Origin of the sequence: Flammeovirga aprica JL-4 (assembly GCF_012844305.1) — a bacterium.
GTDB classification, from domain to species: Bacteria; Bacteroidota; Bacteroidia; order Cytophagales; family Flammeovirgaceae; genus Flammeovirga; species Flammeovirga aprica.
Genome location: NZ_JABANE010000024.1, coordinates 1 through 57671, shown reverse-complemented (window position 1 = coordinate 57671; position 57671 = coordinate 1). Strand labels below are relative to the sequence as shown.

Sequence of the window (57671 nt, the reverse complement as noted above, 5' to 3'; positions counted from 1 at the left end):
CTCAACATTATTCAGGGCATCGTCATTAATCAAACCTGAAGTAACAACTCTTTTAAAAGTAAAGTTCCCTGCCTCAGAAACATTATCATCAAAATAAAATGGTGTAGTTACAGTAGTAGGAGAGAAAGATGGCATTGCATCGTCATTATTTTGCTTCAACCACTGATAGGTATAATTTCCTTCGCCTCCATTAGGAGTAGTTCCTGCTATAAATATCTGACTACCAATACATGTTTCAGCTGCAGACTGAAGGGTAATAGAAGAATTCGAAATAATAGGGTAAAGTATAATAGTCTTTTCTTCTGAATAAGAAGAACCACACTTTCCTGAAGTTACTTTTCTTCTAAACTTGTATTCACCGGCTGTTGTTATTTTAACACTAAAATTTGAAAAATTCTGTGTACTAATACCTGTTGAATTCCAATTGCTTCCATCATATATTTCCCAGTCATAGGTGTAAGTATTATTTCCACCATCCACTTCTATGTTGTTGATTACAATAGCATTTCCAGGGATTTCACCATAATAAACACTTGTTACTGGATCATCAATTGAATTTTTTAATGCTCCTTGAATTTTGATTACTACACCTGTGGATTTTATAGTCTGACCTGCTGAAATAGCTTCTCTGAAATAAGTATATTTCCCTTCTGACTCTGAATTTGTTACAATGAGATTTTCATTCTCCTCACCTCCCATCAAATCTTCTGATCCACCGTCTCCAATCTTCTTATACCATTTAAAAGTATAATTACCATCACCTCCACTTAATGTTGAAGTTTCTATTTCAAAACTAGAATAACCTTCACAGATATTATTACCACCACTGATAGCAATTGCATTTTGGACTGATTCATAAAGATTCACAGTTAAGGAATCAGAATATAATTCCCCACATGCTCCAGAAGTCACCTTTCTTCTAAACTTATAAACTCCAGGTGTAGTGATCTCACCATATCCTGAAAAATCCTGTGTTGTAATACCTGTGGCTGTCCAATTGTTTAATCCTTCCTTCTTCTCCCAAACATAGGTATAACCATCATCAGTGTTTCCTCCTCCTACTTTCTGATTTTCTATAATAAAAGTGGTTGGAATTTTATCATAATAGATTATTTCTGTAGGCGGAATTTTTATTTCATTTTCTATTAAGGCATCTATCGTAATTTCAACTTCCGCTGAAGTCAATTCACTCGATGCTGTAATCACTTTACGAGTATATTTATATTTTCCAGACGTTAATGCTCCTGTTTCAATAAAATTTGAATTCATCTCACCTGCCAATTTAACTGCTCCTTCAGAATTCTTTTCTCTATACCATTCAAAAGTATAATCACCATCACTTCCGCTTAATGTTTTCGATTTAAGTTCAAAGCTTGAAAAAGTCTCACAATACGCTAAAACACCTCCATCTACTTCAATTTCATTTTGAAGAGAACTGTACAACACTACAGTAACCTCATCTGAATATAAATCACCACATTGGTCAGAAGTTAATTTTCTTCGGAATTTATAAGTTCCAGGCGCAGTGATTTCGGTGTAATCTTTAAAATCTTCTGTAACAATAGCTGTTGCAGTCCAATTATTTTCATCAACCTTAATTTCCCAAACAAAGGCATTATTAACATCTCCTCCTGCAACACTTTTACTACTAATAACAAAAGTTGTAGGAATCTTATCATAGAAGATATTTGGTGATATATCATTAATTTCATTTACTAGAACTGCATCAATAGTGATAACCACAGGATCAGATGTCTCTGTATTTCCACCTGAAGTTACTTGACGTGTATAAGTATATGTAGCTGCCGTTAAAGCTTCTGTCTCAATAAAATTTGGATTGGTTTCTCCTGTTAACTCATTAGCTCCTTCATTATTTTTTTCTCTGAACCACTTTATCGTGTATTCATCATCACCTCCACTCAAAGCCGTACTTTGTATTTCAAAACTTGAGAAAGTCTCACAGTATTTACTATTACCAACTACTGCCACTGTATTTTGAATTGCAGGAAGTGAAGTAATCGTAATTTCATTTGATATTGATTCACATTCCCCTAAATCATCCGTTACAATTCTTCTGAATTTTATTTCAGTACCATCTGATACAGTAGCATTATGTGTGTAATTAACTGAAGCATCTGCATCCTGCCAAGAACCTGAGAAATATTGCCATTGATACTTCAATGCTCCATCACCTCCAGATGCAGTTCCAGGATTCAATTGAATAGTACCTGTTGCTATTTCTCCATTATAAACTGTTTTTGCTGGAACTACTATTGTATTCCCAGTAATTTCGTCATAAACAGTAATTGTAATTGGATCTGAATCTACTGTTTCTCCTGCACTAGTTATTGTTCTTTTATAAGTGTAAGTACCAGTTGACAAACTTGAGTTATCCGTTAAGCTTTCTGTATCAACACCTAATGAAGCATAAGTATCTGAGCCTGTATCTTCTTTTCTCCACCAATCATAAGTATAAGATCCATCGCCACCAGAAACAGCTACTTCAGTAGAAAACTGTACTTCCGGAGCCCCAGAACAATACACTGCGTTTCCGTCATTCTGTATATTATTAACGATAGGATCATATAAATTAATAATTACTTCATCAGAGTAAGAAATACATGGACCATCCGTCACTTTTCTTCTGAAATGATGATCGCCTAAAGTATTTATTGCTTCTCCATAAGTAAGGTCTTCTCCTGTTTCAGAAGCAATTGTAGACCAATTTTCTCCATCCGTTGAGTATTCCCATTCATAGGTATAATCAGGATCTGTATTACCTGTAATTGTAATAATATCTTCAGCTATTGTACTTGTGAAATAGTTAGCAGGAGATGGTCCGCTGATCGTATTGGTAATAGCATTATCTTCAACAATTATTTTTAATGTATTCGAAGGAAAAGCAATTCCTTGAGAATAAACTACTCTGCGGTATTCATAAGTTCCTGCCGATAAAGTAGCATTTTCTGTGTACTCCTCACTAATAACTCCAATAGAGTTAAAACCTGCATCATCAATATTTACTTCCCATGCTATTGTATAGCTATCATCGCCTCCTGTAATTTCTCCATCTTTTGTAAATGCGACTGAAGAAGATGCATCACAATATTCTAACGCATCTGAAGTTTGAATTTTATTGACGATATCAGGAAAAGTATAAACCACCGAACCGTCAGTGGTGGTGGTAATTGTAGCTGTATTGCCAGCAATATCTTTTATTGTTATTTCAAAGGGTACAGCTGCATAAGATGATAAATCTAAATCTGATTTAGTGACGTTAAAATTATTACCTGAAGGATTATTTACGGTTGGAAAATCAGAACTAAATTCTACTTTTGGCAACTCTGCTAATTCTTCACTTGTTTCAAATGTTATTGTAACATCATCTGTAGTGGCATCACCATCTGGTGTAACTGCCAATTGAGTATTGGTTGCATATCCTGTTGCTATTGTTGATGATAAAATAGAAGGAGCTTCTGTATCAATGGTAAACGTAAAATCAGTTTCATCCGAAACATTACCATAAATATCTTCAAAATAATAAGTAACAGTATGTGTACCATCTGCCAAAGTAGGTAATATGATATTCTCAGTAGTTGCATCTACAGTAGTTCTTGCAATTTCTTCATCGGAACTGTTTAATATAATAAGTTCATGTTCAGGACTTGCTACAGTCAGTCCATCAAACTTTAGGTCAACATCTGCATTCTTTGTCACATCATCTTCTGAGCTTTCAGGATTATTATCAATAGTCAAATCAGTAATTGCAACTGGCAATGGATTTTCTACATCGGCATAATCAATTACAATATCATCAGAAGTTACTGTATTTCCTGCTTCATCTGTTACAACTACATAATAGGTATATACTGCAGGGGTTGAAAGAGTTTTAGCTGTTAGTGTATTATCTGTAGCTGAAGCACTACCTTCTATATCTTGTGAATCGTCTGCACCTACGAATAGTTCTATTTCATGACCTTCCTCTACATCAGTGACATCAAAAATAGGTTCTGTCTCTGTAGTATAGTAGACACTACTTTCAAATTGTCCAGTAAGTGATGTAGACTGAAGTTCGAAAGTAGGTTTATCAGGGTCTTCATCATCATAAATATAGGTATTAGGAGATATTATTGTCTCAAAACTTTCATTTTCATAATAAAGGGTAAATTCATCATTGTTTGATAAAGAATAAGAAGTCAAATCAATAGTGATTGTATACTCTTTTGTAGATACCACAGTGGCTACACTCACTAAAGAAGATCCTTCGGAAGAAATACTTCCATCGACACCTGATTTCACAATGAGATCAAAGTCCGAAGCAAAAGGATCTCCTGTAAAATCACCTGCAGACTCTTCTTCTAATGTCCATATGACAGTAGTTCCTGCATTAAAATAAGTATTATCTGAATGCGTAAGTGTTTGTGCATTTATGGTTGATGCAGTAAAAAAAAACACACTAATATATAGTGTTAGGATCAGAAATCGTAGACTAAATTTATTCATAGTATGTAGCTTAATTATGTCTGTCATTTAGGGTGATTGACCTTCTAAAAAAGTTGTGAGCGTAAAATAAAAGTATAGAAAAAAGCAATATTTATAGAAAGATCTTAACAGTTCCCTTTAAGTTAAATAATTTCAACTATTTTGTAAACGTATGTTAAGATAAAAAAGTTATAGTTTTGATAAATTACCTGACTCGTCTAGTTTTAAAAGACAAATTTTATCGTTGTTTCCAAAAAATCCAGTCCCTACAACAACAATAGAATTATCTTCTTCAATCAAAATTTTGGACCCGAAATCCACACCTTCATAACCTGCAGTGCTCTGCCATATTACTTCCCCTTGGAAGTTTAATTTAAGCACTAAAATATCTTCGCTTCCAGAGTTTTGATTGGAACTTCCTGTAATAAAAATGCCCGATGGAGTGATAATCATGTCATTACCGACATCAATCCCATTACCTCCATATTCGATTAGTGCTCCTGCATTTCCATTGGCATCCAATTGTGAAAAAATAATATCTTTATCTGTTGCAGATGACTCTCTTCGGCCTAGAATATAAAAGTCTCCATTATAATTTTTAATGGCCACTCCATATTCATTTTCAAAAGTAGAAACCTGTTTATCCCAAACAATATTACCCAAACGGTTTACACTAACAGTACGCATATCTGAGACAACAACCTCCTCTGAACTACTGTTTACTTTGAGGATATCTACAGAACCAAATAGGTAATAAAACTGAGCGCCATCTTCTGCAGATGCATTCCCTAAATCATCAGAGCCTTCATCCCCTTTATAACCTTCTACTTTTTCCCAGATAATCGTTCCATTGTCATCCAACTTCATACTCAACATATCCCATTCATTCTGAGGGTTTTTGATTTCTCCAACAATAAGAAAACCTCCTTCTGTCAAAGGCTCAATGGAATTATATCTGACTTGAATATTTTCTGTAGTAGGTTTTAAAACAATCGGTTCATTTTCATTAAGGTCACTTCCATCAGGTTTTGTGTAACTCAATATTCCAGTAGTATCATTTCTATTGGAAAGAATAACAATATTGTCGTTTTCCAGCTGAATCATCCCTACCGCTTTATCCTCATTAAGATCACCTTCATATACAGCTTGCCACTCTTCATTTCCTTTTTTATCCGCTTTCACAAGCATTACTGAAGAGCCTGATAAAGAAGACTCTGTATTTCCCAGCAATAAATAGCCGTCTGAAAGTGAAATAATATCAACTCCCTGTTCCTTACTTGATGTGCCGAAAAATTTGATATAAGTTTCTCCAGATTTATAGGAATCTACCTCCTCACATCCTAGAAAAAAGCTAAGCAATAAAAAAATTGGTATAAAACGCATTGTCATAATTTCTTGTAGTTGTTTAGTCGATATTTTTGTATTTCCTAAGTACTTTAGGTTTATAGAAATCATAAGAAAATACAATATTTAGTGCTAACACATTTAACCTTGTGTCATTATCAACAAAACCATAACTGAAAATCAGCTCTGGATTATCATATCTAGTATTAGGCTTATTGAAAGTTGATAAAGCATAAGTATAAGTGGCAAAAATATCCCAATGTGTCATCCTTGATTTAATTTGAAAACCAATTTGGGCGGTTGCCTCATAAAGCATTTCTTTTCGCTGATCTTTGATGTCAATTGGTGAAGGTTCAATATCTGCAATACCGCTTTCATCAAAAGATTGAGCACCTTCAATGTTAGCGGAAAGTAAATACCTCATTGCTCCTCCTACTCCTATAAAGGGTTTGAGTTGTGTATTGGGAGCAATCACCCATCTCAATATCACAGGAACATGGAGCCAAGATTGATTCTCCGTCATCACTGTAGAAGAAAAATCCAATGCTTTCTCATTCGTTTCAAAAGTAATATTCTCGTAAGAAGGCGATATATTAAGTTGAAATTGCTTGCTGAGTAAATAAGAAAAGGATACTCCAACTTTGAAATTTACTTTTGGATTGTACTGTACATTTTCATGCAAACTTTCTTTTCCCACTCCATAAGTTTGATCAACAAATGCCTGATTGTAAGTCAAGCCTGCCAAAATACCAAAAGTCATTATGGGTCTTGTTCTGAACTTTTCGTAAAGCTTTTTTAATTCCGCTGGATCCGCTTTAGCAGGTTTATACTCGGGGTATTCCTTCAAAAGGTTCAGCATTTCCTCTTCTGCTTCTGGCAATTTATCGGAATAGAGATAGGATAAAATTACAAGCCTTCTTGCTGCTGTTTGTTTGGCCTCCGTTTCATAACCTAAAGTGATGCATTCTTCCAACTCAAGAGGCACTTGTAAGAGTTTTCCCTCGAGATACATGGCATTGGCACGCACATATAATTCCTCACAACTTTGAGCGATACTACTTCCTATGGTTTGCGTAAATAGAAGTAGAAATAAAAAAAATCTGATTGAAGTTTTAAAAAAATACAAAGTCTAAAAATTTAGTTGATGTCCAATCCACTACAAACATTTCTATTGTCAATACCTTCCCCTACATATCTGTCCCACTCCTTTTGCGTCATTTCTTTTCTAGGCATTAAAGAACACACATTGTCAGATAATGATGGAATATCCAACTCATATCTTCTCAAATCATGTCCTGAAGTACCTACAAATAATGTTTTACCATGATCAGCAAATGAAGCTTCAGAAGCCCAAGCTCCTAAATCATTTAATATAATTGGCGATTCATTGGTTCTACCTTTTTCAATATTCCAGATTCTGGCTGATCCGTCTAAACTTGTACTTACAAGTCGCTTGCGTTCATTATCAAACTTCAGGGAAGTAACACGTGTGTCATGTCCCTGCAAGTTATCAATCTCAGTACCAGTAATTCGGTCCCAAAGGATCAATTTACCGTCTTCAAAACCTAAAGCTACAGTTTTCCCATCGTCAGAAAATGCTAGGGCTGTACCTGTAATTTTTTGATCTGCATAAACCAATGTTTCATCACAGCCACCATCAGGACACCATTTCATCACGGCTCCAGATTCTAACATCCCCCATATACTTCCATCCAGATTAGAAACCTGTAATTTCGTAATTCTTGAAGTAGTTTTCACAAAGCTTGCTACGGCAAAACTTTCCATATCCACTGCATACACTTTTTGTGTTTGCCCAGCCAAAAATACTCTATCGCCGTACTGATCAAATGAACCTGTCCAAAGCTGTCCTTTTGAGACACTGACTTTTTTCAATTCTTTAAATTCAGGATAGCTGAAAATAGTCATTTGACCTTGCTCGGTGTAAATAGCCGCTCTTCCTTTGTTTTTTGAAACGAGCAAACCACGAATAACACCTTGATTTTCCGCAATCAATTCAGATTCTAAACTACCATTTTGCCATTTATGAATAGCACCGTCTGAACCTGCTGAATATAAAAGGTTTAATTCCGGGTCAAAAAACAATGTTCTCACATAATCTTTGTGACCTTTCATCAAGTTAAAATCATCTCCTTTGAAGCCTTTTACTGCTTGATACAAACCTTGGTATACATCGGGGTTTGGATCAAGCCCTTTGTACTGCTTATTGAATCCATAAGCTTGAGAGGCTAATAATGCCTTTTGCTCCGGATCTTTTAATTGAAGTGATTTTACGGCTAATGCCTGTGCAATAGAAAGGAAACGAAGCGTATCAGCATTTGCTTTCGCAAGATTTGCCGCTTCTTTTTGCAACTCAGCTTCCTTCGATTTTCTATCTGCAATATTAGCATTCAATGTGGCTTTATCTTTTTCAGCATCAGCCAATTGTCTTTGTCTCTCCGCCTCTACTAAAGCTAGACGTGCTCTCTCAGACTGCCTTAATGCAACATTCTTCTGATAATCAGCCGAATCTTTTGCTGCTTGTGCAATTTCTGTCTGTTTACGCGCTTCGTCTGCCGCCTGCTCCGCTAGTACTGTTTGTGCCTCGGCCTTTTTCTTTTGCTCCTCAGCAATTCTAGCACTTTCCTTCGCTTTTTCACCAAACTCAGTGGCTTGAATCGCCGCTATTTCAGCATCTCTTGCTTTCATTTGAGCAAAAATTACAAGCATAATCGCACCAATAGTTGCAGCCGCTAAAACGAGTGCAATCACTTTGGTACGCTTGACAATTCTTTTCTGTAACCTTTCTTTTACTCTTTGCTCTTCTTCATATTCTTCTTGACTGGATTTCAAGAAAGTTACCGCTCTTTCATAAGACGGTTCGTATTGAATAGCCCAAGCTAGGTTTGGTCTGAATCTTTCTTTCCATTGAATGGCAATGTAAAGATCTGGCGGACGCCATAAACTTGCTTTTCCTTGCTGATACATTGATGCGGCTTCAGCAAGGCGTTTGTATATTTTTACAGCTTCATATTCTTCATCCACCCAATCACGACAACGTATCCATACACGCATCAACGATTCGTGGGAAATATCTACAACAGTATCACTGATCACAGTTACACTCTGATCAGGCATTAATAAAGTTCTTCCTGAACTTCTAAAACGGTCAACCACACTGATAACAACACCCTCTTCCGTTTCAGCAATTTGAGCTAGATTTTTAAGTTTTGTTGGACGACGGATACCTCTACCATCGTCTCCTTTTTCCGTTAATGCCTTAAATAATTTCTCACAGATTAATTTCTCTTCTTCAGATAGCTCACGGTACGCTTCATCAGCATGTTGTGATAAAGCTTCTCCCATTCCACCGATGGCCTCATAATGAAAGACATCGACTTCATCATTATCATCTGAATGCGAACTCCAATACTCCCAAGTTCTCATCAATGCGTGTTGCATGATAGGAAGCTGATCTTGAGTATCACCCAAATCATTTAAGAGTCTTTGTAATAATCTTGGAGAAATTTTAGCCCCACCAACAGACATTGGTCCTAACACCGCTTCTTTCTTTTGATCTCTCGTCATTTGAGGAATCAAATAGTGGCTTTCGTTGATGAGATAGGTAAGTTCTGGAAATCTTGCACAGTCACCTATGTAATCTGAACGCATTGTCATCACTACATAGATCGGAACTTTTTTCTGCTTTGTGGCTTCAACTAATAGTTTTACAAATGCAGAAGCCATCCCCATAGAAAGGTCTTCTGACTCTAATCTAGAGAATCTGAAAAGTTCCTCAAACTGATCTATTAATACTAGGAAATTGTGTCCTTCATCTTTTTGCAACCTCTCTACAAGGTTTACCAGTCCTTTTGAACTACTCAGTAGCATTGTTATCGCCACATTCAAAAGTAATTCTTGATCTTCTACTGATTTTTCAGCATAAGTTGTAGTAGACTGTAATACTGCAAGTGCAAGGTTTTTAATTGGGTCTGTACCGGGTCTTGAGGTAGAAACATTCCATAAAGAACCTTGTTTCTCCATAAATCCCCCTTGTAATGCAGGGATTAGACCACAATAAATCAAAGAAGACTTACCAGAACCTGAGGCTCCTAGAGCGGCTACAAACCTATTTTTCTCTAAACGCCATAATACCTCTTCTGTTTGTCCATCACGACCAAAGAACAGGAAAGTTTCATCCGTACGGAACGGTCTTAGTCCTGGGAAAGGGTTAAACTGTCCCCCCAAGACTAGCCTTTGAGCGTCTGTATTTGTGGATGAGAATGAATTCATAGAAAGTAAACGTAAAGAAAACGTTAAATTACAACAATAAAGTTAAAAAGAGGATAAAAAACTAAGCAAATCATCGGAAATCATTACATCGTCAAAAACGAAGATACCGACAGATTTATAAAGTGGATTACCGTCTAAAATTTTAGATAACCTCGATGCAATTCCATAATTAGTAGCAACAATGGCTTTGGTATTAAGAGGTTCTTTTCTCCCCAGACCAGAAGCGCGTAAATTGTCTTGTAACTTGGCTAAAATCCAATCATCAGGTGCTTTGTCAACAAATATGATAGTACTATTGCAAACTTGCAGATGTCTCTGATGTTGTCTTCTCATCATTTTCGCACCCTGTCCTGTCCCCAATTTTAAAATGCCAAACCCTAGAGTCGACAACCTACTTTCGAGAATTTCAGAGTGCTCCGTATCTTCAATGTCACACATAAGGTACACTTTCTTAGCAGCAAAATCGTCTTTCAAACTAGGATCTTCTCCTCTACTGTAAGTGCTCAATTCTCCATGAAGAATAGTCTTGAACTTTTCTAAGTCCGTTTTAAAAGTGTAGGTTGCCTCATGTTCATCTACATTTTTCAGTAATTTCTCAATGTAAAATTTTCTTTTATCTGTTGAGAAACGAACAGTGGGTGGCACCCATACAAACTTCTTTATTTTATTCTCATTTTGAAGCACGTAAGTCTCTGTGACTTTTTCTTGCCATTCTAAGAACGAATACGCATCATGATTTATTTTCTCACCTTCCCTTCCTCCTGCTAAATGTATTGCAATTTCTACATCATTGAGGTCTTCCCATTGTATTTGTGACATTGAATCTGTATGGCACGGGTAATCTTTTTTGGGTAATATATCAAAACCAAAAGCTTTAAGATCCCTTTTCAAAAGCAACCTTTCCATTCTCAAATCATCAGAAGTATCTCCTAAAAAAACTTGCTTGGAATAATGATGCTGATTGAAGGCATCGTAAATATCAAGGGCTAAATCGGAAATCACCAACCAATAAAACACTCTATAACCTTCTAATAAAGGAATTGAAAGCGTGACTTCTTTACCGATTCTGTTATCAAATCTTGAAAGGTGATAAGAGCGTAAGTTTTTTATAGCTTCAGGTTGATGCTCTTCTTCTAAATTGTTAAGGAACAGCTTATAATTTTGTTGATTATTATTTACGGTTAAAGGAATATCTGATGCTTCACAAACAAACCAAATAGCGATATCAGCTTCTTCATTTGCTTTATCACCAAAGGAAACGTTGACTTGTATATTCTGTGACTTCATTTCTTTCAATGCCACTTGTAGAGCATCTGAAATCATGTAGCCTAATTCTAAATGATCGTCAGGGTTTTCTTCACCTGTATTCACACAAATAATATGAATATGCATAGATTCCGTATAAAGTTTGTAATGTGTTGAGCGTTTGAGATAAGTGTGCACTTTCCTACAAAAGTCAGTAGAATTACGTAATTTAATTGTGCACCTATATCAATAAAATAACCAATCTGCACACTAACTTACATTAACATTCCTTTAATAAAAAATAAAAAAGCCATCGAATTCAGATTTCGATAGCTTTTTTTATACAAAAAATAAGAATAATCATATACTGACCTTCATTTTTCAATCAAAATAGAGTATTTCAGTTCAAATACTCTTGTTAAAGTTCAAAATATAAAACTTCCGTTACACCCTATCGTTTACAGATTGAAAAATATAGATTTCTAGCACATATATTACATCATCTTCTCCTCAATCTAAAAATGATAACAGGTGGAATTTTTGAAAACAGATCACCTCTGTCAAACACAGGCTCTTCAATAGCATCTATCACAAATTTGTACTTAAATGCTAATTTGGAATATTCACTGATAGGACGATGGAAATAAAACTGTTCTTCCGGCTGTTCTTCTAGGGCTACCCCTTTTGAAGTACTATTTTTAATATAATTTTTTATCAATAGACCTTCTTCTTGAAAGTCTACAAATTCAGAATTAAAGGCGGGATGTTGAATAGAAAACACAAATGATCCTTCTAGAGTCAATACATCAGATACGTACTTAAATAAAGGATTTAAGTCAGGCATATCCATCAAAACCATATTCGCCACCACCTTATCAAAACTATTTCCTAAAGTTTGTAGCTCCTCTCTCAAAGTAGCATCAATTACAAAATAATCAACTGAACCACCATGTGTTTTTGCCCTTTTGATATTTTCTTCGGAGAAATCAAACGCTGTCACTTTGAATCCCTTCTCCGTAATTCGCCTTGCAAAAATTCCATTTCCACAACCCACATCTAATAAATGATCATCAGGTTGTAAGTCTAGAAGTGTGTCCGTAGGAGGGGCAATCAAATGGAGGTGCCAGTCATTTCCTTTCTCTCCCATTTTCTCGTCCCACACTTTGGCATTTGCCTCCCAAATTGCTTTATTTTTCTGATTGATTTCTTTTTGATCCATAGTTAATTATTCGTTGTAATCCACTTCAGGTATTGGTCCTCCAATGATTTCAACATTAAAAGGTGGCTTGACTATCAATAAATTAAAAGTGCCCTTCTTTTGCAACAATTCCAAACGATAAAGGTCTCTTAATCTTGATAACAACTTCCCTCCTAAATTCAACCCTCGCATCATACCATTACTTTGAATTTTTGTCCCCCAGAAAGTATTTGAACTGTTTTGGTCCAATTCTATTTCAACAATCGGCGACTGTTTCACCGCTCCATTTTTTAATAATACCTTCCCAAATTCCTTTCGGTTGTTGGCCAATTTCATCAGCAAGGCATACCACTTACCATTGACTATTGCTGTAAGAGCCTCCCAGTGTTTTTCTTTGTATTGTTCAAAAGGAAGATCTCTCATTTCCCAATCTTTCATGATCCAAGGTGAACGCCAAAACATTCTCATATCATCTTTACGATCACCTACTTGCTGTGCTCCTATTCCAGAAGTTTGATCAATAATCAACAGTTGTTTTTCAATTATTTCATCTCCTTTTTCAGGATCTAACTTAATGGATTGAAAAAGATGTTCTGCTGTTCTGAAATGAGGAAATTGAGGTATCTTGATTGGAAATCCTTCAGCTGTACAAGAAAGCAAATCACATTCTTTGCTTACCAAATGCAATCGTGAGGCATTTTTTCTAACGAAAGCAGTTATTCCTTCATGACGCACCTTACCTTGTTTTACTTGATCAAAAAGGACATTAATATGATAAGGAAAAACTTCTTTCTGATCTAATAAAAAATCCTTGATATGATAAGTGCTGTTGTAGCACATTTCTTTCACTTCATTGGTAGATAGGTAATGCATGTTTTGGAATAGTGTAATGTGATAAATGTATTTAAGCACAAATTCAAAATTAACTATGATTTATTTTTGACTTTGTACTAAGGTATTCAAAAACTTAGATTTCAATTTTCAATAATGTCTGATAAGGATCTCCTTCCAATCCCAACAATTTTGCAAAAGCTGGCTCTGTCTTTAATCCTTCCTCTTTTAAAGCGATTATTTTCTGACGAAATGCCTCTCCGTTTTTTTCTAATAAATAATGCTCTATCAACATATGTCGATAAGCATTCTGTTCTTCTGTTGGTTTATTTTGACCAAAAACTTCCACTTCAAAAGCATCAATCATAAAACTGCAAACTACAGCTCCTGTATTTTCTTTACTTGAAATAGTAAGCTGAAAGTGTTTTTCTTTTTGAAACTCTTCGACCAAAAAAGACTCAAAATGCTCTAAATTTGCGCATTGGCAAATCACATCCAGATCACTTTCAGGTAAATCTATTTTGATAGGGATAGTTCCTGTCAAGAGGGGATTGTAAGATTTCAGACGTTCGAAAATTTTATATTTTCTCAAAGCATTATAGGCTTCTTTCTGTCTGTCACTCCCCTCTTTCAGGTATTCAATATTTTTGAAATTGGTCATTAATAAACGCTATACTAAAACTTCACTTGATTGGTGAGCTAAGATAAGATCATTGATAGCGTCCCACAATTCTATTCGTTTTTGTAAAGCATTTTTTCCTGTGGTTAATGCTTCCTCCCATTTTGTTTGATCATCTCCGCATAGTTCTGCAATCATTCTTAATGACAATGGGCCATGCTCATCTCCATCCAACTCAATATGTCTTTTCAGATAGTATACAACCTTATTGTATTGTTCCTGATTTTCTGCATTTTTTAGAATTTCTAAGAACATATCAGGAATAACATCCTCTCTTCCAAATGTAAAAGCAGAAGCAATAAGATGAGTCTGATGTGTGTCAATTACTGTAAAAGTAGATCGAACAAATGATGCAACTCTTTTATCAACAGAAGCTCTTTCTAATGCTACATCTACTGATTTTCCTTCCTTAAGGAAAGCTATCAATTGCTCCATTTTTGAAGGATCAGCATTCACTTGAGCCATTGCATCTAGGTACATTTCGAAGTGGCTTTTTGGTTCGCCTAGTTCGTTCACATCACTTTCCTCTCCACATACAATCTCATTGATAAACCTTGCTATTGTAGGGTTCGGACTTGGAGTCCATGGATATTCAACATTTGTCAACTGTTGTTGCAATGCTTTCAGTAAAGACATAAAATCCCATACGGCAAACACATGGTTTTCCATAAAAATTTTGATATCACTTACCTCTCTTAAGTTTTTGTATAGTGCGTGATTAGACAGTTGGTCTCTCAGTAATTTAATTTCTGATTCAATGTATTCAATAGTGTACATCATACTAAGTTTGTTTGTTATGAGTTTAGATAATGAATCCTTGCTGATTTTGATGGTGCAAAGTTAGTAGATGTCTATCTATAAACAACAATAGCAACTTATAAATTAAAGTTGCTATTGTTGTTGTGTGAGACAAATAGGTTAGGCAATATGCGTCATCTCATTGAGTGTAAATTCTTCCACAGCATCTTCCGTAGCTTTCATGTACTCTGCAAGGTGTTCATTTTCCATATGTTGTTGCCATAAATCACGGCTCTCCCAGTTTTCATAAAACAAGAATAAGTTCTCATTTTCATTATCTTGATGCAAATCATAATTGATACATCCTTTCTCAGCTCTTGTAACTTCAATCAATTTTAGCAACTCATTCTTCACAAATTCACCTTTTCCCTGTTTTGCTAATATTTTTGCAACTATGGTTAATTTTTGATTTGACATTTTTTCGTTGAAAATAGTTATAAAATTATTTTTTGATGGTTATATATTTCTCTCTAAAAATACGATTTTGATTTCACATTAAGAAGAATTTTCAATGCATCAACTCAATGAACAAACCTTATCGGAAGCCATTTTTCCAGTCAAAATAGACATTGGCACACCTGCAGGACTGTAAGCCCATTGGCCTGCAAGGAAAATATCTGGAATGGGTGATAAAATTGCCTTTCCTGAGTCTTGAATTTTATGAGGCACAGGAATTTTCCTTTCAAAAGACCAGCCCACAATTGCCCCATCAGAACTATTAATTCGCTCTTTATAACTGATAGGTGTAAAAGAAAATTGATTTTCTATATTTCTTGAAAGTTCTGGATAGATGGAGTTGGTCAAAGACTGAATGATTGTGTTTTCCACTTTTGAAACAAAGGCTTTATACCACCCTTTTTTCTTCAATTTGACAAAAAGCTCATGTTCAATGATAAAACTAATAATCAATCCCGTTTTGTGTGGCGGTACTAGTTCCTTATTCTTTAGACCTGGAATTGATATCTCAAAAGTATTGAAATTCAAAAAGCGATACACCCAATCCCATAAAACTGGACGTCTGATCTCCTCCCAGTTCAAAAGTATTTCTTTCAATTCTTCCCGATGTATTTTATTGAGGCCTTTCCTTTTAGGAGTATAAAAGAAATGTCCATTTGAAATGTTACGGAAATAACTCAAAGGTAAATCGACTTCAAGGTAGAGTGAAAATACAGACTCACTTCCTTTTGTCGCATCAAATTCATGTTTCTTTGCATTGAAGTTCTTTTGTGTTTTGGAATTCAATTTCTCAATTGAAATATGATCATAAAGATTTTTCAAGTCTCCAGCCCAAATCAGATGATCATAAAAGTACTTTTTATCATTATGATCAATCACATATTTTTCAAAGGCATTTATATCTGTCACCATGGTATTAGTGATCAACTCTCCTCCGTATTCTTTGATTTTTGCTACTAACTTCTCTACTAATTGGTCTACTCCTAACTTTGGGTAAAAATAATCCAAGTACAAAGAGAAATAGCTCATTGCAAAAAAAGCAGGAGTCCCTTTGAAAAAATGTTGTGAAATAATATCTCTCAAAGACTGATTGGTAATTAACCGCTCCAAATAGGCTTCAACAGGCTCGCTTAACTTATTGATCTTTCTGACAGTCAGCAAAAACTTTGGAAGCCAAGGCAACAATTCTTTGAAAATATATTTCACGTCTCTCTTCAAGTCTTTAAAGACAGGGTTTTCAATTCCATACAACACATCAAGGTGCTTCATCACCCTTTTCATCTCCAAAATAAAACCTTCTATTTCCAATTGACTTTCAGGAAAAAGATGAATCAACATTTTCTGATATTCAACTATTGAACCTTCATCTTCAATACTCACCACTTGATCTTCCACTCCTACAGAAACTTTGCTTCTCACTACATCTATTTCAATCCCCAAATCATCCAACATAGGTAATATTACACCCGCACTTTCCAATGCCCTAACCCCTGCTTCAAAATGAAACCCATTGCTTTTGAAAGAACTAACCAAGCCTCCAAACTCATTATTTTTTTCAATCAGCACAATCTTTTTTCCTGCTCGTGCTAAATACACCGCAGAAGTAAGCCCCGCTATACCTCCGCCTACAATTACAGCATCATATTTTGAAGTCTCCATTTTAATTCAGTCTACCCATCGTTTTACTTATATTCCATAAGAGTTCTGCTATTTCGTGATCCAATGCTGGAGGAGTTGGCTCTTCCAAAGTAGTCAGGTTGAAGAACTTTCCATTGATCTTCTCTACTTCTTCTGATACACCTAAATGATAAAGTGCTTCTGCTGATACAGTTGCTGGCTTTAAGTTTCGATCTAAAATATTCTTCTTATACCACTGATACACTTTTCCATTTTCCTTGCCTGAGTCTGATTTAACAGCCCCTGGATGCATAGCGTTGATAATCACTCCTGAATTTTCATAAAAGGATTTAAACTTCAGCATACATAAAAGCTGAGCAAGTTTAGCAGAGCCATAACTTGCATACCCTGAATATCTCCTTTTTTGGAAGTTCAAATCATCCAATCTTAAACCCCAAGGAGCAAAGCGATGTCCTTCAGAATTGACAAAAATAATTCTAGCTTTTTCCTGAGCCTTAAGTTTATTTTTAATTTTATAATTGATGATAAAAGGTGCAATATGATGTACCATCAATACTTTTTCTATGCCTTCATTGGTTAGTTCTTTTTGGGTTAAGAAAACACCTGCATTATGAATAATTACATCAATAGGTTCATCCATCTGATTTAGTTTCTCTGCGACTGAGTGAGCATCTTTCATATTACTCAAATCGGCTAACATAAAATCACATGACACTTGATATTGTTCTTCAACTTCGGCTTTTAACTGCTCTGATTTTTCTAAGTTTCTATTGATACAAAGTAGGTTTGCTCCCATTGAAGCATATTTTTTGGCCACTAAATAACCAATGCCTGAAGTTGCACCTGTGATCACCACCAACTTCCCTTTACACTCCGATGAACATATTTTGGGGTCTTTTCTATTGTTTTTCAACATAGAATATACATTTGACCACTCATATTCTCTGAAGTATTTCCAAAATCTTATTCCATTTTCTTTCATGATCACCCAAATTTTTTTTTCATGAATTTTCTATACGCTTTACCGAAACGTGGAATATTATCAAATATGTCACCCCATAGATCGTAGTAATCTCTTTGCTCTATAATCTTCCCGTTATTATTGATTGTTAGGCGACTTGCTCCGTACATCACTGAACTTGGATATTTTTTATAACTGATCGTCATTTCCCATTCCAAAAAGAAATCATTGTCCTTCTGAATGACTCTCACCAATTTCATTTTAAGGTCCTTTGAACGTTTGGTAAGTCTTTCGGTCATCGCCTTAAACTCCGTCATTCCTTTTATCTCTTGAATAGAATCGCGGAAATAGATTTTATCATCATAATAAGGTAAAATATGGGACCAATCAGGTTTTCCGTCAGTGTTGTAGGTCTTTGTCCATAGTTCGTTGACAATCTCAAGGGTCAGATGAAAAGCGTTGTTCGTTTCGTTTAAGTTTTCTGCTCTCATATATAAAATTTAATTGCTTTAGTAGTTCAAAAAATAATTCGTACAGCAAATATTTTTTGATAGAGTATAGTTTAGCTGAGGATAAGGCCTCCCCATTTAAACTCATTTCATGCTCCCTTCTAAGTTAGTGGTATTAGGTTTAATATTGAAATAGAAAAGGGTTATAATATATTAAAGTACCCACAGATATAGATGCTCTCTATACCTGTGGAAATAATTTTATTTTTTGATGAGCTTAAACACCTTTTTAGATTGATTTTCAATAGTATGCACAGCAGCATAATAGATGCCCGGTTGATAATTCTTTGTATCAATTATGATATTAGAAGCACTTGTCTGTTGCACTTCATCCACTTTTTGACCAGATGAATTATATACCTTAATGGTCACTTCTGCATTCACTTCTAGTGAACTCAAATTCAATTGATCTTCAAAAGGATTTGGGAATACAGCATACGCTTCAGAAGTCAAAAAGTCTGGAATAGAAGTTACATTACAATCACCACAATCTCCCCCACAGTCAATACTAATTTCATCTCCATTTAAGATACCATCATTACAAGACCAACCTGTTCTGATACGGTTCACTTCTTCCTCAAGCATCGATAGTCGTGCTTGTTGTGTAGATGTCAACGTTCCTTCTAAAAGATTCTTGGTTTCATAAGGGTCATCTATTAAATCATATAATTCCTGAGTTTTAGCATTATCAAGGTATTGGATCATTTTAAACTGTGAATCTCGAATAGTGTAAGCATCATCAGGGAAACCGTCTTTTACACCGAGTTCCATATAATTGTATTTTCTGACTGTACCTTCATCACCTGAAAGAAGATGTTTAAAACTCAAACTGTTGTACAAACCTCCTTTTTCTCCGATTGATTCATCTGAAAAATGAGCCATGGTAGCAAATAAGTCACACACATTGATCTGCTCGTCTACTTCTTTGTTTTGAAGCGTGACCCCTTTACCAGAAATGATCATTGGTACATGAACTCCTCCATTGTATAAAGATCCTTTTCCTTGATTATAACCTTCTACTAAATTCGGAGGAGTACCATTATCCCCAACAAAAATAACGACCGTATTTGCCAATACTTCATCAGGAATATTTTCTAAAAGTCTACCAATCTCATAATCCATATTTTCTATCATTGAAAGATACGTTTTCATGGCGGCCGAACCCGTATGGCCTTCAGAATAGGTTCCTTCTGGCGGCATTTGATAAGGTGTATGAGGCGTAACATGGGCTAGCCACATCAGCCAAGGCTTTTCTTGTTTATTGATCCAATTGATGGCGTAATCTGTGAAATAAGTAGTTGCATATTCATTACATGTTTCCTGCTGTTGATTCTCTACCTTTTTCCAGCTATAATAATCAGCCACTCCGGATTTCAACACACCCATAAATTCATCCACTCCATGTTCATTCGGGTGGTCGTAATCATTACTTTTTCCCAAATGCCATTTCCCCACTAAACAAGTGACATAGTCGTTATTGGTTTGTTCTTTTAGCTGTGTGAAAATAGTTTTGTGGTCGGTACTCAACTCTCCAGGTACGGTAGGAACGCCATTATTTACTCCGTATTTACCCGTCATGATTGTAGCCCTCGTCGCTGCACAAACGGGAGTAGCCCACACATTGGTAAAAGTCACACCCGAGGCTCTCAATGCATCTAAATTGGGTGTAGTAGGTAAATTCCTGCCAATACCATATCCTGGCGTCACATCAGCACCCATATCATCGGCAATAATCAATAAGATATTTGGATTGTCTTGTGCTTGGATTATTCCAAAAAGAGAGCATAGGAGTAGTATAAGTAGTAGTTGTTTCATAGTCATTTCAATAAAAAAATCGAACTTTAAAAAAGACAATTAACTAAAAACTTTTGACAATGAAAAAAGACCTCCCAAATGAATGAAAGGTCCTGTTCAAATGAAGATAAAATATTTATTTTCTTCCTAAATAATCAATCTCACTGATTCTTGAATTTTTAAAGATGCCATTTGATCTACTGCTCCATCCAAATTATATCCTTTGATATCTACAATTTTGTTGTTTTGCAGCTTCTTTAAATCCTCTTCTTGAAGCTTGTGATTAATCATACATATAAATTGATTCATATCGTATTCATATTCCACATCTTCTAGATTTGTAATACGGATCTCACTCCCATCTTCTAAATGTAAAACGAATTCCGTTCCTGCATCATATGATTCATCACCATCCTGAGATGAAATCGAGATTTTTAACTGACATTCTGTTTTATTATTATCAGATACTTTTGAAAAAGAAATATAAGCGATGTTTTCATTTTCAATAATGCTACATTCTTGGGTAATCTGAGTTTTGGTATTCCCCTCAGTTTTATCTACCTCCAATAGTTGAGCATTGACTGTTAGTGTCACTACAAGACATAACACAATTGTGTTTATAACCTTAATTATCATGATGGTTTAACTTAAATATATAAGTACAAATTCAGAATTAACTATAATTTATTTTTGACTTTGTACTGAAGTACAAAAAAGCACAGTATCCAATTCACAATAGAATATTCATTTTTTCATTTCATCGAGATACTGATCTATTCCAAAAGTAGAAATGATGGTTCACTTTTTTTTTCTGTAATATTTCAAGTTATAACACTTTTATATTTGAGGTTAAAATACAGCAACAACAATTAGTTTATTTCTTTCACTTATTTCACTATCATCATCGCATCCTCTGATTCCTCACTTTTTGAGGTATTAACATTCAGTACAATTGACGCTCCTGCAAAGTCATGAATTGCCATGTGTTTTTTGTTAAAATTGATTGTAAAAAAAGACAACCAACCCAAAGTGTATTTAGTTAGGACTCTCAATATAGCTCTGAATAAATTGATTTTTTTATTGAAATCTGTATTTCTTCTCACTGTAATACCCATCAGTTTTTGACCTATTGTAGCAGCGTATAATGTTAGGAGAACAGGTTCGTAGACAAAAACAACAATAGAGAAGAAAATAAATATTTCAAGTCCATTATTTCCATCAGAAAATAATTGCAAGACGAGTATTAATAAAATTCCCATCAACATACTGTCTATAAATGCCGCTTTCACTCTAGTTGCCAAATAAGGATAATCTACCTCTTCTTCGTCCTCTATCTCCAAACCTTTATCAAAAGGTTCATCGTATTCTATGTTATCTTCAAAGGAATATATATTACTACCGAATACATATTTCATAGAAGGTAAAGTGTGAAGAAAAACTGCAATTGTGATATTAATTGCTCCTATTATTTCAAGAAGTAATAGTCCAATATCAAATCCTCCAAAAAACAGGAAAATCCCATTTAGAACCAACAAGGTAGATACAACCCATTTTGCCCATTTTTTCCCAAGAAGTAAAAACGGTATTGGAGGCATTAGAATGATGAGAAAAAACAAAATTTCCTCAACTTCAGAACCTACTTGTATAAAGAAAATAGTTTCGCAAATGCAGAATGTTAGTACTAAGAGTTTTAGTTGAGTAAAGCCAATTCTTCTGCCTTTTATTTTAGTTTTCATTTTATCGGTCTAGCTAGATAAATATTTGCTTATAGTTTCGATAAAATTAACACTTATTTTCAAAAATAAAAAAAGGCCACCGATGTGTATCAGTGGCCTTCCTTAAGTGGAATTCTTTTAATTAAAGTACAAATTCAAAATCAACTATAATATTTTTTTGAATTTGTAATTACTTCTGCTGAAACGTTTGTTTCATTGCTTCATATTCCTTGTCCATAGAAGGTTTACAGAATTGAGTTCCTTCAAAGATTTTATTTGATTGCTCTTGACGGCTTGCCAATGTTTCATCCAAATGTTCTTTTTTCAATTCTCTTTGTTTTCCATCAACTCCAAATACCGTTAATGTCAACTCCTTCTGATCTCTTGTTACTTTCACTTTCTCACCTGCTTTCACCTCAATATTGATAGGTTGGAATAATGCATGTTCAAAACGGAACTTCACATCTTCTCCTTCCATAGTGTAAGTATAAACTTCCACTTCTTTCTGGCGCTCAAACTGTCCTACCAAAGTACCTCCCATTAATTTCTCTTTGTAAGAAATGTTGTTAAGTTTTGAAGGGATTCTAGGCGCCAATGTAATGATGTTTTCAATCGCGTTTGGTCTTAAACCTAAGAAGTACTGATACCAAACTCTTAATTGCTCACCATTTGACCATGCTTGCATGTAAGTACCTGTCAGTTTAGGGTAAGTCTCACCTGGATGTGGGAAAGCATCAGCGTTTTCGTTCATACTTCCTACAGCTCCCATATCTAATGACTGCTCATTCATATTTTCAAATAGTTGGAAGGCAATATCAGGCTGACCGCTTTCAATCATACGCTGCATAGCATAACCATTGTTCCACTGCCAGATTGTACCGTTGTGGTAAGCGGCATCTTTATGATAATGCTCCCACGCTAAGTGATAAGGGTGGAAATTCGGATCTTCTTGACTTAAAGAAGCAACACCCCAAGGGTATACTAAATGTTCCCAGATTTCTCGTGTCAATTCCATTTTCTTCACATCATCCGTCATAAAGTCCATTGCAAATAATTGGTTTGGACGGAATTGGAAGTCCGGTTGATCATCGTGATCAATACGATCAGCCATATAGGCGTGTGAATCATCGAAGAAATCCTTATTGAAGTTGGCTTGTACTTTGTCAGCCACTTTTTGCCAGCGTTTCATGTCGCTGATATGATTTGTTTCTTTTGCACAGTAGATCGCCGCGTTCAATTGCTTGAACCATAAGGCTTGAATATCATTGGCGTAACTACCTCTTGGTGAATAAGGAACGTGATCCGGTTCTCTTCTCGCATCCATCCAAGTATCAGCATCTTCGTGTGTTAAGTAACCTTTTTTGTTTACCCAGTTTTTCAATGCACCATCCACACTTCTTTTCACTGTAGGGTACATTTTTTTGATCAATGAATTATCACCTGAATATTGGATGTAATCTAATAATTCAAAAATAAAACGAGGCGTACCGTCAGTGGTGTGGTAGTTCAATGATTCCATTTTTACGATATTCGGAATTCTACCATAATATTTTGAAGTTGATTTCTTGTCCTGTACATCAGCAAATGAAAGAAGGATTTTCTTTGCCACATCCGTTTCACCTAAAACCAATGTACCACCCGGCAATGAAATAAATGTGTCTCTACCCCAGTACTCGTTGAACCAAGGAATACCGGCATAAATACCGTAACCTCTTTGGTGCGTCACCATTTCATCCATGGTCAAAGTCAACCACATTAGGGCTTTATCAAAATGAGGATCTTCTGTTTTGATTGCTGTATTTTCAGTCACCAACTTAGTCATACGGTCTGTACGCTCCTGGAACCATTGACCATGTTTTGTTCTTGCTTCTTGGATTAATGTCAGGCCTGCTTCTTTTGTTTTAGCATAAGAAATATAGAAACCACCTTTTCCTGAGGCTGTCACTTTAGCATTTCCGTCTTTGTCTATTTTCTCATTATGAGAAGGAGCAACAACCACAAAATGATCTTCAGATTCTGAAGACACAAAGTAAGACGCATTTTTGTCTCTGCTTTCTAATTTGATCTGATCACCAGTAACAGTAAGATTTGTCTCCTTGCCTTTGACTCCTTGGAAATCAACATAAATTACATCTTGATCATCAAAAAGGATTACTCGCTCAGTACCTTGAGCAGTGGCTCTTTGAATATAATGAGGGAAAACTTCCACTTTTGCATTCGCACGATCAAACGGCTGACCATCAATAGTCAAATCATAATCGCTTAAAATTCTTTTCTGACCAACATTCCAACCATTAAACCAGCTGTATAATTCGCTATTTAAGATATGTGTTTGTGTTTGGAAATAAGCACTTCTTTTATTGGTATAAGTCACAACTCTGTTCTCAGCAGCCGAAACATCCACCTTAAGTGTTTGCAACATTTCATCTTTCACTGCTTCTTTAGCTGTAAACTTATGTTCATTATTTTCTTCAGTACACCCATAGCAAAGTACTAAAGTGAGAAGTATAAATGCACTTTTTAAAATCCTCATTACTATTTAGTTAATCTTAAAATATTCTGACCAGTGTAGTATTACCTATCACGCAATACTATTATTTACGTTCCTCTAAGTTAACAATTGTTCATAGGCCACAAAATGATTTCTATTTTCTTAATAAATACAACCTGTGGATTGTTATAGGAGTTATATTATTTAAAATTGAAAATACATAAACTCTAAAACACTATAGAACAGTCTTTTATGAATATTGAAATTCAAGACTTAAAAATTCTCAATTTCATATTTAAATCGGTTGTGATAGTTTTTGTTAATAATTCTTGCTTAACATATAATAAATGTATTTTCTACACACGATTCACCATCTTTATGTCCATATGTTTAAACTTAATGATTAACTGAAATGAATCAACTTAACTACAGACATTTAATGATTGTGCTAATGTGCATAATCACAACACAACTTAGCTATGCACAAGATAAATTATTCTTAAAAGGCTACACCGATTATATTAAAGGTGATATTATGCCTTATAAATCACCTCAGGAAGATGCCAACCAAGCCATGTTGGTAAGATGTTCTGAAGGAAAAAATGAAATGGAATGGGAAGCTGAAGCCGTTCCAACTTCTTACGATGGCGAATATGTGGAATATGGCGTCATCATGGGTGTTGATATTGACAGAGCCCAATATGATTTTGATTTCTATATTAATGATAAAAAATATTTCACTTTTACAGCCCCAGAGGAAAGTATTCTTCAAGATGTAACTGCTGATGGTCCTAATGGCTCAAAATTGACGTTCAAAGGGACAATGATTGATGCTTATAGTGATATGTTTGGCTATGGCTTCTTGAAAATTAAAACGGCTGACTTACCAAAGGGAAAACCTGTTAAAATGAAAGTGGTTGCTCCTACTATTGGTAAATCAAGCTGGTTTATGATGTTCAAGTATGGTGTTGATGGCAATGTAAGCTGGAAACAAGAACCTGCTGTCATAAAATCAGACAAAGGTCCAAAACAACAATTAAGAGCAACGATATTACACTATGGCGATCCTGCACAAGCAACAATTACAGCAGGTAAATCAAAAGAAAAAGTAACGCTAAATGTGGGTGCCAATGTATTTAGAGTAAATATTCCAAAAGTAGAAGAAAATACTTCTATTCCAGTGAAAGTAACTGTAGGTAAAAAAGTATTGGATGAACAAATATTGGAGGTAGAACCTGTAAAACCTTATACTGTTTATCTATTGCACCACTCGCATGTTGATATCGGATACACCCATACGCAAGATGAAGTAGAGAAAATGCAATGGAAAAACCTGGATGATGCTGTAATGATGAGCAAAAAGACAGCTGATTTCCCTGAAGGGTCTCAATTCAAATGGAGTGTGGAAGTAATGTGGGCTGTTGAAAGCTATTTGAAAAATGTTACTCCGGAAAAAAGAGCCGCATTTTTAGCAGCTGTAAAAGATGGTTCTATTGAATTGAATGGTCTTTATGGTAATATGTTGACAGGTTTATCGAATCCGCAAGAATTGGTAGAATCTACTTTTGATGCCTTACAAGTTGCGAATGAAACAGGCGCTCCTATGGAATCTGCAATGATCACTGATGTACCGGGTTACACATGGGGATTAGTTCCTGTTTTAGCACATTCGGGTGTAAAGTATCTTTCAGCAGGTACAAACGTATTCCATAGAATTGGTGGCACTATCTCTACTTGGGGTGACCGTCCATTCTACTGGGCATCACCTTCTGGAGAGGAAAAAGTAATGGTTTGGGTACACGAAAAAGGGTATAGCCACTTCCATACAGGTTTAGGTTTTACAGATTTGAAAGTATTATTGACACCAAAGTCTGTTTTTGATTACTTAAATGAATTGAATGAGAGAACATATCCTTATGACATCACCACTTTACGTTATACAGTAGGTTCAGATAATGGTCCAGTTGATACGGGTATTTCTGAAACAGTAAAAGAGTGGAATGATACATATGAGACTCCTAAAGTGATGTTGTCTACTACAACTGAATCATTCAAAGCTTTTGAAGATAAATATGGCGATCAACTTCCTGTAGTAAAAGGTGATTTCACTCCTTATTGGGAAGATGGTGCAGGTTCAACTTCTGCAGAAACAGCATTAGTAAGAAACGCTTCTGAGAAACTTTCTCAAGCCATGACAATTATGTCATTGAACGGTGCTGATATTCCAAATGAAACATTTGAGCAAGCATGGAGATATGTTTTATTATACAACGAACATACATGGGGTGCTTATAACTCTATCTCAGAGCCTGAAGCTGATTTCGTTCATTCTCAATGGGCAGTAAAACAATCTTTCGCTATCAAAGCGGATTCAATTGCTGATGAGTTATTGGAAAGAGCATTGGCTATCGGTGAAAAAACGAAAGGAATTTTATTGACCAATACATTGAACTGGGACCGTTCGGAATTAGTAAAATTAAGTGCTGAAAAAACTTCAAATGGTGATTACATTGTAGATCAAGATGGAAAATACTACCCTACTCAGCGTTTGAGTAATGGTGAATTGGCTGTTTATGTGGATCACTTACCAGCTTATGGTCAGTTGGAATTATTCTCAACTGCTGAAATGAAATGCAGTAAAGAGTGTAAGAAATGCAAGGACTGTAAAAACTGCAAAAAGTGTAAAGGTCAAAAAGCATTGAAAATAGCTGATAATACTATTGAGAACGATTTCATCAAATTAGAAATCAATGCTGAAAACGGTAGTGTAGCTTCACTTTATGATAAAGTAAGAAAGAAAGAACTTTCTGATAACTCTGAATTAAAAGGATTGAATGACTACTATTATGTAGCTGGAAGAAGCCCTAAATCACCGCTTACAACTGCTAATGATATTCAAATTAAATGGTTAGAAAAAGGTGAATTGATCAGTGTTATCGAAGTAAGTTCTTCTGCTCCTGGTACTGAAGAATGGAAACGTACTTTTGAAGTCAATGCCTACTCTGAAGTAGTAGCTATCGACAATCAAATTAATAAAACAAACGTTTACGACCCTGAAGGTGTTCATATTGCATTCCCATTCAATGTAAAAAATGGTACAGTAAGAATTGATGCTCCATTTGGTGAGTATATTCCTGAAAAAGAGCAATTACAAGGTTCTTGTAAAAATTACTTCACTGTACAACGTTATGCTGATGTTTCTAACCTTGATCATGGTGTAACTTGGGTCACTCCTGATGCTCCAATGATTGAATTGGGTGAAATCACTACAGATGCATTATCGTATGGTTGGGTGCAAGAAGTAAAACCAACTCAAACGATCTACGCTTACTTGATGAACAACTATTGGGAAACCAATTACAAAGCTTCTCAGGAAGGATGGCATTCATTCCGTTTCATGTTAAGACCTCACGGAGCTTATGTTTCTACTGATGCGAAGAAATTCAGTATGGCAGTAGCTCAACCGATCTTAATCTCAGAAAACGAGAATGATAACTACACTGCATTTATTCAGCCAACAGCCAATGATTTAATCATTACTGCTTCAAGACCAATGGACAAAGAGCATGTATTATTGACAGTCTTGAATACTAATGCGGGTGATTCTATTTTAGAATGGACAGCTTCTGATAAAGTAGAGGGAGTTTATCTTTCAAATATCAACGGTGATAATAAAGGTGCTTTCCAACAAGGTGACAATATTCCAGGATGGGGTGTTAGATTCTTATTGGTGAAAGTTAAAGCTAGCTCTGTTTCTAAATAGTAGACAATTATATTTACAATACATTCCCTCATAATTAAGTTATTAAATATGAGGGAATGTACCTTTTCAGCTTATACAAGGTATTTCATTTATATCATTAATTTTCTTCTCAACTTTATTCGCCGATTTCTTTTTCTATTTTCTATAAACTTAGTAACCAAATACCCAGATCCAGCTGATGTCAACCCACCTAGTAAAGTATATCCTAAATCAGCATCACTCCACCCTCCATATGAAATTTCATCCATAAACTCTTTAGCTATACCTGCAAATGCAGTTGCCCCCATAGCAATATAAAATGATTTCTTTGGAGATTCTCCCATACTATAAGCCGAAGTGTAGACTGTTGCTCCTATAACTAGTCCCGCACCATAATGAAGTTGTTTATCAGTTTTAAAATCCCATGATTCCTGTGCATAAATATTAGAGCTAAATAACATGAAAAAGCAGATAATAAATTGATAAACTATTTTCCTTAATAAATTATTACTAATTAAAGAATGAAGTGAAATGGAAGAGTTATTTGATTGAAACAAATTTGTTTTTTCGATCAGAATAGAAGTCGATTTCATTGTAATTTCAGATTAGATAATTAATGAAATCATCTAAAAATTCTCTTGAATCCATGAATTGATAAAGTAGCACTTAGAGAACTTTTAAATGATTTGTTATTTATCTCAAAAGGGTAATTCAACTTTAAATACCCTATCTTCTAAAATCATTTTCTTGAATCAACTAGACCATTGACTCTCAATTCCTCACCTTCAAATCATACCACATCATCATCTCTTCTTCAAGTTCTTCCTTATTAATTTTCTTTTTTAATAGCTTCCGATAAGACATTTTTTTCACTTCCATACAGTATTGTACCATCAACCAATAATCATAATACTGCCTTGGAGCAACAGTTTTATCTTCAAAAAAAACTCCCCATTCATCAGGATCAACCATTCTTGCACTTTCTATTCTTTCCATGTTTTTGAGTAGAGAATGTTGGCCTTTTCCTTGCCTTGCAATGTATTCTGCATACCCCTCCCATTTCCATTTTGGATATTTAGCAAAAGGGTTAGAATTCCATAAACCGAATGTATGAAACTGTAAACAATGCGTCAGTTCATGAAGTAAAAGTTGTTCTAAATTCCATTGGTATCCATGGTGAGTTACTATATTTTGAGCTAGATCCATTTCCCCATTAATCACAACAATATTGGACATACCCCACCCAAAAGCATCTCCCCATAATGCTTTCATTATTTGGGGATAAACAGCACCTTCATTCAAACAGATCTTTAAATCTAGACGTTCTTCATACAGTTCACTTTTTCTCAACATTGAATCAACTTTGGCTAGTTGCCTTCCAAGTTGAGGATCTAACTCCTGCTGATGATATATAGTATAATTTTCTATTTGAGTTTCACGGTTATAAAAAAATGAGGGGTTGAATAGCAGAAAGATTACAAATGCAAGGGGTATTAATAAGATTAATGGAAGTCTCAACAGTCCTTTTTTTAGCTCAATTTTCATAGGAGATAGTTTTATTGGTCTTCATCAAATTACCCAAAAGATACCCTAATTCAAATGACTTTTCTTTTCTATTTAGATAAACACCTTCAACAATAGAAAACGGTTTTGTACCAATTCAATATTGAAACATAACAACAAAAAAAGTACATCTCCTCTTAATTTTGAGCTTCAACAACAACAATCAATATGTTTATAAATAGAAAAATCAAATCGGTATTAAGTACAGCTATCATAGCTTCTGCACTACCTTTTATGGCTTCAGCTCAGGATGTGAAAGGGCTGACAGTACATGAATCGGAAGATTCTCCTACAAAACAACTTAACTTCAGAGCTAATAATTTAACAGAAGCTCCAAACATCGTATTGGTACTTTTAGATGATGTTGGATATGCTCAAATGGGCCATATGGGTGGACAAATTGAAACGCCTGCTTTTGATGAAATTGCAGATAAAGGTTTGACTTATTCAAGATTCCATACTACTGCATTGTGTTCTCCTACAAGAGCGGCATTATTGACAGGTAGAAACCATCATACAGCTGAGACTGGAATTATCATGGAATTAGGTACTGGTAATTCAGGTTATACAACTGAGATTCCAAATGAGGTAGGTTCTTTTGCTAAAGTACTTCAAGAAAAAGGATATTCTACGTCTTGGTACGGAAAGAACCATAATGTTCCTAACTGGGAAGCTTCATTTACGGGACCTTTTGATCGTTGGCCAAATGATTTAGGTTTTGATTATTTCTATGGTTTCTTAGGTGGAGATACAGACCAATTCCACCCTGCTCTTGTAGAAGACAGAAAAAGAATTACTTCTCCTGAAACTAATGAAGATGGATCTCCTTATCACTTAACAACTGATATGGCAGACAAAGCCATCAACTATGTACAATCTGTGAATGCAGTTGCTCCAGACAAACCTTTCTTTGTTTACTTTTCACCTGGTGCAGTACATGCACCTCACCAAGCTCCTGCCGAGTACATTGAAAAATACAAAGGGAAATTCGATGCAGGTTGGGATGTTTACAGAGAAGAAGCATTTAATAATATGAAAGCAAAAGGCTTAATTCCTGCAGACGCTGAATTGACTCCTCGCCCGGAATCTTTACAAGCGTGGAATAGTTTAAATGAAGAGCAAAAAATGGTTTATGCTCGTATGATGGAAGTTTTTGCCGGATTTACAGAACATACTGATGCACAAATCAAACGTCTTTATGATGCTATTGATGAAATGGGCAAATTAGATAATACCATTTTCATCTACATTGCAGGCGACAATGGCGGTTCTGCTGAAGGTGGTCTAGAGGGAATGTTAAATGAGATGACATTCTTTAATGGAATGCCTGAAAAATGGGAAGATAAAGTTGAAGCTGTCAAATCAAATCGTTTAGGTACTGAAGATTACTTCAATCATATGCCTGCCGCTTGGGCTTGGGCTGTCAACTCTCCTTACCAATGGGCGAAACAAATTGCTTCCCACTTAGGTGGTGTTAGAAATGCAATGACAATCTCTTATCCTAATGGAATTAAAGCAAGAGGTGAAGTTAGAGAGCAGTTTACACACATCACTGATATTGCCCCTACAATTCTTGAAGTGGCTGGATTAGAGATGCCAAAGGAGATTGATGGTTACGCTCAGAAACCATTAGAAGGTACTTCTTTGGTGTACTCTTTTGACAACAAAGATGCTGAAGAAATTCATACTACTCAATACTTTGAAATTGGTGGTAACTTGGGTATCTACCACGATGGATGGTGGGCAGGTGCCATGAGAAATATTCCATGGGTATCAGGGTCTACTGCTCATGTTGAAATCACTGACATGAAATGGGAATTATACAATCTTAAAGACGACTTCTCTCAATCGAAAGATTTAGCAGAAGAAATGCCTGAGAAATTGGAATACATGAAATATATGTTCTTTGCGGAAGCTTCAAAAGCCAATGCTCTTCCTATTGATGACCGTAGAACTGAACGTTTCAGAAGTACTTTCCGTCCTTCTTTAACCGCTGGACAGACAGTTTTCCAATATCCAAATGGGTTGAGATTACCTGAAGGAGCTACTCCATTTACGAAGTTCATTTCACATACAATGGATGCTTCTCTTGACGGAGGTTATAAAAAAGGTGATCAAGGTGTATTGATTACACAAGGTGGTCGTTTTGGTGGTTTTGTTTTAAGAGTAGACAAAGCAGGATATGTTCATTATGAATACAGTAATTCTTCTGATTTTTACAGTATTAAAACTTCATCAAAAATTCCTGTAGGTACTAAAAACGTAGTAGCAAGAGTGATTATGGATGAGAAAAAACCTTACACAGCTTCTACTATTACAATCTTTGCAGATGGTAAGAAATTAGGAGAAGGACGTGTGGAGAAAACAATTCCAAACTTATTCTCTCTTGATGAGACATTAGACATCGGGCAAGATACGGGAACTCCTGTAAGCCAAAGTTATAAAACTAAAGACTCAGATTATTCTGGTCAACTCAAGATGGTGACGCTTGAATTAATTAATGAGTACAATAATACGCAAGCTTCAAAATAGAAGTTTTTGTAACAACATAGATTACTTAAAAGTCAGTGGATTATCTGCTGACTTTTTTCTTGTTACGGAAGGTCTTTCACCAAACTTTGAATAATACCTTTTACTGAAATGTGTCAAATCTGTAAAACCCAATTCAAAGCTTATTTGGCTCAAGTCTTTCTCTGTTTGAATCACTTGTCGTTGTGCCTCCTCAAGCCTATGATGATTGAAAAATTGTAGAATAGGTTTTTTATATACTTTTTTGAAAGTTTTTTGAAGCTTGGATTCACTCATTCCATATTTTTTCACCAATACTTTTAAATCAGGAACCTCATTCAAGTTTGAGAGGATATCATCTTTCAACCTGAACACTAAATTCAAGTCATTTTTATGGACACCATACACTACATTTTCAAGCCCATTTTCATAAGAACGCTTCTGTAGAATGTTTAATACCTCTATCATTTTTGAAAAAAGTATTCCTTTTTGCATAACAGGGTCTTGTATAAAAAAATCCAATTCCGAGATTATTTTATCTAAATCTGGAGTCAAGGAATCATAATAAAACCATGCTTCGTCTTTATGAATAAGCTCATTTAATGCATCATTTGGTAAATAGATAAACTTATCCATAAAATGGACTGGAATCCTCAAATAATACCATCTTATAGACTGATCTACAGGGTAATCAATATTAAATTCTTGATTACTGTTATAGACATATAAGGAATTCATCAAAGTAGATTTCTTTTTTGTTTCAGAAGTAAAATCACCTGAATTACCAATTCTAATACTTACATACTTCTCCTTCTTGTCAGTACTATTTAAAATTCTAATTGGTACGTTGAGTTTAAGGTTTGTAACCCCGCAAATCAGTTTTGGAAAATACTCATAATAAATCATGTCAAGCTTACCGTATTTATCATTTTCAAGTCTTAAATGATTGCCATCAACGCTAGCTCCAAAGTCTTTTTTGATGAGTTCGTAGGATGAAACAGGATTCGTTTCATCAGTACTTATTTCAAGTAAATTGTCTTCCATGATTAACTATAAAATTAGGTTTACAAGATAATTAAAAATGGTAGAGGAACTTGTACAATAAGCATAGTATTGAATCATTAATCTTGATTTACCACTAACTACCTTACATAATTTCGCCTCTTTTATACCAATGAATGACTCTTACATGCTATCATTCCGCCCCAATCAGACTCTACATTTGTAACATCAACAAATCGAAAAAGTATGTTTACAAGTAGAAAATTACACAAAATACTATCTGCTTTGCTAATCACGGTTGTTTTACCAATTAGTATAAAAGCACAAAATGTAAAAGGGCTTACAGTGCATGAGTCACAAGATTCTGCACCTGCTCAACTCAACTTTAGAGAAAATAATTTACAGGATGCTCCCAACATTGTATTAATCCTTTTGGATGACGTTGGGTATGCTCAAATGGGACATATGGGTGGTCAAATCGAAACACCTGCATTTGATGAAATCGCAAATAAAGGTTTGACGTATTCAAGATTCCATACTACTGCACTTTGTTCTCCTACAAGAGCGGCATTATTATCTGGAAGAAATCATCATAAAGCAGAAACAGGAGCTATTATGGAAATTGGTACAGGTAATGATGGTTATACGATGAAAATGCCTAAAGAAACAGGAACGTTTGCCAAAGTACTTCAAGAAAAAGGGTATTCCACTTCTTGGTATGGTAAAAATCACAATGTTCCTGACTGGGAGGCTTCGTTTACAGGTCCTTTTGACCGATGGCCAAATGATTTAGGTTTTGATTATTTCTACGGTTTCCTTGGTGGCGACACAGATCAATTCCACCCTGCCCTTGTTGAAGATAGAAAAAGAATTACAGCACCTGAAACAAATGCAGACGGTTCAAAATATCATATTACTACTGATATGGCAGACAAAGCCATCAACTATATTCAGTCTGTAAATGCTGTTGCTCCTGATAAGCCTTTCTTAGTATACTTCTCTCCAGGTGCCGTTCATGCTCCTCACCAAGCTCCTGCTGAGTATATTGAAAAATACAAAGGAAAATTCGATCAAGGTTGGGACGTATATCGTGAACAGGCTTTCAATAATATGAAAGACAAAGGTATTATTCCTGCCGATGCTACTTTGACGCCTCGTCCAGATGCATTACCTGCTTGGGATTCATTAAATGAAGAACAAAAAATGGTATATGCTAGAATGATGGAAGTGTTTGCTGGATTTACAGAGCATACGGATACACAAATCAAACGTCTTTATGATGCGGTAGATGAAATGGGAAAATTGGATAATACCATCTTTATCTACATTGCAGGTGACAACGGTGCTTCTGCTGAGGGTGGTCAAGAAGGTTTATTGAACGAAATGGCATTCTTTAACGGTATTCCTGAGAAATGGGAAGACAAAGTGGAAGCCGTAAAAACAAATCGTTTAGGTTCTGAAGATTACTTCAATCATATGCCGGCTGCTTGGGCTTGGGCAGTCAACTCTCCTTACCAATGGACCAAACAAGTAGCCTCTCACTTAGGTGGTGTACGTAATGCAATGGCTATTTCTTATCCTAAAGGAATTAAAGGCGAAGGTGAGGTAAGAACACAATTCTCTCACGTTACGGATATCGCTCCTACGATCTTGGAGTTAGCAGGTTTTGAAATGCCTGAAACTATTGATGGAGCACACCAAGAACCAATTGACGGTACTTCTTTGGCTTATTCATTTAATAATGAAACAGCACCAGAAGAGCACACTACACAGTATTTTGAGATTTTGGGTAACATCGGAATCTATCATGACGGATGGTGGGCTGGTGCAATGAGAAACATCCCTTGGGAATCGAACTCTACTGCACAAATTGAAATCACTGATTACAAATGGGAGTTATACAACCTTAGTAATGATTTCTCCCAAGGGGAAAACCTTGCTGAAGAAATGCCTGAAAAATTGGAGTATATGAAATATCTATTCTTTGCTGAAGCAGCAAAAGGAAATGCTTTACCAATTGATGACAGAAGAACGGAGCGATTCAGATCGTCATTCAGACCTTCATTAACTGCTGGGTTGACTACATTTACTTATCCAAATGGGTTGAGAATTCCTGAAGGTGCAACGCCATTTACTAAATTCCAATCTCACTCATTGGAAGCCAACTTAGAAGGGTATAAAAAAGGTGATCAAGGTGTATTAATTACACAAGGTGGTCGTTTTGCAGGTTTTGTATTAAGAGTAGACAAAAGTGGTAATGCTTACTACGAATACTGTAATTCAGTCGATAAATATTCTATCAAATCTTCTGCTAAGGTTCCTAGCGGTACAAAGACTATCAAAGCAACAGTGATTATGGATGAGAAAAAACCATACACTCCTGCTACCATCACACTTTATGCTGATGGAAAAGAAATCGGAAAAGGAAGAGTTGAAAAAACGGTAGCTAACCTTTATTCTCTAGACGAGACATTGGATGTTGGTAAAGATTCTGGAACTGCGGTTACAGATAAATATAAGGTAAAAAACTCAAAATATACGGGACAACTTAAAAGTGTAACACTAAATTTAATTGAAGAGTATAATACCGTATCGAAGTAATTTTATTTTAAAATAGATTGATTGTTGGATAGCTCAAGGAATGATACCTTGAGCTATTTTTTTTATCATTTAGATTCCAAATCGATATTGCATTCCCATCATTACAAAATCATTTCCATTCCCTTTTCCAAACTCTCCTCTTAACGTGAAATTTTGATTGACTTCATAATTAAACCCAAACTGAACACTCCAGTGATTGATAATATCTTTCTGAATACCATAATTCACATCAGAAGAAAGTAACCCTTCTACAGCCGTTCCAATTCCCAACAGTATCTCATTTTGCTTTTCTAGTTTAGCAATTTGAATTTTATCCACTGGGTTATTAGGATTCAAACTTTCAATTTCTTCATTATTGGCTGCAACACGACGATCGATCTCAGGCAAAAGTTCTGCCCCCAAATTCGGCAAGGCCTTTTTTATAGCTATATTACCGTTATTGCCTTTTTGGTTGACAAAACCTCTATACATCCCACCCACATACAAAGCAAGCGTACTTCCATTCTTAAAAAGAATTCTATCACCAACGCGGGCAGAAATAACTGTAAATACAGCAGGTTGTTCAAGTAGTTCAGAGTGAGACCAAGTTATATTCCCATCTACAGAAAAGAAATAATCCTTATAAATTTTACCGACGATCGTAGAACCAAATCCATAAGAATTGGCAGAGAAATCCACAATACTGGTTATTTCTGGTAGAGAAATTACAAGATTCCCCTCATCATCAAACCATCTTGGCTGCAATGAGACTTCAGTTGTACCGGTGCTGTTTGTGTAAATTCCGTAGACATTAAGAAAAGGAAATATCCATACATCACCTCTCAAGTTCATACCATTTGTTCTTGCTATGGTGTTGTTGAAATTTAGATTCTCTAAGGTGACATATTCTGAGATCAATTGATTGAGCGTTGAATTGGGATCATCACCAATAGACATATCAAAGGAACTAATTTCAAGGTCCATTCTATTATATACATAATTGACATTCAAGCCATAAGGCAATTGAATTTTATAACCTTTATCGGCTGCTTTTTTACCCCAAATGGGCATACTGTAAGGCCACTCGTAAGGTTCATTGTTATTTTCTGTCTGAGCATAAGTTGATAATGTGAAGATTGCGAGAAAGACAGTTAATATACTTTTCATAATTAATGGTTTTGAATTGAAGATTTAGATGCTTTAAAATTCAGTGTTAAGGATCAAATTATAATTGGTAAATCACCTATTTCGATAGTAATAGTATTCTACCTAAACATGTAATACATAGTTATTTTTGACTTTTTAAAGATATTGTTTTAATACCTAAAATCATATTTTAAGCTTTGAATCCAATTAAAAATCAACTTCTAACGTTAACATTGTTATTTGAACTTATTTCGAAATCAAAACCATTTCCATTAAGTACTAAATCAAAAAATAAATCATAGTTAATTTTGAATTTGTACTTATCACTCCAGTTTAAGCACCACTATCGTCTTTTCCGGATTTCTTCTGAAGGTCTTCTCCCTAAAAATTGCTTATACACTCTACTGAAATGAGACAAGTCAGTATAGCCTAATTCAATAGCAATCTGTGTGAAATCATGATGTGTTGTTTGTATTCTTCTTTGCCCTTCTAGTACCCTCTGATAATTGAAAAACTGCAGTATCGGCATTTTAAAAACACTCTTAAACCCTCTTTGTAATTTGGATTTACTCATTCCCTTTTCCTCACTTAATTGAGCTACATTTGGCATTTTAGTAAAATCCGCCAAAATCTCATCTTTCAATTGCAACATCACGTCCAAATCATCAGGGTGAATATCATATGCAATATTACTTAACTTATGCACCGTTCCATGTTCCCGTAGCCTTGTAATTATTTCTATAGCCTTGGATAAAAACAGCCCCCTTCTTACTACTTTATCATGCAATGCATTATACATTTCATTAATCAAAACCTCTATATTCAGAAGCATTGGGCTGTAATAAAACCAAGGTTTGGGATTAGAAATTAATTGATAAAAATCTGAAGTTTTATCCGTTCCGAGCAAGTCATATATATCCTTTGGAAAACGAATAAAAAACCAGCTCATCTTGGTATTAGCAGGGTATACAATTTTAAATTTTTGGAGGTTGTTATAAATATAAATACTGTCTTTCTGTTGCTCTTGAGAGTGTTCTTGATTAAAACCACCAATTTTACCGATACGAACACTCACAAACTGACGGTCTGAGACAGGATTATTTTCAAACACCATCTCCTCCTTCATCTCTAATTCTGTAATCCCAACATAAAGACTGTTCATATAACCAAAGGTTACTGATTTTAATTTCCCCAAAGCATTATCAGCCAAAAACTCTTCGCCATCCCAATGACCATTTAGTTTTTGGGCTAAATAACTAAAGAATAAAAGTGGATCAGATTCATCTCCTTTGACTATCATATTTCAAGAGGTCTTTGGTTTAAATTCAAAGACTAATTTAATCGATTATCAATTATGTATCAAAGTAACTGCATTAGAGCATGTTTGGAATATAAATTTTAAGTACAAAAGCCCCTTCTCCAACTCGATTTTAGTTATGAAAAAAGCATCAAAATGAGTACATTTTGATGCTTTTTATTTCATATAAGTACTAAGCCAAAAATAAATGATAATTAATTCTTAGTTATTTTTTGTGAGTACAACGCTCAAAAACGTATAAATAGTGGTTCTATTTAAAGATTTTGAAAGGCAGTAATCGGAAAAAATAATATGAATTAGTGTTATATAATTTTGTCTTAGTACTTATAGTCAATTATTTGCCTACTACTTCAATTTCTCATTCAAAGCATAAGATACTCCTCCGTCTTCATGAATATGAAACTTTGAAGCAAAACTTTCAGAAACGACTCTAATTTGATGAAAGTTTGCATATTCTTCTTCGGAAAGATATTCTTTCTTTTCAATGGTCGCCACCAAACCATTTGCATTCTTCAACTCCCAGTAATATTCTTGATTAGTGTCTATAAAAAACTGAGGAACCCGTAATAACGACCCTACTTTCTTAGGACGGTCATCCGTAATTGATCTTCCAACATAATTCTGCACACAAATTATTTCATTAATATTATGCATTATATCTGTTGCGTTTGGTAGGATTATATATCCATCAATATCCAAAACATCTAAATCATAATCATCTATGACTCCCACTTGGTTTTTATGAAAATATCCCGAATTATCAGTTGTACTTTGAATTTGAAATTCATAGTAATTGATTTTTATTCGAGGGATGTGTCCATCATAATAAAGGAAGGTGATTTCACTATCCCCTACAGGTCTAAAACCATCTTCATCAAAACTGACTGAATGATTGTTGAAGTAGACCTTGTCTTCAATATCTGTAGTTGTTACTGTTTCAATTGAGAAGACTGTGGATATATATCTGAAATAACATATTTTATATGTTCGTCCCAGTGAATGAAATTTCTCTGGGCATATAGTTGCCCCATTATTTTCCGGGTAGTTCTTCTGTCCAACTGTAAAATGCACTTTTCCATACAACATGTTAGCGTCTATGGTAATAGGCTGTGAGGTTGCATTATAAATGGGCAGAATAAAGAGAAATAGAAGATTGATTAGATAGATAGTTCGCGTATTCATTTCATCATTAGTTTTGTTATAATAGTACAACAAAACTATCAATAAGAAACCATCAAAACATGCACTATTTTACCCTATTAGTAATGTATTTTAACTAAAAAAATGGCTATTACGCCTTATATCAAACACGTCCTAAATAGTATCATTACAATAATAATAAAACTGAAAAACAGTAATTACTTAGTTAGATATAATAGAAAAATCGTCTCACCTTAATGATAAAAAACAAAATAAAATGACAAATAAGAGTTCATAATTAATTTGTAATATAAATTTAATACTTAGAATTTCAGTCATTTACATTTATTAAGTTATATTAATTGAATTAGAATTATACAACAATAGCTTTATATTATTACATTTATAGCAAGATATGACAACGAATATTCTATTTTTTTAATTATTTCAAGTAACGCTACAAACAACAATGCTATAAGAATTATATTTTTTCCACTTTTTGTAAAGACATTTTCTAGTAGTCTATAAACATCTAGAAGCTAATAGTACTTTTTCCGATTCAATTTTTTAATACGCTCATTCATGAAATTTGATTTATATAACTTTTTCAGGATTAAAAGCCGTGTGTTTTTAGCCATTATGATCGCATTCATTGCGGTATTTGTATTTTTAGATTTAAAGACAGAAGTAGTAATTCTGGCGATGTTATCATTAATACAGGTGGGTATCGTCTTGTTTGCTTCAAAATCACAACAATGGACATGGATATTGCATGTTCAAATTCTATTACTTACTACAATTGTAACCGTTATCTCCTTTATGGGAGGAGGAATTATATCTCCGGTTATTTTCTTTTACATTCCTACAATGTGTGTTAGTTTCCTATTTTTTGATATCAGAACTGGAGCTATTTACACCTTCTCTATCTTATGCCTTGCAATTGTCTTGGCTTTGACTTCTATCTATCATTTATCACCCTTCCCTCCTCTTGAACTTGCTCCTGTTCATAATAACATCTATCTAACATTAGTTTTGATCGGGTCAAGTACGGACACGCTTTGGACTATTCTTCAATATGAAGGAGCTCGTAATAAGGTAGAACAGGAACTTAAGGGAAATCATGATGAAATCATTCAACAGGAAGAAGAACTTCGTCAACAACAGGAAGAGTTGATTTCTACACGTGAACATGAGCTTGAATTGGCACAAACAAAAACAACTGCATTGGAGGAAGAGCAGCGAAGAATAAAAGCAGAACAAGATCTTTTTGTTATCCAAGAAGCATTGAAATATACCTCTGAAATACAACAAATCACACTTCCTGATAATGATGTATTAAAGGATTATTTCAATGAACATACTTTAATTTATAAGCCCAAAGAATCAATCAGTGGTGATTTTTTCTATGTCAATGATTATAATAAAACCACATTGGTAGTAGTGGGCGACTGTAAAGGACACGCAATAAGTGCCACCTTATTAACGATGGTGATTTCTGGCTATTTTGATTCTTTACAAGAATTGCCTTATTACCCAAGTCTTCTCTTGTATAACTTGCATGATTATTTAATCAGTCAATTCAACAATACCATTGAGGACAAGGAGCAATTCAGACATGAAATCAACTTATCTATCGCTTACTTTCAAGGGAGCCACCTGCTTTATACTTCTGCGAATGGACGATGTATTTTAGTTCAAGAAGGTGAAATTAAAGAGCTCCCTTATACCGATGCTCCTATTGGTGACCGCTTCAATTTGATCAAGAACTTCAAAGATGTAGAATACCCTATCTCTCCTGATGATGTTGTTTTAATGTTTACTGATGGGCTAACAAAAATTGGTGCTACTGAAGACACAAGTGAACTCTTAGAGATCTGTCAGGATTTCTATGGTAAATATGAAAAAGATTGGACTGCAAAAATTCAGAAATACATCGATAAAAACTTTGCTACTGAGCAACAAGATGATATTACTGCATTGGCTTTCAATTTAAACTAGAGAGATAATTAAGAAGAATAACGTAAAATAGTTTTTAGAACACATGCATTCTTCATAAAAAAAGCATCAAAATGGATTTCCACTTTGATGCTTTTTTGTATAAGATTTATAACTAAGTACTAGGACAAAAATAAATGGAACAATAATTACGTGCACCATGACTGAAGTCATGGGCTAGTGATATTGACTCCAACAACACTAAAGTGTTGTCTTCGTTCCCAACCTTCAAGACTTTAGTCTTGATCAGGTTGTCCTATCACCTGCCCATAGTTTTAACTATGGTGCAAGAAACACTCGATCACTTTTGTCCTAGCACTTAAATGCTAATTCGCATATAATTTCTCTCTTAACTCTTTGATTTGCTCAGAGTTGATGTACTCGTCATACGGCATGTGTCTGTCGATGATGCCGTTCGGCGTTAACTCAATTACTCTATTACAAACTGTATGGATTACTTCGTGGTCATGCGATGACATTAACAAGTTACCAGGGAATTTGATCAATGAGTTGTTCAATGCTTGAATCGACTCTAAGTCCAAGTGGTTGGTTGGTGAATCTAAGATCAAGCAGTTGGCATCAGACAACATCATTTTTGACATCATACAACGCATTTTCTCACCACCAGAAAGTACTGATGATTGCTTGAAGATTTCCTCACCTGAGAATAACATTTTACCTAAGTAACCTCTGATAAATGCTTCTGAAGTATCGTGAGAATACTGACCTAACCAGTCTACTAAGTTCAAGTCATTTTCGAAGAATTCACCGTGTTCTAAAGGTAAGTAAGCCGTAGTGATTGTTACACCCCACTTGAATTCACCTTCGAAATCAGTATCATTTTCGTTTAAGATTTCAAATAAAGCCGTCATCGCTCTAGGGTCTCTAGAAATGAAAACGATTTTATCATCTTTCTGCATATTGAATTCAACATCTTTGAAAACTACATCGCCGTCAATTGACTTCGTTAAGCCTTCTACTTCTAAGATGTTGTTACCTGCTTGTCTTTCTGGAGTGAAGATAATACCAGGGTATTTTCTTGATGAAGGCTGAATTTCTTCAACGTTCAATTTCTCCAACATCTTCTTACGAGAAGTTGTTTGTTTTGATTTAGCGGCGTTTGCTGAGAAACGAGCAATGAATTCTTTCAATTCTTTGATTTTCTCTTCAGCTTTCTTGTTTTGCTGTGCTTGCTGACGCGATGCTAATTGTGATGATTGGTACCAGAATGAGTAGTTACCAGAGAACAATGAAATCTTTTGGAAATCAATATCTACGATTTGAGTACAGATTGAATCCAAGAAGTGACGGTCATGGGAAATTACCAATACCGTTCTGTCAAAGTTGGCCAAGTAATCTTCTAACCATGAGATTGTTTCCTGGTCCAAGTCGTTGGTAGGCTCATCAAGTAATAAGTTATCTGGCTTACCGAATAAAGCTTGTGCCAAAAGAACACGTACTTTTTGCTTACCGCTTAAGTTAGCCATTGTAGAGTAATGCAAATCTTCTGAGATAAACAGACCACTTAGTAAGTTGGCTGCATCAGACTCTGCATTCCATCCATCAAGATCCTCAAAACGCTCAGTCAATTCTGAAATACGGATACCATCTTTCTCGTTGAAGTCCTCTTTAGCATAAAGTTCTTCTTGCTCTTTTTTGATCGCCCATAATTCATCATGACCCATCATTACAGTGTCAAGCACAGTACATTCGTCGAACTCGTGGTGATCCTGCTTTAATACAGATAGTCTTTCACCTTTACCGATAGACACACTACCTCTTGTTGGGTCTTGTGCACCATAAAGGGTTTTCATGAAAGTAGATTTACCTGCACCATTCGCTCCGATGATACCGTAGCAGTTACCTTCTGTGAATTTAAGGTTTACGTCTTGGAAGAGCACACGCTTACCAAATTGTACTCCTAAGTTTGAAACTGTAATCATTATTTTGTTATGAGTATTTCTAAATTATGGTGCAAAAGTATGAGAATGTTTTAAGTAGTACAAAGAGATGATATAAATACTTCTGAATGTGGGGGAAATTTCTTGCAGGAAGTGATAAAAATAAAACAATAGCTCCAATGAAAGTCAATATATTTACGGGAGCTATCTGTATTTTGAGCATGTTTTAAATATCTATTTAAGTAAAATTACCCTTCAGAATGTGAGTTTATTAATTTTTTCTAAAAGAGAATTATAATTCTCTAAGAAATAAATTTCCTCACAAGCTAATAAGGAAAACTTTCACTTCTGATATATATATCAAACATGTTCTTAGTCTAACCCATTAGGATCATAACACCAGACCTCGTTGGTCACTTCTACATTATTTTCACTCATTACACATCCACCCAAAAGATATATTTTGCCATCAATAGTAAAAGCTGTGATTCCCATTCCATGTTCTATCATCTCTGTCGTTTTTTTATCTGATTTATGAGTATCACCATCATACATCAACCCAAATGAATTTGTGGGTTCGTAAGTAGTAGAAGAGTTGCCAAAAAAACCGTACATATTATTATTCATTACTACTGAAGCTCCATGAAAACCTGTAAAGCGAGCAGTTAATCCAAAATAAATGTTATCATCGTTTTTTTCACTAAGTGCACCACCTGCTCTTAGAGGAATAATATGTCTTTGATCAATAACAGCCATTTGCATACCTAAATAGTTTAATGAAGGCCCACTGTTACCAACTGTTCTATCATTTAAAAGTGACATCACTTCCCATGTATCTGTCGACTGATGATAAACCCACGCTTCATTATTCTGATGATCGTTGAGAACAGTACTATTCGTTTTTACACCTCTTAAACCATAAGCGAGAAAACCCAGTTTTCTACTTTCATCTGAATAAGCACTTACTGAGTAAGCTGGATGTCCTGGGTAGTTGGTCATTTCTTTCCATGTATTTGATGCAGGATCATATTCGTAAAAATCATTAAAGTTCTTATCTCTATCATTCGGTATATCATTAAACATATAGAAATCATGTGTGCCCAAACCTAAATAAGCTTTATCTCCAATCGTAAATTCAGAAGCTCTAGTCCTGCCTTCTGCTGGGAAGTCTGTTTTCTTTGTCCAAGTATCTGCTGTTGGATCATATTCCCAAATATCCTTTTTAAAACCGCTTTTCTTTGAAGTAGCCCCCAAACCAAAATAACCTTTCCCATTGATAGCAAAAGCAACTCCACCCCACCTTGCTTCACCAGGAAAATCTTTCATTTTAGTAAAGTATCCTTTATGCCTAAATGGAATTGTAAATTCATTAGAATAAGTTTCATTTCTCTTCACCTTTATCTTTAAATCTCTTTCTGGAATATTCAGATAACGGTTTTTATCCCCTATCAGATAATCTTTATAATCAAAACGAATCCTCTCTACTGAATAGTCCACAACATAAAAATTTTCCGGTACTTCCTCATCATTTACAAAAAGACGTATCTTATTTTCGCTATTATTAACCAAACCTTTTCCATAAATAGAAACCGAATATCCTTGTTCTGTAAGCGTAGATAATGACAACGAATCAATTTTCACATAAGGAATTTCATACGGTTCTCCCAATAAAAATTCATGGCCATGTACTACTAATTTCAGTTGTAAAAACCTTTCATCTATCCTTCCAGGTATGATACACTCAATCCTAGTATTAGTTTGTTTAATCTTATACTCATCTGAGATTTCTTTGTTATTTGCAAAAAGCTTTGTCGTACGGTTTTTGGTTCCGAAATTTTCACCTTCTATTATTACAGTCTCTCCTCCATAAATTTTCTCTGGGGAAAATGAAAAGACCTCAGGCTTATTATAATCAAAATACACCCTATTCGATTCATACATACCTCCATTAAGCAAGTAGAAATATGAACCTGTTTGATCTATTTCATCTGTCTCCATAATTCCCTGGTATTTACCTTCATGGTCTATATCGCGATCGAAAAACTTATTTCCTCTCATCAATACTATTTCATCTAACCCTGCTTTATAATTTACCTCTAAAGAATCTCCCCAGCTATAAGATGATTTATTTAAACTCTCTATCTCTGAAAAATAAATAGCTCGATAGGGATTGACTATTGTATCTGTATAATAAACTTGTTTATCAGTTCTCACGAAACCTAAAGAATAGATCTCATTATCCATTACAAAATCATGTTTTTTGCTCAACATATACATTTGAATTGGGTAACCAGAAGTGGTATCAAGTGTCACTTTTAAGCTTTCTTCTATATTAAAATTTTTATCCTGAGAAAAAAGTACCCCTACTTCCTTTACTTCTCTTTGAAACTCATCATTTATTTCGAATAATACATGAACCGTATCTTTTGATATACGATTAATACCATAATGTTTAAAATTTGTAGGAATAACTTCCTCAACCTTATCTTCTTCTTTCTCTTCTTCTAATATTTCATTGTCATCTTTGGAACATGAAAAAATAATAACCATAAGTATAAAAAAGAGAAACCTTCTGGTGAACTGTTTTGATAAAAATGTCAGCATTATTTTTTTATTATTTTATATTGTTTAGTCACGTTGTCACTTGTTGCTTTAAGGAAATAAACACCTCTTTGAAGGTGGCTCAGATCAATTGAACTGTAATTTTTAGAAGAATATACAAGCTGTCCATTAACAGTATAGATATCAATCACCTTAAAATGAGGATCGATTGATATGCGATCCTTGAATGGGTTTGGAAAAGGTGAAAAAGTGGAAAATAAAGACCTTTCGACATCATTTACAATATCTTTCTCTAAACGCAGTCGATCAGATTTTAATTGAATTGATAAGTTATCCTCATTTAGTAACTTGAGAGATAAATAATGAGAATGCTCTGTTGTTATTTCATTTTTATCAAGAACAACGTAAGGCGTTTTGGTCTCAATTATTCTCAAAGTGGAAGAACCTATTTCGTATTTCCATCTGAAAATTGTTTTAGGGTCGAATTGATATCCTTCCTCAATTTTTATAGTATCACCCACTTGAATAAGGTGAAAGGCATCACCGTCCAACTGCATCTCTTTTATTGAGCTATTTACATGCCTTGTATTCAACTTATTTAATTCATGAAAAGTGAGTTTATTTCTATAAAAATCAATATTAGTCAGGTTGTTGTAAGTAGCAAGAAGAGGTGGTATTTCTTTTAATTTAGAATACCTAGATGTAATCGTTTCTAACCTCACACAATATTTTATGCCTTCAGGAATTCGTTTGAGTTTTCCATCGTTATCATTAATTGAAAAAGTAAAAAGATACTTCTGGTTATTAATAACATATTCATGTCGGTTTACATATAAAGCTGCGTTTGAATATTTAAATAGATTTTCAAGGTTATCGCTCCCAAGTTCCTCCATCAATGTTTGACAGTAAGCATATTCAAGTACTGGCATATAATCTGTAAAAATAGGCTCAGAAAAAGAATTAAGACTTTCTAAATACAACGTATCTTTATCAACAGTCAAATCTATTGTTCTGATATTGTATGTATTATTCTCATTTAATTCGTAGGAAGCGTTGTTGTCCTTTTTGGTCACAAATAGAATTTCTGACTGTTTTACATATTCAGGTATTGAGAAATACCAATTGTTATGTGCTTTATCATAGGCCAAAGGAATGGCACCTTCATTAATGATTCCTTCAGCAAACAAGGTATCAGGATCCATTACTGATCTTGGAATAATTATAGTTTTTTCAATCCCGTTATGTAATACCCTTGGAAGAGTGTAATAATATCTATCTGACTTTGTATGTTTGACATTAAAACTAAACGCCTCCCCAATGTTAGCGTTGCTCTTTTCAATAGACTTATTATACTCAGATGATAATGAAGGGGAGTAATCCCAGTAATATTCAAAAGATTCCTCATCAATATCTAATTGATCACTTACTGAATAAACAAATGTAGAGTCTGAACTATTTTTTCGAATATTATACTCTTCCCAATCCCCTCTCTGACCTCTGAAACTAATAGCGTCAAAAAAAGGGAGGTCCTGATTCTCTTCATAAATACGTTTATAGGTCGAAGGCTTTATCTTACATCTGTACAAATTTATCTGATAAGAACTTAATTTATGAGTAATAACTGGAGATATGTCAGTAATCGATTGATAAGACATATGTAAATGATGTAAATGATTAAAATCAGCGATAAATGAAGGCAAATCACCGTGAAATTTGTCATAATTTTCTGGCAAAGAATTAAATCCAATTCCATAAACATCTTTGTAAATTCTTCCATCACCTCCTTCAAAGTCTGTAAACTCAAGGGCAGTCCAATTACTCAGGTCTTCCTTTGAGAACCAATTATCAAAAATAGAATATTCTGATAAGCCAAAATGAGAGTATAATCGTTTTAGTCTACGGTAAGAAGATAAATGCAAATCACCAACATATGTAAGTGTATCAGACCAGCCTTGAATAGATGCCACAAAAACAGTATCACTATTTGACACACCCTCTTTTATTAGAAATCTTTCAAAAAGATTTCCTTCTTGATTGACTTCTTCCTTGATTGTGTTTTGATCAAGGTACAGCACAAAACTATAAGTATCCGTTTGTTTTAAAGTTGAATAGCGGAAGTAATAATGATTCGTTTTTTCATCATATTCTCCTTTGACAACACTTGCATCAAAATCTCCGCTTAACTTAAGTTCACCAAGATCATTCGTAAATTCATTAGCAGGAAGGCCCACAATTACTTGGGGAATTCTCATTTTCTCATCTTCAGAAGCCACTACAATTTTCGTTCTGTATTTATGGTGTAAAGATACACTAAGATCATAGCCTGAGTTGACTACATTCATAGGTATTCTTACCATGTTTGTATCTGTAGTTGCTCTAAAATAACTACTTTTAGCTGTTCTCCATGAATACATCGTTTTATCCGGATCGGCAAACTTTGGATCTACGATAGCAATTAAATGTAAACTATCATAATCAAATTTATAACTGATAGCTCCTGAAAGATTTTTCTGATTACTCATCGTAATTAAAATCCTATTGACATCTTTTTCAGAATTTGCAACAAAAGTTTCATAATCTTTTAAGTCCAAGGCATTATATGATACATCGAAATAATACAATTCTGGCATTTTATAAGTCTCTTTCGGTATTTCCGTAAGATTTTGATGCAACAATGATAATTTTATCAGCTCTACTGCATTTTCTAAAAAACTATAGTTTTCTACCGTAGAATTATTGATGATCAAGTTTTTCAATGACTTTGGCAAATCACCCTCAATACTTCCTATCCTAGAATTCCAGATGTTGAGTGTTTCTAGATTTTCAAGGTGAGTTAACTTATTACTTAGAAATATTGATCCATCAGCACCGTCAAATGTTAAACTCTGTAAAGACGGCAGAGCAGGTAATTTCTGAATACAGTTACCATTAAATGTTATATCTGTAAATGTTATTGATTCTAATTTAGATAAAGTCTCAAAAGCATTTCCATCAATATCTCCTAACGCTAAAGAAGATAAATTAACTGTTTTTAGATGTGGCAAGTATTTAATATAGTCACCTAATACCAAATAGGAAACTTTCCCCCCTATTGGCAGTTTAAGGTTATCTGTTTTTGTGTACTCATGACCATAAATGTCTTTTTCCTCAAAATTATCATTAAGATATTCTCTTCCTAAATCTTTGTTCAAATCTCCTGATGAGCTAGCTCTAAGTTTATCCCATGCTCTCAATTCCAAAGGAGGTACATTTAGTTTGTTTTCGTTAGAATTGTTCCATTCAAAATTATCTGAAGAAAAAGATGATGAAGAAGTACTTACAGTTAAAAATTGGGATATTTCTCTTCGATAATTATCCTTGAAATACATAAAAGCAATATCAAAATTATCAAAAGTGGGTTCAACCCAACACTCATAACCATTGTCTGTTTTTTCCATTCTTACAAAAGGATCTTCAAAAGGACCAGATACATAAAAATATGGGTCTATTAAGTTTTGAATATCAATTGTAGTTGTGAGAGTAATTTTATAAGGCAATCTTTGTTTATGCTTCTTGGTGGTAAGCACCACACCATAATCACTGTTGGATATCTCACAATAATAATCTACTCCTAAATTTTCCTCATAGTTGTAAGTGATACTTTCAGTAGCTAACTCAATTAACTGACCATTTTTATACCACTTGTATTGTGAATTTTCTCCTCCAATTTTTGAAGAAAGTGTTATTTGCTTATTGACAATGTCATAAGTAGCAAACAAAGCCCTTTCTTCATTAAAGTCATCATAGATAGAATACAATTTAATATCCTCACGTTCATCAATATTTGAAAGGTGTATATTATCATAATCTTCAAATGATAAAAGGTTATTTTGTAAATCTAGCCGTTCTAAATAAGCCCATTGCCCTGTTTGCATTTCAGGAAGATAGCTGATCCTATTTCCATATAGGTTTAAAGAATATAAACCTTCAATCGTATAAATTGATTTTGGAATAGAAAAAATATCATTTCTCTGAAGAGTTAAGTTATGAAGAGTTTTGATATCAGCTATTGAAGAAGGGATATGACCTCTAACATTATTAGAATAGAACGCTATTGTGGATACTGCTTGATAAGATTCACCATTTTCTCCTATAAAAGTTGACAGTTCTACTCCATACCACTCTGATACGTCAAGATCTGATTTCCAATTCTCGTTTCTTTTCCAATGATCTCCTCCTAGACTATCATAAAATTCTATGAGTGCCTTGTATTGTAGAATGGGTACACCATGTGAAAATTCCTCAGCCTGAGCTAAAGAAGACAATACTACAAAGTAAAATAACAGTAATAGTTTGCTACGCATATTTAGTTAAAGTTGTTGTTTAGTTAAATAAAAGGTGATACTATTCAGTGTCTTATAGCTTAATTTTCAAGAAGTCCAAATGCAGTAATATAGACTACTTGATGAAGTTAAAAATTGAAGAATTTTGTAAATACCCAAAAGCATTATTTTAATTCAAATCTAAAGTATTTCGTAGTTAAATACCAATTTGATAAGAATAATATTAACTCTACCTTTGCTCCATGAATGACCAAATTGCCGTACTTCTCAAAAAGTACAAAGACCTGTCAAAGGAATCAGAACACGAGGCTGCTGCAAAAATTGCGAAAGAATATATCTCAGGAAAATATAGAGAAAGAGTAATTGAGGCCGCTTTTGAAATGCTCAATGAGGCAGATAAATACGATGAAGACCATCCACTTGGAGGGTATTATTATGTGATTTATGAGATGCTTCATGCGGGGGCTTACCTTCTAGCGAAAGAAGATAAAAGCTAAGAATCAAAAAGATAAGACAAAAAATAAGGCTACCTTTATAAAAGTGTAGCCTATTTTTGATTGATAATTAGGTATATATATTTCTTAGTTTTACAATTAATTATTTCCATTTTTAAATTCAGTTATTAGTCGTTTGACAATAAAAAACCTTACAGAAAAAATTATTATTTTTTTATCACTTCCTTAATTTTTTCTTTTTTCTCCTCTGTCAACTTCAATTCTTCATCTGTTTTAGAGTTGAAAAAGTGCATTAAAGTGTGATCTAGCTCTTCAGATAGTCGTTCGTATTTTTTGCATTTTGAACATAAAAATACATGTATATCTAGCGAGAATTTCTCTTTCTTCGTAAGGCCGAAGATGTCTTTCTTCTCGATTAATTCAGTGGCTTTTTTGCAAGATATTAACATAATTCTTAAGGGTTATTCCTGAAACCAATTGTGCTCAATACAGTTTCTTAAATTTAACTTTGCTCGGTGAACGATCTGCCAATAATTGGACGTTGTGATCGAAAGTTCCTTACATATATCACCAGCTTTTTTGTCGGTAAGGTATTTGCCGACAACTGCAGTCTTCCATTTCTGTGGCAGTTTGTCCAAACAAGACGCTAAGGCATCATTAAAGCCTGGGTTATCCAGCAAGGTCACATCCATTGTGGACCAAAGTGTTGGGTTATTGTGTTTATCCCATGATTCATTCTTCTGAAAAAATGCAGATTGATTCTCATATTTTTCTTTCACCTTTTCTTTTCTAAAGTGATCCAGCATTTTGTGTTTCAAAATAGAATGAAGCCATGTTTTGGGAGAACTTTCCCCTTTGTAACGTTCTATTGATTGGTAAGCTGCAACAAAAGTATCTTGAACCAAATCTTCTGACAAATGTACATTTTGAGTCCTTTTTAAAGCCCATGCATACAATTCATCAGAATACTCATTTACCCATTCTGTAACGTTGTCAACAGTGTCCATAAATAAATGGTTTATGTAATAAAAAGTTTCAGTTCATCTAATATTGCACTTTCTTTTTTTCTTTTAATACAAAATTTCTTTTTCCTTTAATTTTTATACCCTTTACTAATCATCCAGCTCAAACTCCTTCATTTCTTCAGGTGTCATTTTGTGGCAAGTAGTCAAGTGGTCACAAATCTCTTTAATCACAAAGTCGGTTTCTTCTTTAGTCAGTTTGCCTGCTTTGAAAAACAACACCTCCCCTGTTTTATCCACCAGCAATATTGTAATCGCATTATTACAACTTCCTGTATTCCACTCTTTCTGCAGTGTACCTTTCGGATCCGTCAAAACCAGTGCATTTGCTTCTCTTTTGGATCGTTTCCGAAGCATTCTCAACATAAACCGAATAATGGGATTAGGTAACGGTGTATCTTTTAAATTGACAATACCATAAGCTAGAAATTCATCCAAAGGGAACTTCCATTGCTTACTTTCAGTGACAAACTCATCATTTTGATGGGGATTATCTGGGTCAGGATAAAAAATCAGCAATACCTTTTCTCCAATTCCGGGAGTGACATAAGGTTTATTTTTCAGATCTCTTAATTCTATTGGAAAAATCGTATCTCCTCTCTGCAAAAAACGTTGGCCTTCATTATCCTGAGCGAAAATATGATTTGCCAATAAAAAAAAGACTGTAAATGTGAAATATTTCATTATTAAAAAATAAACCTATACTAAGTAAACAATCAAAAAGCTGAATTGTTTTTTATTGTTGTTATATGTTATAACTTATAAGTACTTAGAGCATGTTTGAAATATCTCATTTAGTAAAAATTCCAAACATGCTTTTAAACGAAAATGAAAAGATTATTATAGCTTTTCTTCTTTCCATGTACTTATATGTCAAAATGTAGTTCAAACACACCTATACTGTGCGTTTAAAGAATACAAATTATTATGAAATTTGACCAACAAACAATTAAAAACACTTTTATTCTTCTCAGAATTCCTTTTTCAATTTATTTGATGCCTGTTTATTTTTTTGCTGTCAGCCAAACTGAAGAGATTAACTGGACCAACGCAAGTATTGTTTTTCTCATACTGCACCTTTTGGTTTACCCTGCAAGCAATGGATACAATAGTTATATGGATAGAGATACGGAAAGTATTGGCGGTATTGAGAAGCCTCCCCTGCCCAGCAACTTACTTTTCTGGTTTACGTTGGCCATGGATTTTATGGCGGTGAACATCTCCTTGTTTTTATTGAATACTAAATTCACCATCCTTATGGTGGCTTATATTTTAATGTCGAGGGCCTATAGTTATAAAGGCATCCGTTTGAAGAAATATCCTATTCCGGGCTTCCTTACCGTATTTATTTTTCAAGGCTTTGTTACCTTCTGGATGGTCAGCGAAGGCATCAGCACAACAGCTTTTGATTTTTTCTCCACCGATTTGATCTACCCTGCCATTGCTACCTCATTTATGATTGGCGGAGCTTACCCTATGTCACAGATTTATCAGCACAAGCAGGATGCTGAAAGTGGAGATCAAAGCATCAGTATGCTATTAGGAATAAAGGGAACATTTTATTTCGGTATGGTACTTTTCGGTATCGCAGGCGGGCTTTTATTTTATTATTTTGAAATCCTGCAACAAGGCTCTTTCCTTACTTACATCCTTTTCTTGTTACCGCTTTTACTTTGGTTTCAAATATGGATGATACGCACTTTTAAAGACGAAAATGAAGCAAGTTTTCATAACTTAATGCGAATGAATAATATATCTGCCTTTTGTATGAACTTTTGTTACATATTTTTTGCAATTCAAAACCATCTTGACTTTTCTTTGTTCTAATAACATTCTCTCTTAACACTCTAAAGTTTAAACATGACCTATATTCATCAAATCTCAACAGCATTACCAGAAACAAAATATGACCAAAAAGACATTTTGGAATTTATGCAATCCACTTTAAAGGAGGAGGAACATAGAGAGAAAAAATTAATGAGTTTGATATCCAAAAACAGTGGCATTGACACAAGGCATTCCGTTATCAAAAACTTATATGATTATTTTTTAGAGGGAGAAACGCCTCAGATTGAAAACAGAATGTCGCTTTTTGATCAAGAGGCTTTAAAACTTGGTGTGGAAGCCGTGAGAAAATGTGTTTCTGAAAGCAGACTTCAAGAAATTACACACATTATTACTGTCTCATGCACAGGGTTATCAGCACCCGGTCTTGAAATTGCCTTGATGAAAGAATTAGACCTTCCTTCCAATATCATCAGAACAACCGTCAACTTTATGGGCTGTTACGCCGCTTTCCATGGATTGAGAATTGGTGATCAAATCTGCAAAAGCAATCCAAATGCAAGGGTGTTAATCGTTGACGTTGAACTTTGTTCTATTCACTTCCAAAATGAAAAAGACGATGATAATATTCTCGCCAATACTTTGTTTGCAGATGGTGCTGCCGCAGTTTATATGTCGAATGATGATACGATTCCTTCTCTTTATGAGGTGGGTGAGTTTTTCTCTAAACTACTTTTAAGCGGAGAACAAGACATGGCTTGGAAACTGAGTACTACAGGTTTTCAAATGAGATTGAGTAATTATATTCCCAAGCTGATTGAAAGTGAAATAGCCAATATGTTATCCGAGGCGGTCGCACAGACAGGCTTGGAAGTAGAAAAATTACAGTGGGCATTTCATCCTGGTGGTGTGAGAATCCTGAAAGCGATCGGCAATGTACTTGAGATTCCGAAAGAGGAGATGCAAGCTTCTTATGATACACTAGCAGGGCATGGAAACATGTCATCAGTCACTATTCTTTTTGTATTGCTATTGATGTCGAAAAACGAGAACAAAGGACCTGTTTTTTCTGCCGGCTTTGGACCCGGTTTGACAATGGAAGCCATGACACTAAACAAACTTTAAAATGATCAACTTAGAAGCACGTTCCAATGAACTAGAACTACTTGACCAACCTCTCATCCCTACACCCGATTTATATCAAAACCTCAAGGAACTTGATTTTATCAACACCTATTTAGGAGGATATCAGGTGGTTTTTGAGGGGATACAAAAAATTCTTCAAAATTCCTCAAAGGGACAGACTTTAAGAATCCTAGACATCGGAAGCGGTGGTGGAGATACGCTAAAAGCGATTTATGAGGAGTTTCGAGGGGAATATAAATTAGAATTGGTAGGCGTTGACCTGAAAGAAGATTGCATCCAATATGCAACAGAAAACTGCAGAGGTTTGCCGATTCGCTTTGTACAGTCTGATTATAGAGACTATCTCACAGAAAGCACTTCGTTTGACATTATTGTATGCAGTTTATTCTGTCATCATTTGCCTTCTAAAGCACTTTCAGAACTTTTTTCCAACATCAAAAAATACGCATCAAAAGGCTGTATTATGAATGATCTACACCGTCATTTTTTAGCGTATTATAGTATAAAGTGGCTGACTAAAGTATTCTCAAGATCCTACTTGGTAAAGAACGATGCCTGCCTTTCGGTAGCAAGAAGTTTCTCTAAAAAAGACATTCAAGATATTATGGAAAATGCTCAAATTACCGATTACAAATTGTATTGGAAATGGGCTTTCCGCTGGCTATTAATTTTTTAAGTAATGTATGATGTTTGTATAATCGGCGGTGGATTAGGGGGGCTTTCCCTAAGTATTCAAATGGCAGATTTTGGCTGGAAAGTTTTGCTGCTGGAAAAGAAAAACTATCCCTTTCATAGAGTCTGCGGTGAGTACGTCGCCACAGAATCTTGGGATTTCCTAAGACGGATTGGTGTAGATGACAAAGCACTACAACTGCCACAAATCAACCACCTCCTTGTCAGTGCTCCTAATGGCAATTACCTGGAAAGTCCGCTGACCACTGGAGGTATTGGTATCAGTCGCTATTTACTAGACAATACATTATATAAAATAGCCCTAGAGAAAGGAGTAACAGTACTGACTAAAACCACCGTTCAAGCTATTTACGAGATTAATGAAGCCTGGGAAATCACCACTCAAAAAGAGACCTATCAATCAAAAAGCGTAGTGGGAGCCTTCGGAAAGCGCTCCAATCTCGATCAGAAATTGAACCGTTCTTATATCAAACAGAGTAAATCAAGACTCAATAATTTTGTAGCCGTCAAATACCATCTAACGGGTGATTTTGACAAGACGAAAATTGAGTTGCATAACTTTGAAGGGGGCTATTGCGGTCTTTCGAAAGTAGAAAATGATGTGCTCTGTATGTGTTATATGGTCAGTGGAAAGGTATTCCATCGCGAAGGAAGTATTGAAGCATTAGAAAAAAACGTCCTTCAAAAAAATCCTTTTCTCAAAAAATATCTCACTTACACCCGACTTTGGGATAGACCTTTAAGCATTGCTCAAATCGATTTCTCTAAAAAGGAACTTATAGAAAACAACATTCCCATGATTGGTGACGCCTCCGGCATTATTCCTCCCCTTTCTGGCAATGGCATGAGTATGTCAATGCACGCAAGTGTCATCATCGCCCCACTTCTAGATGCATTTTTAAATCACGAAATCACATGGAACAAATTGAATCAGGAATATGCAAAACAATGGAAAGCCAGCTTCCACACAAGGCTTAAAGCAGGGCGATTATTACAACAGTCTTTTGGTAAAAATTTCATTACCAATATCGTTATACAAGTTTTGAAAGGTTCGGATACTGCCACAAAAAAGATTATTGCCGCCACACACGGGGAAGTGTTTTAGATCAGAATTTTGATGATACGTCTCTACATAGCGGTAAAACTTTTAAGAATAGGACTAACATAAGGAATTAGACAAGTGAAAGCGTTGTAATTAAAGTCTTTTTATTAATTACACTGTAAACTGAATTACCGTCAACTTTCAATCGGTTTTTCTACAAGCTTTTATGTTCTACTTCCAAGCTATCGCCTTCTTCATTTTTGTCTTAACACAAAAACGAAGCAAAAAAGTCAAGGCTTAGAAGTCAAAAGCTAAATTCCATTTCTATCGCCTAAATGATTTTAAACTCGCTAAAGCTCAAACAAGAAAATCATTTTTAACGGCTCAATACATGAAATTCTTAACTCTTTTCCATTCAAGGCCGGGGGAGCACTACCCAATGAATAGAATAGAGTAGAAAGCTCACTGGCGCGAATGTTAAGCGTCATTCGTGCCTTTCAGATCATCAGAAATTTCCTGATTTCTAAATACTTTAATTTAGTTTACAATGTATTAATTACTAAAACAGTCATAAAGACGAATAGACTTACCTCCCTTATAAGGTGACACTCTTCACCCTTAATAGGTACACCTCTTTACCCTTTACATGTCGTGATCCCTTCCCTTATAAGGGTGAACACCTCACCTTTAGAAGGGTGACGATCTCAGTCAGTCCCAAGTGAGGCTTAAGGTTTTGTAGTCTGAATAGTGGGGAAGGTTTACTTATTATTCTCTGTTTTTTCCTTAAGTACTAAGACAAAAATAAATAATACGAATTCATATTATTTTTGGTTTAATACTTAAATGAAATATGAACAGTTTTTTCATTAAAATATTCACAAACAAAAATTTGATTTTTCAAGTTGGTTATAAAGTATTTACCACTAATACTATCGTAATTAACACTAGCTTTTTCTTTTAAAAATTTCTTATCAAGCAAACTATCAATTATATGTTCTGGATTTCCGTAAAGACTTATTAATCTCTCCTTCTTAATGTATATTGAATCATTACTTGTATAAAAAGGATAAGTTGTAATTTGCCAAGTATTCTTAGTATCATCTTTTTGCTTTAAATAAATATTGTAATCCTCATTTTTAATAAAACCATTCTAAGTATATGACAAAAAAATGACTCTCCATGAAATTGATTAAATTTGAATTTCGACATACAAAATTTATCAATTATGGAAAGTCAACACGAATATACGAAATTGTTTGAAAAAATAAATTCACAGATCAAAATCAACAAAGCTAGATTAGATTGTTTGACATATCTA

General features: G+C 34.7%; 38 protein-coding genes (1 of these 38 running past the window's edge). 9 read left to right on the top strand and 29 right to left on the bottom strand.

Annotated features, from left to right (window positions below):
* From HHU12_RS10950 to HHU12_RS10870, 17 genes are all read right to left on the bottom strand, one after another.
* Window positions 1-4455: the beginning of an Ig-like domain-containing protein gene (locus tag HHU12_RS10950; RefSeq protein ID WP_169656782.1), read on the bottom strand. The gene continues 7014 nt to the left of window position 1, outside the view; 4455 of the gene's 11469 nt are visible here — the first part of the coding sequence; it begins with the start codon at window positions 4453-4455; the stop codon falls past the left edge of the window.
* Window positions 4456-4671: 216 nt separating this feature from the next.
* A complete protein-coding gene (locus HHU12_RS10945) occupies window positions 4672-5937 on the bottom strand; it encodes a hypothetical protein (RefSeq protein WP_205959856.1) in 1266 nt (421 codons plus the stop codon).
* On the bottom strand, window positions 5888-6952 hold the full coding sequence (locus HHU12_RS10940) for an outer membrane beta-barrel protein (RefSeq protein WP_169656780.1): 1065 nt from the start codon (window positions 6950-6952) through the stop codon (window positions 5888-5890). Before HHU12_RS10940 ends, HHU12_RS10945 begins: the two co-directional genes overlap by 50 nt.
* 11 nt (window positions 6953-6963) lie before the next feature.
* The gene (locus HHU12_RS10935; protein WP_169656779.1) at window positions 6964-10116 is read right to left on the bottom strand and encodes an nSTAND1 domain-containing NTPase; all 3153 of its coding nucleotides are present in this window, start codon (window positions 10114-10116) and stop codon (window positions 6964-6966) included.
* Between the two features lie 42 nt (window positions 10117-10158).
* Window positions 10159-11508, bottom strand: coding sequence for a hypothetical protein (locus tag HHU12_RS10930; RefSeq protein WP_169656778.1), 1350 nt, complete (start codon window positions 11506-11508; stop codon window positions 10159-10161).
* A 352-nt stretch (window positions 11509-11860) separates the two neighbouring features.
* Complete coding sequence (locus HHU12_RS10925) at window positions 11861-12580, bottom strand: class I SAM-dependent DNA methyltransferase (protein WP_169656777.1); 720 nt, start codon at window positions 12578-12580, stop codon at window positions 11861-11863.
* 6 nt (window positions 12581-12586) lie between these two features.
* Window positions 12587-13432, bottom strand: coding sequence for an NADAR family protein (locus HHU12_RS10920; RefSeq protein ID WP_169656776.1), 846 nt, complete (start codon window positions 13430-13432; stop codon window positions 12587-12589).
* A gap of 94 nt (window positions 13433-13526) precedes the next feature.
* On the bottom strand, window positions 13527-14051 hold the full coding sequence (locus HHU12_RS10915; RefSeq protein WP_169656775.1) for a DUF4269 domain-containing protein: 525 nt from the start codon (window positions 14049-14051) through the stop codon (window positions 13527-13529).
* A gap of 9 nt (window positions 14052-14060) precedes the next feature.
* Entirely contained in the window at window positions 14061-14849 is a 789-nt protein-coding gene (locus HHU12_RS10910; protein WP_240970913.1) for a DUF3050 domain-containing protein, read from the bottom strand.
* 138 nt (window positions 14850-14987) lie between these two features.
* Window positions 14988-15284 (bottom strand): putative quinol monooxygenase, encoded by a 297-nt coding sequence (locus HHU12_RS10905; RefSeq protein WP_169656774.1) that lies wholly within the window; start codon window positions 15282-15284, stop codon window positions 14988-14990.
* 99 nt (window positions 15285-15383) lie between these two features.
* Window positions 15384-16982: a phytoene desaturase family protein gene (locus HHU12_RS10900; protein ID WP_169656773.1), complete on the bottom strand. Its 1599-nt coding sequence runs from the start codon at window positions 16980-16982 to the stop codon at window positions 15384-15386.
* 1 nt (window position 16983) lies between these two features.
* Complete coding sequence (locus tag HHU12_RS10895; RefSeq protein WP_169656772.1) at window positions 16984-17943, bottom strand: SDR family NAD(P)-dependent oxidoreductase; 960 nt, start codon at window positions 17941-17943, stop codon at window positions 16984-16986.
* A gap of 2 nt (window positions 17944-17945) precedes the next feature.
* On the bottom strand, window positions 17946-18413 hold the full coding sequence (locus HHU12_RS10890; protein ID WP_169656771.1) for a nuclear transport factor 2 family protein: 468 nt from the start codon (window positions 18411-18413) through the stop codon (window positions 17946-17948).
* 219 nt (window positions 18414-18632) lie between these two features.
* Entirely contained in the window at window positions 18633-20246 is a 1614-nt protein-coding gene (locus HHU12_RS10885; RefSeq protein WP_169656770.1) for a sulfatase-like hydrolase/transferase, read from the bottom strand.
* A gap of 126 nt (window positions 20247-20372) precedes the next feature.
* Window positions 20373-20861, bottom strand: coding sequence for a hypothetical protein (locus HHU12_RS10880; RefSeq protein ID WP_169656769.1), 489 nt, complete (start codon window positions 20859-20861; stop codon window positions 20373-20375).
* Window positions 20862-21112: 251 nt separating this feature from the next.
* Window positions 21113-21961, bottom strand: coding sequence for an RDD family protein (locus HHU12_RS10875; protein WP_169656768.1), 849 nt, complete (start codon window positions 21959-21961; stop codon window positions 21113-21115).
* 169 nt (window positions 21962-22130) lie between these two features.
* Window positions 22131-24473, bottom strand: a complete 2343-nt coding sequence (locus HHU12_RS10870) for an amylo-alpha-1,6-glucosidase (RefSeq protein ID WP_169656767.1) — start codon at window positions 24471-24473, stop codon at window positions 22131-22133.
* Window positions 24474-24882: 409 nt separating this feature from the next.
* On the opposite strand from HHU12_RS10870, the gene HHU12_RS10865 reads away from it, so the two are divergent.
* On the top strand, window positions 24883-28194 hold the full coding sequence (locus HHU12_RS10865) for a glycoside hydrolase family 38 N-terminal domain-containing protein (RefSeq protein ID WP_169656766.1): 3312 nt from the start codon (window positions 24883-24885) through the stop codon (window positions 28192-28194).
* A gap of 89 nt (window positions 28195-28283) precedes the next feature.
* Here HHU12_RS10865 and HHU12_RS10860 read toward each other — a convergent pair whose 3' ends face one another.
* Window positions 28284-28766 carry a hypothetical protein gene (locus HHU12_RS10860; protein WP_169656765.1) on the bottom strand — a complete coding sequence of 161 codons (483 nt, stop codon included), beginning with the start codon at window positions 28764-28766 and terminating at the stop codon, window positions 28284-28286.
* Window positions 28767-28944: 178 nt separating this feature from the next.
* On the bottom strand, window positions 28945-29718 hold the full coding sequence (locus HHU12_RS10855; protein ID WP_169656764.1) for a hypothetical protein: 774 nt from the start codon (window positions 29716-29718) through the stop codon (window positions 28945-28947).
* A gap of 186 nt (window positions 29719-29904) precedes the next feature.
* Here HHU12_RS10855 and HHU12_RS10850 point away from each other — a divergent pair, with 186 nt between their 5' ends.
* Window positions 29905-32268, top strand: coding sequence for an arylsulfatase (locus HHU12_RS10850; protein ID WP_169656763.1), 2364 nt, complete (start codon window positions 29905-29907; stop codon window positions 32266-32268).
* A 21-nt stretch (window positions 32269-32289) separates the two neighbouring features.
* On the opposite strand, the gene HHU12_RS10845 is transcribed toward HHU12_RS10850, so the two are convergent.
* Entirely contained in the window at window positions 32290-33288 is a 999-nt protein-coding gene (locus HHU12_RS10845; protein ID WP_169656762.1) for a helix-turn-helix domain-containing protein, read from the bottom strand.
* Between the two features lie 204 nt (window positions 33289-33492).
* On the opposite strand from HHU12_RS10845, the gene HHU12_RS10840 reads away from it, so the two are divergent.
* Window positions 33493-35847, top strand: coding sequence for an arylsulfatase (locus HHU12_RS10840; protein ID WP_169656761.1), 2355 nt, complete (start codon window positions 33493-33495; stop codon window positions 35845-35847).
* 69 nt (window positions 35848-35916) lie between these two features.
* Here HHU12_RS10840 and HHU12_RS10835 read toward each other — a convergent pair whose 3' ends face one another.
* The 3 genes from HHU12_RS10835 to HHU12_RS10825 form a co-directional block, all read right to left on the bottom strand.
* On the bottom strand, window positions 35917-36993 hold the full coding sequence (locus HHU12_RS10835; RefSeq protein ID WP_169656760.1) for a hypothetical protein: 1077 nt from the start codon (window positions 36991-36993) through the stop codon (window positions 35917-35919).
* 322 nt (window positions 36994-37315) lie between these two features.
* Window positions 37316-38272 carry a helix-turn-helix domain-containing protein gene (locus HHU12_RS10830; protein WP_169656759.1) on the bottom strand — a complete coding sequence of 319 codons (957 nt, stop codon included), beginning with the start codon at window positions 38270-38272 and terminating at the stop codon, window positions 37316-37318.
* Window positions 38273-38635: 363 nt separating this feature from the next.
* The gene (locus HHU12_RS10825; RefSeq protein WP_169656758.1) at window positions 38636-39472 is read right to left on the bottom strand and encodes a hypothetical protein; all 837 of its coding nucleotides are present in this window, start codon (window positions 39470-39472) and stop codon (window positions 38636-38638) included.
* Window positions 39473-40012: 540 nt separating this feature from the next.
* Between HHU12_RS10825 and HHU12_RS10820 the strand changes: the two genes are divergently transcribed.
* A complete protein-coding gene (locus tag HHU12_RS10820) occupies window positions 40013-41428 on the top strand; it encodes a PP2C family protein-serine/threonine phosphatase (protein WP_169656757.1) in 1416 nt (471 codons plus the stop codon).
* Window positions 41429-41751: 323 nt separating this feature from the next.
* Here HHU12_RS10820 and HHU12_RS10815 read toward each other — a convergent pair whose 3' ends face one another.
* From HHU12_RS10815 to HHU12_RS10805, 3 genes are all read right to left on the bottom strand, one after another.
* A complete protein-coding gene (locus HHU12_RS10815; RefSeq protein WP_169656756.1) occupies window positions 41752-43368 on the bottom strand; it encodes an ABC-F family ATP-binding cassette domain-containing protein in 1617 nt (538 codons plus the stop codon).
* 330 nt (window positions 43369-43698) lie between these two features.
* On the bottom strand, window positions 43699-45876 hold the full coding sequence (locus HHU12_RS10810) for an IPT/TIG domain-containing protein (protein WP_169656755.1): 2178 nt from the start codon (window positions 45874-45876) through the stop codon (window positions 43699-43701).
* A gap of 53 nt (window positions 45877-45929) precedes the next feature.
* Entirely contained in the window at window positions 45930-50231 is a 4302-nt protein-coding gene (locus HHU12_RS10805) for a T9SS type A sorting domain-containing protein (RefSeq protein ID WP_169656754.1), read from the bottom strand.
* Between the two features lie 221 nt (window positions 50232-50452).
* Here HHU12_RS10805 and HHU12_RS10800 point away from each other — a divergent pair, with 221 nt between their 5' ends.
* On the top strand, window positions 50453-50707 hold the full coding sequence (locus HHU12_RS10800) for a hypothetical protein (RefSeq protein WP_169656753.1): 255 nt from the start codon (window positions 50453-50455) through the stop codon (window positions 50705-50707).
* A gap of 164 nt (window positions 50708-50871) precedes the next feature.
* Here the strand turns inward: HHU12_RS10800 and HHU12_RS10795 are convergent, their stop codons facing one another.
* From HHU12_RS10795 to HHU12_RS10785, 3 genes are all read right to left on the bottom strand, one after another.
* Window positions 50872-51114 (bottom strand): hypothetical protein, encoded by a 243-nt coding sequence (locus HHU12_RS10795; RefSeq protein ID WP_169656752.1) that lies wholly within the window; start codon window positions 51112-51114, stop codon window positions 50872-50874.
* Window positions 51115-51126: 12 nt separating this feature from the next.
* Window positions 51127-51672, bottom strand: coding sequence for a sigma-70 family RNA polymerase sigma factor (locus HHU12_RS10790; protein ID WP_169656751.1), 546 nt, complete (start codon window positions 51670-51672; stop codon window positions 51127-51129).
* Between the two features lie 105 nt (window positions 51673-51777).
* Window positions 51778-52371 (bottom strand): YtfJ family protein, encoded by a 594-nt coding sequence (locus HHU12_RS10785; protein WP_169656750.1) that lies wholly within the window; start codon window positions 52369-52371, stop codon window positions 51778-51780.
* 243 nt (window positions 52372-52614) lie between these two features.
* On the opposite strand from HHU12_RS10785, the gene HHU12_RS10780 reads away from it, so the two are divergent.
* Genes HHU12_RS10780 through HHU12_RS10765 form a run of 4 tightly spaced genes read left to right on the top strand, consistent with a single transcriptional unit; the run spans window position 52615 to window position 56416 of the window.
* Window positions 52615-53514: a UbiA family prenyltransferase gene (locus HHU12_RS10780; RefSeq protein ID WP_169656749.1), complete on the top strand. Its 900-nt coding sequence runs from the start codon at window positions 52615-52617 to the stop codon at window positions 53512-53514.
* 33 nt (window positions 53515-53547) lie between these two features.
* Complete coding sequence (locus HHU12_RS10775; RefSeq protein WP_169656748.1) at window positions 53548-54597, top strand: type III polyketide synthase; 1050 nt, start codon at window positions 53548-53550, stop codon at window positions 54595-54597.
* Window position 54598: 1 nt separating this feature from the next.
* A complete protein-coding gene (locus HHU12_RS10770) occupies window positions 54599-55294 on the top strand; it encodes a methyltransferase domain-containing protein (RefSeq protein ID WP_205959855.1) in 696 nt (231 codons plus the stop codon).
* Between the two features lie 3 nt (window positions 55295-55297).
* The gene (locus HHU12_RS10765) at window positions 55298-56416 is read left to right on the top strand and encodes an NAD(P)/FAD-dependent oxidoreductase (protein WP_169656747.1); all 1119 of its coding nucleotides are present in this window, start codon (window positions 55298-55300) and stop codon (window positions 56414-56416) included.
* Window positions 56417-57671: the final 1255 nt, after the last annotated feature.

Bases quoted from the DNA above. Each gene is read 5' to 3' on its own strand.
- HHU12_RS10945 (WP_205959856.1), bottom strand. From the start codon at position 5,937: ATGATTTCTATAAACCTAAAGTACTTAGGAAATACAAAAATATCGACT.
- HHU12_RS10935 (WP_169656779.1), bottom strand. From the start codon at position 10,116: ATGAATTCATTCTCATCCACAAATACAGACGCTCAAAGGCTAGTCTTG.
- HHU12_RS10930 (WP_169656778.1), bottom strand. From the start codon at position 11,508: ATGCATATTCATATTATTTGTGTGAATACAGGTGAAGAAAACCCTGAC.
- HHU12_RS10925 (WP_169656777.1), bottom strand. From the start codon at position 12,580: ATGGATCAAAAAGAAATCAATCAGAAAAATAAAGCAATTTGGGAGGCA.
- HHU12_RS10920 (WP_169656776.1), bottom strand. From the start codon at position 13,432: ATGCATTACCTATCTACCAATGAAGTGAAAGAAATGTGCTACAACAGC.
- HHU12_RS10915 (WP_169656775.1), bottom strand. From the start codon at position 14,051: ATGACCAATTTCAAAAATATTGAATACCTGAAAGAGGGGAGTGACAGA.
- HHU12_RS10910 (WP_240970913.1), bottom strand. From the start codon at position 14,849: ATGATGTACACTATTGAATACATTGAATCAGAAATTAAATTACTGAGA.
- HHU12_RS10905 (WP_169656774.1), bottom strand. From the start codon at position 15,284: ATGTCAAATCAAAAATTAACCATAGTTGCAAAAATATTAGCAAAACAG.
- HHU12_RS10900 (WP_169656773.1), bottom strand. From the start codon at position 16,982: ATGGAGACTTCAAAATATGATGCTGTAATTGTAGGCGGAGGTATAGCG.
- HHU12_RS10895 (WP_169656772.1), bottom strand. From the start codon at position 17,943: ATGAAAGAAAATGGAATAAGATTTTGGAAATACTTCAGAGAATATGAG.
- HHU12_RS10890 (WP_169656771.1), bottom strand. From the start codon at position 18,413: ATGAGAGCAGAAAACTTAAACGAAACGAACAACGCTTTTCATCTGACC.
- HHU12_RS10885 (WP_169656770.1), bottom strand. From the start codon at position 20,246: ATGAAACAACTACTACTTATACTACTCCTATGCTCTCTTTTTGGAATA.
- HHU12_RS10880 (WP_169656769.1), bottom strand. From the start codon at position 20,861: ATGATAATTAAGGTTATAAACACAATTGTGTTATGTCTTGTAGTGACA.
- HHU12_RS10875 (WP_169656768.1), bottom strand. From the start codon at position 21,961: ATGAAAACTAAAATAAAAGGCAGAAGAATTGGCTTTACTCAACTAAAA.
- HHU12_RS10870 (WP_169656767.1), bottom strand. From the start codon at position 24,473: ATGAGGATTTTAAAAAGTGCATTTATACTTCTCACTTTAGTACTTTGC.
- HHU12_RS10865 (WP_169656766.1), top strand. From the start codon at position 24,883: ATGTGCATAATCACAACACAACTTAGCTATGCACAAGATAAATTATTC.
- HHU12_RS10860 (WP_169656765.1), bottom strand. From the start codon at position 28,766: ATGAAATCGACTTCTATTCTGATCGAAAAAACAAATTTGTTTCAATCA.
- HHU12_RS10855 (WP_169656764.1), bottom strand. From the start codon at position 29,718: ATGAAAATTGAGCTAAAAAAAGGACTGTTGAGACTTCCATTAATCTTA.
- HHU12_RS10850 (WP_169656763.1), top strand. From the start codon at position 29,905: ATGTTTATAAATAGAAAAATCAAATCGGTATTAAGTACAGCTATCATA.
- HHU12_RS10845 (WP_169656762.1), bottom strand. From the start codon at position 33,288: ATGGAAGACAATTTACTTGAAATAAGTACTGATGAAACGAATCCTGTT.
- HHU12_RS10840 (WP_169656761.1), top strand. From the start codon at position 33,493: ATGTTTACAAGTAGAAAATTACACAAAATACTATCTGCTTTGCTAATC.
- HHU12_RS10835 (WP_169656760.1), bottom strand. From the start codon at position 36,993: ATGAAAAGTATATTAACTGTCTTTCTCGCAATCTTCACATTATCAACT.
- HHU12_RS10830 (WP_169656759.1), bottom strand. From the start codon at position 38,272: ATGATAGTCAAAGGAGATGAATCTGATCCACTTTTATTCTTTAGTTAT.
- HHU12_RS10825 (WP_169656758.1), bottom strand. From the start codon at position 39,472: ATGAATACGCGAACTATCTATCTAATCAATCTTCTATTTCTCTTTATT.
- HHU12_RS10820 (WP_169656757.1), top strand. From the start codon at position 40,013: ATGAAATTTGATTTATATAACTTTTTCAGGATTAAAAGCCGTGTGTTT.
- HHU12_RS10815 (WP_169656756.1), bottom strand. From the start codon at position 43,368: ATGATTACAGTTTCAAACTTAGGAGTACAATTTGGTAAGCGTGTGCTC.
- HHU12_RS10810 (WP_169656755.1), bottom strand. From the start codon at position 45,876: ATGGTTATTATTTTTTCATGTTCCAAAGATGACAATGAAATATTAGAA.
- HHU12_RS10805 (WP_169656754.1), bottom strand. From the start codon at position 50,231: ATGCGTAGCAAACTATTACTGTTATTTTACTTTGTAGTATTGTCTTCT.
- HHU12_RS10800 (WP_169656753.1), top strand. From the start codon at position 50,453: ATGAATGACCAAATTGCCGTACTTCTCAAAAAGTACAAAGACCTGTCA.
- HHU12_RS10795 (WP_169656752.1), bottom strand. From the start codon at position 51,114: ATGTTAATATCTTGCAAAAAAGCCACTGAATTAATCGAGAAGAAAGAC.
- HHU12_RS10790 (WP_169656751.1), bottom strand. From the start codon at position 51,672: ATGGACACTGTTGACAACGTTACAGAATGGGTAAATGAGTATTCTGAT.
- HHU12_RS10785 (WP_169656750.1), bottom strand. From the start codon at position 52,371: ATGAAATATTTCACATTTACAGTCTTTTTTTTATTGGCAAATCATATT.
- HHU12_RS10780 (WP_169656749.1), top strand. From the start codon at position 52,615: ATGAAATTTGACCAACAAACAATTAAAAACACTTTTATTCTTCTCAGA.
- HHU12_RS10775 (WP_169656748.1), top strand. From the start codon at position 53,548: ATGACCTATATTCATCAAATCTCAACAGCATTACCAGAAACAAAATAT.
- HHU12_RS10770 (WP_205959855.1), top strand. From the start codon at position 54,599: ATGATCAACTTAGAAGCACGTTCCAATGAACTAGAACTACTTGACCAA.
- HHU12_RS10765 (WP_169656747.1), top strand. From the start codon at position 55,298: ATGTATGATGTTTGTATAATCGGCGGTGGATTAGGGGGGCTTTCCCTA.